This is a genomic window from Planococcus sp. APC 3900, from assembly GCF_030407735.1.
Classification (GTDB): Bacteria; Bacillota; Bacilli; order Bacillales_A; family Planococcaceae; genus Planococcus; species Planococcus notacanthi.
In genome coordinates this window covers 57,672-115,181 of sequence record NZ_JASDCT010000008.1, presented here as the reverse complement: position 1 = coordinate 115,181, position 57,510 = coordinate 57,672, and the positions used below count along the sequence as shown (strand labels likewise).

The following is a 57,510-nucleotide window of genomic DNA, read 5'->3' as shown; positions in this document are numbered from 1 at the left end:
GCGGCTATTTGCTGAAAGACAGCCCGAGCGAAGACCTTGCAACATCCATTCGGACAATTATGGATGGACGCCGTATTTATGCACCGGAATTGGTGGATTTGGCATACGGCGACGAAAATCCGTTAACCGAACGTGAGAGCCAGGTAATGGAGTTGATTGCCGAGGGGCGGAGTACGAAAGAAATTGCCAAAGAGTTGTTCATAACGACTGGAACAGTACGCAATTACATCTCGACGATTTTGGATAAGCTGGAAGTGGGGAACCGGATTGAAGCCATTTCCCGTTTTAAAGAAAAAGGATGGTTTAAATAAAATGCCGCTGTCAGCCGACAGCGGCATTTACTTTTCAATCATTCATAAAGTGTATCTGACAAGGAGCCGTCTTCCGTGTAGATATGGAGTTCTCCGTGATTTTTATTGACATAACGCTTGGCTTCTCCCATCAGGCTTTCTTTGGTTTCTTCAATCAAGATGGCTTTTTTGCTGTCTTTTTTCTTTAATTGCCAACCTTCGTCGTGCTTTCTGATTTCATAAATCGGCCGTTCTTCGTCGCCCTCTACGCTTTTTTTTGCCTGATCCAAAGCAATTGGAATGGCACGGCCTTCTTCGTAGCCATCACGAAGCAATGCGTTGGCAATTTCAATGGCTTTATTGCGGACGGCACTGTCTAGATTTTTGAACGAATCCGGATAATCATTTTTGCTCCACGGCATAATAATCTCCTCCTTGAGATTCTTTTCCCCGCTTGGATTGGCTATAAAACCGAAAAAGGGACTTTTAATAAAAGTTAAGGATGTTACACTGTAAAACAAGGAGGGGATAGAATGACAGATACTACTTATCAAATCATTGCACTATCTATTTATCTTGCAGCCATGTTGTTTATTGGTTGGTACGCTTATCGGAAAACAGCAGATTTATCCGACTACATGCTTGGTGGAAGGGGTCTTGGACCAGCAGTTGCTGCACTTAGTGCCGGTGCCTCGGATATGTCCGGTTGGCTCTTGCTTGGCTTGCCGGGGGCGATTTACCTTAATGGACTAGTTGAAGTGTGGATTGCGATCGGATTAACCGTCGGTGCCTTTTTAAATTGGTTCTTCGTTGCACCGAGATTGCGGATTTATTCGTTCGTAACCAGTGACTCGATCACGATTCCAAGTTTTCTGGAGAACCGCCTGAAAGACAAATCAAGGTTATTAAGAATTGTTTCAGGTATTATCATTTTAATCTTTTTTACATTCTACGTTTCATCCGGAATGGTCGCTTCTGGTTTGTTCTTCCAGAGTTCATTCGGTATGGACTATCATTTAGGGTTAGTCTTGGGCTCGATTGTTGTTGTAGCCTACACTTTATTCGGCGGATTCCTGGCCGTCAGCTATACGGATTTTGTTCAGGGCATCATGATGGTGCTGGCTTTGATCGCAGTACCGGCAGTAGGCATTTTTGCCACAGGCGGATTTGGCGAAACAGCTGCCAGCATCCGTGAAGTGGATCCGAACATGTTGAGCCTGATTTCAGGTGCCTCCACCATCGGTGTCATTTCAGCAGTAGCCTGGGGACTTGGTTATTTTGGCCAGCCGCATATCATCGTCCGTTTTATGGCGATTAAAACCTTGAAGGAAGTCCGTGTGGCCCGCCGTATTGGCATGGGCTGGATGATTTTCAGTCTCCTTGGAGCGGCAGCCACAGCACTTGTTGGGATTGCTTACTTCCAGCAGAACCCTTCAGCGACTTTAGTGGATCCTGAATCGGTCTTTCTGGACTTGAGCCAGATTCTGTTCCATCCACTGGTTGCTGGATTTGTACTGGCAGCTGTTTTGGCAGCTATTATGAGTACCATTTCTTCCCAGCTTTTGGTAAGTTCATCAGCGTTGATTGAAGATCTGTATAAGATTGCCTTCAAGAAAGAATCATCGCCAAAAGGATATGTGAACTTAGGGCGTATCGCTGTGGCGTTGATTGCTGTTATTGCCGCCTACCTGGCATGGGAACAGAACAATACGATTCTTGGCTTGGTTGCGTATGCGTGGGCCGGATTCGGTGCCGCTTTCGGACCGATTATCCTGTTGTCTTTATTCTGGCGTAAGCTAACATCAATGGGTGCTTTAGCCGGAATGATCGTCGGTGCTGTAACGGTCATCGTATGGGATTTGATCGGTACAATTCCCGAGGATCCTGGAGCTACTGAAACAACGAATTTCATCGGCAATGTCTATGAAATCATTCCTGGATTCTTCCTGTGTTTGCTTGTTACATGGCTTGTCAGCCTGGTCACATACAAACCAGATGCACAAATTGAGAAAGAATTCGATGAAACAGTTCGATTGATCAACGAAGACAAATAAGTTTACCAACAAAAAGGCGTACAGCTCCTTCCAAATGGAAGGGCTGTACGCCTTTTGCATGCTGAGTTATTAACTATTACGGTTGCGTTGTTTGCGGGATTCCTGTTCCATCCGCTTAAAGCGCTGCAATTCCGATTCCTTAATAGGTGGTGATTCTCTGCGGATGATTTTTGTGAAAGACCAAAGCATCAGTACCAGCAGCACCGTGAACGGCAGAGCTGAAATCAAAGATGCGGTTTGAAGAGCTTCCAATCCGCCCGCATACAGCAGGACTGCTGCAATTGCAGCCATCAGCACACCCCAGACAATCTTGAAGGCTGTTGGTGGATTCAGGCTTCCGTAACTGGTCATAGAAGCCAGAATATAGGTAGCAGAGTCAGCCGAAGTCACAAGGAAAGTGAAAATCAGCAGGATTGCGAGAATGGACATGATGGTTGTCAGCGGCAGAACGTCAAATGTCTGGAACAATGCCGAGGTCAGGTCATTATCGACCGCTTCTGCGATTCCTGTGCCCTGATTCAAGTCATACCAAAGGGCAGTGCCGCCAAAGACGGCAATCCACAGACAGGCGATGGCAGGCGGGATGACAAGCACACCCATAACGAATTCACGTATTGTGCGCCCTCTGGAGACGCGTGCAACAAAGGCACCGACGAATGGAGACCAGGCAATGGCCCAGGCCCAATAGAATATCGTCCAGCCTTCTACCCAGTCGCCGTTTGCATATGGCTGAAGGCGAAGACTGTAAGAAACGAAGTTGGTGATGTAATCGCCCAATGCCAAAGTGAAAGTTTCCATAATGAAAACGGTTGGGCCTGCAATAAAGACAAAGACCATCAGGACCAGCGCCAACCCAAGGTTCAGGTTGCTTAAGTACGCAATCCCTTTTTTCAGGCCGGTAGAAGAAGACAGGGTATAAGCGGCGAACATGACAACGATGATCCCTAACTGAATCGGAAAGGCATTGTCGATTCCAAATACCGCATTCAGCCCGCCATTCATTTGGAGCACGCCAAGCCCAAGAGATGTAGCGATTCCCATCACGGTAGCGATGACTGCCAGCGAATCGATGGAATGCTTGACTAAAGGTTTACCGCCGAGCACCGGCTCAAGTGCCGTGGAAACCAATCCGGGTTTCTTTTTGCGGAATTGCAGAAATCCGATGACAAGACCAACGAGTGCGAATACCGACCACTGGCTGACTCCCCAATGAAAGAATGAATAGCCCATGGCAATTCGAGCCGATTCCGGTGTCTGTGCTTCGTCGCCGAAAGGTGTGGTAAAAAAATGGCTCATTGGTTCGGCTACTCCCCAGAAAACAAGGCCTGCTCCAAACCCTGCAGAAAACAACATGCCAATCCAGGTGAAGAATGGGAACTCGGGGCGATCACTGTCAGCGCCAAGGCGGATGCCGCCGTATTTGGATAAAGCGATGATGATGAGGAAGAGGGTGATGATAAAGACGGCAAGGAGATAAAACCAGCCGAAATTCAAGGTCGTAAAGTTAAATAAAGTTCCTGCTACATCTCCAAAACGGACCGGCATAACCGCGCCTAAGATGACGAGGATAAGTATGACGGTAGCGGATACTAAAAATACGGGATTTCCAAGCGATTTTTTATTCATTGGTACCTCCTAAAAGTTTTTCTATAATTTAGACTACCGAACATAGGGAGTGAAAACCACCCATTCTGGCAAAAAAATCTAAATTGCCATTAAGTTATTGTATGTTTCTTTGGCATATTACTGTTCGCCATTTAAAGGAAACTTGAAGGAAATGGCGAACGGTATAGCGTGGATAAAAATAGGTAAGTGAGGTGCTTTATGAAACTGGATCACATTGTTCATTTTATTCAACAAAATCCTAAAGAAGTTGTGGAACAGTGGCGACAAAAAAACTTCCATGCTGCTGTTGGGGGGCAACACGTAAGCTGGGGGACGCATAACGCGTTGCTGTACTTGAAGGATTGCTATATTGAATGGCTGGCAGTAGAGAAAGAGGAAATTGCTTCCCGTGCAGATCACCCTCTGACAAGGCTGTTGTTGCACGACCAAGTAGGTTTTGGAACCATATGCCTTCGGACCAGCGAGATTCAGGCAGTTCACGAAGACTTAGAAGGCCGAGGGATTAAAACTTCCGGCATTTTGGATGCCGAGCGGCGGACTGAAGCGGGACAAGTGATCAAATGGAAGATGTTATTTATCGAAGAGCCCGTATCGACGAGCTTGCCTTCCCCATTTTTCATTGAATGGCAGGAATCGGACGAGCAACGCTACAGGAAGTTACGGGATAATGGAGCCGTGCAGGATATGAACGAGAAGCTTGCGATCGACCGCTGCGTGTTTGGGGTGTGGAATCCCGAGGAAACGGCAGATGCATGGCGGAAGATTCTCGGCGGCAGCCTGGAATTGCCGAACTGCCGAATTGAATTCAGAAAAACCGATCAGCCAAAGGAACGTCTGGAAGAAGTGCATTTTGTAGATTGTGAAAATAAGGTTGAATATGCACATGGCCGGTACTGGCTACCGCGTCTATAGTTTAGCTGCAGCTAATCTGTGGTAAAATGGATAGATTGAATAGGAAATTGCCTTTCCTGCAAAAGGAGGACATGATTAATGGATGAACTACAAGAAAGAGCGGTCATCGTCGGTGTCCAGCTTCAAAAGGATCTTCATTTCGCATATGGAATGGAAGAACTGCATAATTTAGCAGAAGCTTGTAATGTCGAAGTGGTCGGAGAAGTTACACAAAACCTGGATCGCATCAATCCTTCGCATTACGTCGGAAGCGGTAAAGTGGAAGAAATTAAAGCCTTCTATGAAGAAGCCGATGCTAATCTCGTGATTTTCAACGATGAGTTGTCGCCATCGCAGATTCGGAATTTAGAAGAAGACTTGGAATGCAAAGTCATTGACCGGACAATGTTGATTTTGGATATCTTCTCGCGGCGTGCAAAAACGCGTGAAGCGCAAGTGCAGGTGGAACTGGCGCAGCTTCAATACATGCTGCCGCGTTTGGTCGGCCTGCGTGCATCACTTGGCCGCCAAGGCGGGAGCAGCAGCGGTGGCGTAGCCAACCGTGGAGCTGGTGAAACAAAACTGGAACTGGATCGCCGGAAAATCGAAGACCAAATCTCGAAGCTGCACAAAGAGCTCGAGCATATTAAAGACCAGCGCGTCACGCAGCGCAAACAGCGCACCAAAAAAGGCATGCCCGTCGTGTCGTTGGTCGGTTATACGAATGCCGGAAAATCAACGGTGATGAATGGATTATTGACGAAAACAGGACAAAATGAGGAAAAGCAGGTATTTGAAAAAGACATGTTGTTTGCTACATTGGAAACGTCTGTCCGTCAGATTCGCCTGGAAGACAATAAAAGCTTCTTGCTTACAGACACAGTCGGTTTCGTCAGCAAACTTCCGCATCATTTGGTGAAAGCGTTCCGCTCGACATTGGAAGAAGCCCGCAATGCAGACCTTTTGCTGCATGTTGTCGACGTGTCTAATGAAGAGCACCGTTATATGATGGAAGTCACGAACCTAACCTTGCAGGCCGTTGGAGTTGAAAATGTGCCAACGCTGTATGTCTACAATAAATCCGATTTGGCGGGAATCCGGTACCCGGCCGTAAATGGCGACGGCTTGTGGATTGCTGCAAAAGAAGGAAAAGGTCTGGATGAATTGCTGGAAGTCATCAAAAAAAGGATTTTCGCCGATTATGTCACGTGCCGTATGGTCATTCCGTTCGATCGCGGCGACATTGTCGCTTACCTGAACGAACACGCCAGCATCTTGGAAACCGAATACGAAGAAGAAGGCACCTTGCTGAAAGTGGAACTAAGCCATGCGGATTACGACCGCTACCAGCAATTTGTCATCGGGAAATAGAACGTCAAAAAAGGGACTGTCCCATAAGTCCCTAAAATAAAACCGCTGGAGAAAAATCATTGATTTTTCTCCAGCGGTTTTTGCATTGTATGCGGTTTTTTTTGGATTTATTTTGAAAAGAAGATTAGTTTTATTCCATTAAAAGAGCTTACTATCCAAGTTGAGTGAAATACTTTCTGTTTGGATGTAAATACTTTCCGTAAACAGCTGAATACTTTCTAATAAGCTCTAAATACTTTCCATGCCTTCAAAAAGCTCAGGAATAGGATATATTCGATCTTTATAACTCCTGACGAATGGCATATTTGCCGATTTCAACATCTCGGAGGCGGTAGTAGTGAAATGAATCCCAGTGAATATCCCGCTTGCTGATCGTCATTTTGACCAATGCCTGGTATTGCAGCAATGCATCGAGATAAGCGACCGGATCACAATGGCCACAAATTCCGATGCGCCACATTTCCCGGCGGTAATTCCAGTCATTCAGGACACAATACACCTCTCAAAAATGAATCGCACAGCTTCTTTTTGACTTGTCGTGCAATTTTTTCAGAACTTATTGTTGGAATTGGAGGCGGTGAAGATTGGCGAAAATGCCGTCGGTTTCCAGCAACTCAGTGTATCCGCCTTGTTCGGCAATGCCATCTTCCGTCACCACGATTACGCGGTCAGCATCGCGGATGGTCGCGAGGCGGTGTGCAATAATCAACGTCGTCCGGTTTTCTGCAAGTTCAGCCAATGCCTCTTGGATAACCCGTTCTGTTTGGGTATCGAGTGCCGAAGTGGCTTCATCCAAAATCAAGATCGGTGGGTTTTTCAGGAACATACGTGCGATTGCCAGACGTTGCTTTTGTCCGCCAGACAACTTCAAGCCGCGTTCCCCGATTTGTGTATCATAACCTTGCGGCAGCTTTTGGACAAAATCTTCCAAATGAGCTTTTTTAGCAGCCGCTAAAATTTCTTCTTCGCTGGCATGGCGTTTGCCATAGGCGATGTTTTCGCGGATGGTTCCAGTAAACAGAAAAACGTCCTGTTGAACAATGCCAATTTGTGAACGCAAGGAATGCTTGGTCATGTCCCGGATATCCATGCCGTCAATGGTAATGTTTCCTTGTTGAATGTCGTAGAAGCGTGGTATCAAGGAACAGATGGTCGTTTTCCCGGCGCCTGAAGGTCCAACGAACGCAACGGTTTCACCGGCACGCAAATTCAAATCGATTCCCGATAAAACGGATTTGTTGTTGTCGTAGCCAAAATGGACGTTGTTGAATGAAATATCTCCATTCAGTTTCTCGACAGCTACAGCGTCTTTTCGGTCGTTGATGTCAGGTGCCTGATCAATCAAATCCCGGAATCGGCTGAAACCAGCCATTCCTTTCGGATAGAGCTCAAGCAATGCGCTGATCTTATCGATCGGCTTAATCAAGACATTCAGGAACAATACGAAACTGACAAGTTCCCCGTAAGACAATTCCCCTTGGAAATTGAGCCATGCTCCATAGACCAGCACGACTAAGGTCAAGAGGCGCGTCATCATATAGATGCTCGAATGAGTAGCTGCCATAACTTTGTATGCAATCAGTTTGGCAAGGCGGAAACGGTCGTTATCGGTTTTGAAGCGTTCGATTTCAAATTCTTCATTCGTAAATGACTGGACGACACGCGCTCCTGAAACGCTGTCTTCGACTCGGCCGTTGACGTCGGCGATTTTGCTGTACATATTGCCCCAGGTCTGATTCATCTTGATGTTGCAATACGTGATAAGCCAGATGAGGAACGGAATGACAATCAGAGTAACGAGCGCCAATTTCGGGTTGATCCAGAACATGATGCCGAATGCGCCGAAAAAGGTCATGATGGCGATGAAGAAATCTTCCGGCCCGTGGTGGGCGAGTTCGCCGATATCGAATAGATCGTTGGTGACACGGCTCATGATGTGTCCGGTTTTGGTATTGTCGAAGAAACGGAAGGACTGCCGCTGAACATGGGTGAACAGTTCTTCCCGCATGTCCGTTTCAATATTGATGCCCAGTTTATGCCCCAGGTAACTGACAATATACTGTAGAAATGTACTCAATAGGAAGACAATCAACAACAGGAAGCTGACGGTAGTGATCGTTCCCCAATTGCCGCTTGGCAACAGGTCGTCGATAAACCACTGGACTGCGACCGGAAAGGCAAGTTCCAGGATAGCGACAAAGACCGCGCTGGAAAAATCAATGACAAAAAGCCGTTTGTGCGGCTTATAATACTGGAAAAATTGTTTTAATCTCAATAAAATCCACCTCGTTTTTTTCTCACAATGAAAAGTATAATCGATGTAGGCGAAATAAACGAATGGAATTTGGGTAAATAAAGAATATGAAACTTTTTCCAAGATTTTTCGTAGAATAGCTAAGTCTAGCCAAAGAAGATTTTTTCTCGCTTGTTTGGTGGAGTCACACGGCACTAAAAAAACTTATAGGAGAGTGATTGTTTTGAAGAAATGGATCATGTTTATGAGTACAGCTACATTAGCGATAGGGCTTGCTGCTTGCGGAGAGACAGCAGAACCGGTATCTGGCGATGAGGCGGCGAAAGGCGAAAGCAGCGAGTTGACGGCAGAAGAGGTATATACGAAATCAATGGAGGCATCTGAAGAAATTACGAGCCTTCATGCCGATATTGTAACTGACCAAGTGATGGCTATGCAGCCGGATGGCATGGTGATCAACATGAAAATGGACTCTGCAATGGACATGACCACTGAACCGTTGGCATTCCATCAAACGGCAGAAACATCCATGGTGTCAGAAGACATCGAGAACACCAATCCGATGAGCATGGAAATGTATTTTACAGACCAAGGTTTATATATGTACGAAGAAACAATGGCGACTTGGCTGAAGATGCCGGATGACAGCATCGAGGACTTGAAGGGGCTTGCTGATCAGCAGACCGCTGATCCTTCTCAACAGCTCAAAGAACTCGCAGAATTCCAGGAAGATTTTACTTTTGAACAGTCAGCGGATGAATACATCTTGACGCTTGATGCCTCCGGTGAGGAATTCCAGGAATTGATGGCTCAGCAGCTTGAGAAAACATTGGGGCAAATGGAGCTTGAAGCCCAGACAGCACTTGAAGATATGACCATTCATTCAGTGAATTATGTGATCAATGTCGATAAAGAAACCTTCTTGACGAACAGCTTGGATGTGAAGATGGACATGGATATGAATATTGAAGGAGAATCGATGAACATCAAATCGGATATACAAGCCGATTACAGTAAATACAATGAAATCGAAGCGATTACCATCCCGGCCGAAGTGCTCGAGCAAGCGCAGGAAATTGCAGGTTGACCGACAAGCCCCGATAGGGATTAATGGCGGGCTTTATCTATATGGAAGAAAAGTCCGGCTATGCGCCGAGAATCGTCCTTTTTAAATGGTGGTGCCGTTGCACATCATTAAGAAAGGGCGATTTTTACATGTTAGCTAGTTGGCTTAGCTGTTTAGGAGGAGTTTGCATACATAAACCTTAGTCATGTTCTGAATGTTTGACGAACTTTTGACAAATTAGAATCATTCTCATCTAAATGAAAATAATTCTCAATTAATCATTGACTCTAATTCTCAACATGCTATACTGAAATCTGTACGGCAGTGATAATGATTATCACTATCGAATAATCAATAATGTTTTATTGAGGACAGATGAGGGACAGTAATGAAGAAACGTTATTTAATACCAACATTGATCATACTGTCGATTGTTTCCTTGTTTGTCGGAGTAAGCAGTATCAGTGTTAGTGATTTGCTTGACTTCCAATCGGAAGAGACAGAAATATTCTTGATTAGCCGTCTGCCAAGGCTAGTTGCGATTTTGCTGGCAGGTGCAGGAATGAGTATGGCAGGACTCATCATGCAGCAGTTAAGCCGCAATAAATTTGTGTCTCCGACGACGGCAGGTACATTGGATGCCACTCGGCTTGGGATTCTGGTTTCGATGCTCTTGTTCGCAAACGCATCGATGCTCGAAAAAATGACAGTGGCTTTCGCTTTTGCGCTTGCCGGTACATTCCTTTTCATGCAAATTCTAAACCGCATCAAGTTTAAAGATGCTATATTCATTCCGCTTGTCGGTTTGATGTTCGGGAACATCCTGTCTTCCATCACAACGTTTTTCGCTTATCGCGCGGACGTTATCCAAAACATGTCCGCTTGGCTGCAAGGTGATTTTTCGATGATTATGAAAGGGAGTTATGAACTTCTCTACATCAGTGTTCCGGTATTTATCATCGCCTATCTGTACGCAAACCGTTTTACGGTTGCTGGCATGGGTGAAGACTTCTCCAAAAACTTGGGGATGAAATACCGGAGCGTTGTCAACATCGGATTGGTGCTCGTGGCTTTGATTACAGCGACAGTTGTGTTGACGGTAGGAATTATCCCGTTCCTAGGGTTGATTATTCCGAACATCGTTTCGATCTTCAAAGGAGATCATCTACAAAAAACATTGCCGCATACTGCGATGCTTGGAGCTATTTTCTTGCTGGTGTGCGATATCTTGGGAAGAGTGCTGATTTACCCGTATGAGATTTCCATCAGCCTGATGGTCGGCGTTATCGGAAGCTTTATTTTCCTCTTCTTGTTGTTTAGGAGGAAAGCGTATGCGTGACCTACATAAGATGCTTATACTCGTCGGCTTGGCTTTAGCGGCTTGTGGAGTTTATCTGTTTCAGGATTTGAACGGAAGTTTCGATTATGCATTGCCGAGACGCGGTGTAAAAGTATTCGCTATGGTGTTGACGGGAGTTGCCATTGCCTATGCAACGGTGGTTTTCCAAACCATCACCCATAACCGGATACTGACGCCAAGCATTATGGGCTTGGATTCACTTTATATGCTGCTTCAGACTTTGCTGATCTTTTTCCTCGGTTCAGATCATATTACAATCGTCAATAAGCAAGTGAACTTCTTGCTGTCGATTGCCGTAATGGTAATCTTCGCCTTGTTGTTCTACCGCTTGCTCTTTAAAAAGAATGATCGACCGGTTTACTTTCTCTTGTTGGTCGGTATAATCTGCGGAACGTTTTTCGGCAGTATTACGACCTTCCTGCAGGTGCTGATCGATCCCAACGAATTCTCGATCATTCAGGACCGGATGTTTGCCAGCTTCAATAATGTCAATTCGGATTTGGTGTGGACCTCACTGGTCATCATCACTTTGCTCGTTGCCTTCGCTTGGAAACAAAATTCCTCTTTGGATGTTCTGACATTGGGACGCGATACAGCAATCAATCTCGGTGTAAATTACGACGCGCTGGTAAAACAAATGCTGGTGCTGTCGGCTGTCTTAATCGCAATTGCCACGGCGCTTGTCGGACCGATTACATTTTTCGGTTTGATTGTTGCAAACCTTTCCTACCAATTCTTTACTTCGTATAAGCATTCGGTTTTATTGACAGGGTCTATTGTCATCAGTGTAGTAGCCTTGGTCGGTGGCCAGTGGGTAGTGGAGCGGATCTTCACTTTCAATACGACATTGAGCGTCATCATCAATTTCATCGGTGGAATTTACTTCATCTACCTACTATTAAAGGAGAGTCGATCTAAATGATCCAAGTTCGTGAATTGACAAAGCTATACGGAAAAAAACAAGTTGTGGAAAATGTCTCTGTTGATATCCAGCGCGGTCAGATTACGTCCTTTATCGGACCCAATGGTGCTGGGAAATCCACGCTGCTTTCCATGGTCAGCCGTCTTTTGGATGCGGATACCGGGGAAGTACTCATTGATTCAACCAATACAAAAAAGTTGAAATCCAATGAGTTCTCCAAACGTGTATCGATCTTAAAGCAGTCTAACTACATGAATGTCCGTTTGACGATTCGCGAGCTTGTTTCTTTTGGGCGCTTTCCTTATTCAAAAGGCCGTCTGAATGATGAAGATGAAAAAATGGTGGACCAGTCAATCGACTATATGGATTTGAAGGAAATGGAGAATTCATACCTGGATGAACTTTCAGGCGGGCAACGCCAGCGTGCGTTTATCGCGATGGTCATTGCACAGGATACCGATTACATTCTATTGGATGAACCTTTGAATAATTTGGATATGAAACACTCTGTCCAAATCATGAAAATTTTGCGCCGTTTGGTTGATGAGCTCGGCAAAACTGTGGTCATCGTCCTTCACGACATCAACTTCGCTTCTGTCTATTCCGACCGCATCGTGGCATTGAAAAATGGTCGAGTGGTGAAAGATGGGACAACAGAAGAAATTATTCAAAGTGCGGCATTAAAAGAAATCTATGACATGGATATTCCGATTCAGCAGATGAACAATTGCCGGATTTGCGTATACTTCAATTCTTAAAAAAGAGGAGCTCGAAAAGATATGAAAAAATGGTTATTGGTCGCATTTACCCTTATGATGGTGGCTTTCCTTGCAGCTTGTGGATCCACTGAAGAGTCGACAGAATCTGATACAGCAACTGCTAAGGCAGAAGAAACAGAAGAGATGACAGTTAAGCATGAACTTGGGGAAACAACTTTTGACAAGAACCCAGAAAAAGTTGTCGTATTTGATTACGGTGTCCTTGATTCAATGGACAAATTAGGCATTGAAGCTGTTGCAGGAGTTCCTCAGGAATCTTTGCCGGCATACCTTGAAAAATTTGAAGACGTTGAGAAATATGAAAACGTCGGTACGTTAAAAGAGGCGGATTTTGAAGCGATTAATGCAATGGAACCGGACTTGATCATCATCTCTGGACGTCAGGCTGATATGTACAATGAGTTCGCTGACATTGCACCGACAATCCACATGGCTGTAGATACTACTAAATACATGGAGTCATTCAAATCAAACATGAACACACTTGGCGAAATCTTCGGTAAAGAAGATCAAGTAACAGAAGAGCTAGCAGCAATTGATGCACAGATCGAAGAAGTAAAAGCGACGGTAAGTGAGTCTGATGAAAAAGCGTTGATTACTCTTGCTAACGAAGGCAAAGTAAGTGCTTACGGCGCAGCTTCACGTTTCGGTATCATCCATGATGTATTCGGCGTAAAACAAGCGGATGAAGGCATCGAAGCTTCAACTCACGGCCAAAGTATTTCATTCGAATACATTCTGGAAACAAACCCAGACATGATGTTCGTAGTTGACCGCAACGCTGCTGTCGGAAACGAAGCAAGTGCTGCTGATTCTCTTGAAAATGAATTGGTACAAAAAACAAATGCTTACAAAAACGATAAAATCATCTACTTGGATCCGGATTTCTGGTACCTGTCAGGTGGCGGACTGCAATCTGTTTCTCAGATGGTGAAAGATATACAATCTGCATTTGAATAAGGAATAATTCTAGTCAGCGAGGGTGTTGTGCCCTCGCTGATTTTTTTATTTTATAAGCTTAATCGATTGAAAAAAATGAAATTGGGTATATAATATTTGTATAGGTTTTATATAAGTAACATAGTAATATAGACTGGTATTAAGGGCAAGATACATTATAGAGATGGAAGTGACGAAATGTTTTTAGCGTGGAACGAAATTATAAAGAACAAACTGCGGTTTACGTTGATTATTGGCGTATTGATGCTCGTTGCCTATCTGGTATTCTTTTTATCCGGATTGGCAAGTGGACTGGCTAGCTTGAATAGGGAGGCCGTGGATAAATGGGATGCTGATGCCATCGTCTTGACTGAAGAATCGGATCAGAGCCTGACTCAATCTTCTTTTGGCAGCGATGCAGTCGATATTATTGATGCGGATGAAACAGCTGTTCTGGGGCAATTGAATGCCATTGCACAGACTGGCGACGAAAAAGCCAATGTCTCTATTTTTGGCATCAACAGTGATGAATTCATTATGCCTGAAATAACTGAAGGGAAGGAATTCACTGGTGCCAATCAAGTGATAGCCGGCGATGCACTGAAAGATGACGGCTTTAAACTGGGAGATACCATCAGCTTGTCTTCAACTGAGGAAAAGTTGGAAATTGTCGGATTCACAGACGAAGCACGTTTCAATGCGGCTCCTGTTCTTTATACGGATTTGGATACGTTCGAACAAGTGAAGTTTGGTGAAGCGGCGGGAAGTGAAAGTCAAATCAGCGGAGTTGCTGTACGGACCGATGATATTTCAGGAGTTACAAATGAAGAGGACCTCGCGGTGATTGAGACAGAGACATTCATTGAAAGTCTCCCTGGATATACAGCGCAAAGCCTTACGCTGAACTTTATGATCTACTTCCTGTTTGCTATCTCCTCAGTAATTGTGGCGATTTTTCTTTACGTGTTGACGGTGCAAAAAATCAGTATGTTTGGGGTCATGAAAGCACAGGGAATTCCAAGCGGTTACTTGGCTCGTTCAGTTATTGCGCAGACAGCTATTCTCGCAGCGGTCGGTGTAGTGGTTGGCCTTGGATTGACGCTTTTGACAGGCGCCTTTCTTCCGAGTGCAGTTCCTGTAGCGTTTGATATTCCAACAATGCTGATATACGGATTGGTACTAATTGTGGTAGCCATTCTAGGTGCGGTGTTCTCGGTGTTAACCATTGTGAAAATTGATCCATTAAAAGCGATTGGAGGTTAAATCATGGCAGTATTAGAATTGAATCGAGTAAAAAAGTCATTTGGAACAGGGCATAAAAAAGTAGATGCATTAAAAGAAACGAACTTTCATGCAGAGCGGGGAGAATTGATTGCCGTTATTGGGCCTTCAGGTTCCGGAAAAAGTACATTTTTGACGATTGCAGGAGGGCTCTTATCTCCGACGGATGGGGATATACTGATCAACGATACAAACATCGCGACATTAAATGAAAAACAATTGTCGAAAATCCGGTTAAAGGAAATCGGCTTTATCCTTCAAGCCTCCAATTTGGTGCCTTTTCTGACAGTGGAAAAGCAATTGAAGCTTTTGGATAAAGTCAAAAAGGACAATCTGAACAAAGAACAGTTGGAACAGCTATACAAAGATCTGGGTATTGGGGACCTCCGTGCCAAATATCCATCAGACCTTTCCGGGGGAGAGCGCCAACGGGTGGCAATCGCCAAAGCGCTATATAGCAATCCCTCCATCATATTGGCGGATGAGCCGACAGCCTCTCTTGACTCTGACCGTGCTTATGAAGTAATGGAATTATTGAAAGAAGAAACGAAAAATAAAAAGACCACGACGATTGTAGTGACGCATGATATCCGTCTGATCGAGTATTGCGACAAGGTCTATAAAATGGTCGATGGCGTGCTGGAACTGCAGCAGCCGTGACAGTCGAGTTCGTTTGCCGATATGGCAGACGGGCTTTTCTTATGGCTTATGGTAAACTATGGGTAATGATGAAAGAGGTGAATGCGATGAAGCGTCTATTTTATCCGCTGGCAGTAACCGCCTTACTCGGTTTTTTTGCTATTCTTGTAAATTACTCGAATGAATCCGTAATTCGAATCGATCAATCAGCGGCGGAGCTGCTGGGCGGCAGAGTGTTGCTCGATGGCATGTCCTTTATCGGTGACCCATGGATGATCATTACTGTCAGCCTGTTGCTGCTTGTCTATCTTTGGGTATTCCGGAAAAATTACAGGGGAATGTTGTTTGTCTTTTTTTCTGTAGGTCTCGGAAACGTCTTGAATCAATTGATGAAAGAATGGTTTGAACGCCCGCGCCCGGAGTCGCCGCATGATCTGGAGTCTTTTAGTTTTCCATCTAATCATGCGATGGTTGGGCTGCTCTATCTTTTTACAGTAGCGTACTTTCTCTCGGAGGCAAGTGCTTCCAGAAAATCGAAGGTGATTATCTGGGCAGTGGCTGTTGCATTGGCTGTAACTGTTGCGTTGTCGCGTGTGGCGGGGGGAGAACATTATTTCTCTGATGTAGCTGCAGGTTCACTACTAGGTTACGCGTGGTTTGTTGGAGTTGCGGTCTGGTATGAAATACGAGAACGACAGTTTCGCAACAAGGCAAAGACGCAAAAAGAAGAGGAATTCCTGGATTGAGCAGGAATTCCTCTTCTTTTGTTTGGATCAAGAAATTGATTTGCGTGGAACCGGTGCATCTCCGAGTTGATTCAGACGATGAGCGAATGAATCATTGCTTGCTGTCGGTGAACCTTGCAGCACGTCCTGCATCGAATAAGCTTGTGAGCCGTGCTCTGAAAAATCGAGTCCAACTTCTTCTTCTTCGGCAGTGACTCTGAGCGGCACAATGGTGCCGATTGCAAACAGTACAAGAGTGGTTGAAATTGAAGCCCATACAATTACAGCAAGCACGCCGACTGCCTGGATGCCGAGAATTTCAGCTCCGCCTCCGTAAAGCAGACCGCCGGTAGTATCAAATAAGCCGATTGCAAGCGTCCCCCAGATACCTGCAATACCGTGAACGGAAATAGCTCCGACCGGATCATCGACACGAATTTTGGAATCAAGCAAGCGAATCGCTTCGGTCATGACGACCCCGGCTATCAACCCGATAGCAAGAGCGCCGACGAGAGAAACGTTTGCTGCGCCTGCGGTGATGCCGACAAGGCCGGCAAGTGCGCCGTTCATTGTCAAGGAAGCATCGATACGGCCATAACGCAATCGTGTATATCCAGCTGTAGCGATAACTCCGGCAGAAGCTGCCAATAAGGTATTGGCAATTACTGGAGGTACTAGAGCGGGGTCGGCTGCCAAGGTGCTGCCTCCGTTAAATCCGAACCAGCCAAGCCAAAGGATGAAAACTCCCAATGCGCCGAGCGGCAAACTGTGGCCAGGAATCGTATTGATAGCCTTGCCGCTGTATTTGCCGATGCGTGGACCGATTTTCCAAGCGGCGATAAATGCGGCTACGGCTCCTGTCAGGTGGACTACTGTGGATCCGGCGAAATCGATAAAGCCGATCTGTGACAGCCAGCCGCCTCCCCACACCCAATGGCCGACAATCGGGTAAATGACAGCGGTCATGGCGATGGTCAACAAGATGTATGCAGATAAATTCATTCGTTCTGCTACAGCTCCGGAAATGATTGTTGCACAAGTGGCGGCGAAAACAGCTTGGAAGACAAAGAATCCGATATCTTCAACGCCTGATAAGGCGAATCCTTGTGTGCCGATTAATCCTAAAGACGAGGGACCGAACATAAGAGCATATCCGACGATAAAATAAAGAATGGACCCAAGTGAGACAGTAATCATATTTTTCATAAGAATGTTCAATGTGTTTTTAGATCGTGTAAACCCTGATTCCACCATGGCAAATCCTGCATGCATGAAAAATACCAACATAGCCCCGAGCATCACCCATAACATATCTACTGAACTTTGAACTGCTTCCATCCAATCTCCTCCTTATCCAATTGCGACTATGCCGCGTTCTTTTGTTCGGATGCGTATGGCTTCTTCGACTGGGAGTATGAAAATCTTGCCATCCCCGACTTGGCCGGTTGAAGCATATTCCAACAGCGCCTGAATAATATCCTCGACTTTGTCATCGTCCACTACCATTTCCAATTTCAATTTCGGGGAAAATTCCATGGTGTAGGCGTTGCCTCGGAATAACCCGACACGGCCTTCTTGCTTTCCGATTCCGGCGATTTCCGTTACACTCAAACCGTCTATTCCTTCAAGTGCCAAAGCCTGGCGAACGTCTGCAAAAACGGATGGCCGAATGATTGTCTCGATTTTTTTCATGTCTTCTCCTCCTTGATGTTAGGTTTGTTAACATCATAATTTATATTTTCTGAAAACGCAAGATTTTTTTTATTTAAATGTTAGGTAACCTTACATTAAAAACAGAGGTGAAAAGGAATGTATAGAATATCTGAAGAAATAGCTGCTTTGGGGAAACGAAGAATTGAAGGATACCCGGTAGAAGGCTTCGTTTGGGGAAGCGGACCCACAAATCCTGCTCTTATGCTTGTAGGCGAGGCGCCAGGAGAAAATGAATTGGAAACAGGCATCCCGTTTACCGGCAGAGCGGGAAAAGAGTTGATGGCTTCCCTGCAAAGTGTTGGCTTGTCGAGGGAAGACGTCTACATAACAAGCGCGGTCCGCAGCCGGCCGTATAAATGGGGGGCAAAAAAGAAGCGAAATGGAGAAATAATCGAAAGAAAATACAACCGTGCTCCGACGAAAAAGGAAATTATCGCGCATGCGCCCATATTAGATGCGGAAATTCGGGATGTCGGCCCACCGCTGATCGTGACCCTGGGAAATATTGGGCTGCAGCGCCTGATCGGACCGCAAGCGAAAGTAACGGAACTGCACGGCGTCCTCATGGAAACGCCAATTTTGCGGTGGAATGAGGAAGAAGGCAGCTTTAAAGAAACTGCTGAAGTTTATCATATTTTCCCTACATTCCATCCTGCCAGTGTCTTTTATAATCCGTCTGTTAGAGCACTTAAAGATGATGATTGGCGGAGATTAAAGGATCTTCTTGGAGAGATAAGATAAATGAATAATGGGAAATCTTTCTTAGTTGAAAAATGTTGCGCAAAGGAAACTTTTGCCGTACAATAACGTTATTCACTTGAATTGGAAAGAAGGCATGTCTATGGATAGTGCAGTCTTATTTGCGTTAGGATTGACTCTTTTTGCTGGACTCGCCACAGGGATTGGCAGTTTAATCGCATTTTTTGCATCCCGTACAAATACGAAGTTTTTATCAATTTCTCTTGGTTTTTCAGCCGGAGTCATGATTTACGTTTCTATGATTGAAATTTTCTTCAAAGCAAAAGATTCTTTGACGGGTGCCCACGGTGAGACGATGGGTTATTGGTTGACGCTTGCAGGCTTTTTTGGCGGAATGATCTTTATGGCAGGGCTGGATCGCATCCTTCCTCAATTGGGGAATCCGCATGAAGTTAAAACCGTGGAGGATATGGATGACGGGCCGACCAATGACGAATACGCCAGATTGCGTAAAATGGGTATTTTTACAGCGTTGGCTATCGGAATCCACAACTTCCCTGAAGGAATCGCCACATTTATGTCAGCTATACAAGATCCGGCTCTTGGGGTGGCGATTGCCATTGCGGTAGCTATCCACAACATTCCAGAAGGAATTGCAGTTTCGGTGCCGATTTATTATGCGACTGGAAGCCGGAAAAAAGCATTTCAGTACAGTTTTCTTTCAGGCATTTCAGAGCCGGTAGGAGCGATTGCGGCCTGGTTGTTCTTGATGCCGTTTCTTAGTGACACGTTATTCGGGATAATATTTGCCGGTGTGGCGGGCATCATGGTCTTTATTTCGCTGGATGAATTATTGCCAGCCGCTAAACGATACGACGAAGCACACCTGTCCATTTATGGGTTGGTAGCGGGAATGGCAGTCATGGCTGTCAGCCTGGTACTCATCGTTTAAATGAAACTTTTTGCCTCCTGTTCTCGTAGTAAAGAGAAAAGGAGGCTTTTTCTATGGATATCAAACACATTGAAGAAACTTTTTCAGAGGTGTCGAAAACATTGGGTTGGGCAGTGGATAAACGGATTGCCTTAGCCGTAACGAATATATACTTATCACGTGGCAAAGCCTTCGATGCCGAAGTTCATGAAGCTATTGTTGGAGTGATCAAAAAGAATGAAGGGTGGACGTCGCCGTTGCGCTCTCATCTGCTCCATGTAGCCGCAGCTTTCATGGCGGCGAAAGAAGAGGACGTGGAAAGTTCGCTGAAGTTGATCAACCAAAATCAGGGAGAGTTGAATAACGCGGGCTTCTGGAAAACATCCTATACGTATTTGGCGGCCCTGCTGATGAAGAAACCGAAAGAAGCGGACCGGGCAAGAAAATTATACGAAGAAATGAAAAAACACCATAAATTCCTGACCTCCAATGAAGATATTCCTTATGCCGTTTTATTGGGGAGCAGGGAAGGGTCGCTTGAAGAGAGAGCTGAAACGATGAATATATACTACCGTGATTTGCGTGAGCAGGGCTTCAATATGGGGAATGACCTTCAGTGGCTATCCCAGATCATGACGTTCGATTCGCCTGTTTATGATCCGGAAATGGTCGGCAGGGTTTTGGCGATCCACCAATTTTTTAAAGAAGAGAAAATCAAAATTCGTGCGGCGCAGTATCCCGTTCTCGGTTTTTTGGCGGTCATGCGAGCAGATGGGAAAGCGCTCCGGGGGATTGTAGAAAATACTCGTGAATTAGAGGGAAATAAAATTTTCCGTTGGTATAAAGATGTGGCGTTTTCAACTGCTGTGCAGCAGGCGCTGAATGATACGATTGACGCGCAGGAAATTTCGGCAATGACCTTCTCTACGTCACTGGAAACCTTGATGCAGGCCCAACAGGCTGCCATGATGGTCAGCATCAATGCGGCAGTCATCTCTTCGACCAATAGTTCCTCAGGTTCGTGATCATAGGGCAATGTTCGAACCGCAGTGGCTTTGTGCAAAGGGCAGCTGACAGAGATGGTTCAGCAAGAAGCACTTGGAAGAATATTATTTTGCTTAAATGAATTTACTTTAAATTAATTGAAAAAACAGACTTTTCGGTAGAGGGTTGTCACTGATTCTCCTACGGCGTATAGTGGTGTAAAGACAGTAGTTTACACGTGTCATGACAAGGAGAATGAAGATGTCAGTTTTAGTTGGGCAAAAACCAAGTACAATTTCAAGAAACAAATTATTGTGGGTCGCAGGACTGGGTTGGCTTTTTGATGCCATGGATGTTGGAATCCTTTCCTTTGTTATTGCGGCGTTGCATGAAGACTGGGGTTTGACTTCGAGTCAGATGGGCTGGATCGGCAGCGTCAACTCCATCGGGATGGCAGTAGGTGCTTTTGTTTTCGGGATTTACGCAGACCGGGTGGGCAGGAAGAAGATATTCATCATCACCTTGCTGTTGTTTTCTATAGCTAGCGGACTTTCTGCCTTTACTACCACATTAGCGGCGTTTATGATTTTACGGTTTTTTGTCGGGATGGGATTGGGCGGAGAATTGCCGGTGGCCTCCACTCTGGTTTCCGAAAGTGTACCAGCGAGAGAGCGCGGACGCGTGGTGGTCTTGCTCGAGAGTTTTTGGGCAGCAGGCTGGCTGGTTGCAGCGATTATTTCGTACTTCATCATTCCGTCGTTCGGCTGGCGGATTGCGCTGTTGCTGACGGCATTGCCGGCGCTCTATGCGCTTTATTTGCGTATCAATTTGCCGGATTCACCGCAGTTTTCTGCTAAAAAGAACGTTTTGCGATCCGTCTCTACTAATATTAAAGATGTCTGGTCCAAAAAATACAGACGGCCTACTTTGATGTTGTGGATTGTCTGGTTCACAGTCGTCTTTTCGTATTATGGAATGTTCCTATGGCTTCCGAGTGTGATGGTGCTCAAAGGATTTACGCTGATCCAAAGCTTTCAGTATGTATTGATCATGACACTGGCGCAGTTGCCTGGCTATTTCTCAGCGGCCTGGCTGATCGAACGCATGGGCCGGAAGTTTGTGTTGGTCAGTTACCTGATCGGAACAGCTGCAAGCGCTCTGGCGTTCGGCAATGCGGATACAATTGCTTTATTGATTGTGGCTGGGGCATTTTTGTCTTTCTTCAACCTGGGTGCCTGGGGCGCGTTGTATGCCTATTCGCCGGAGCAATACCCGACGGTTATCCGCGGGACCGGAACGGGGATGGCAGCATCTTTCGGGCGTGTCGGGGGTGTTCTTGGACCACTTCTAGTAGGCTCGATGCTGACAGCCGGTATTGGTGTGAATGTGATTTTTGCGATTTTCTGTGTATCTATTTTGATTGGAGCACTGGCGGTTGCGTTTCTTGGAACCGAAACAAAGCAATTGGAGTTGGAATGAAAAAGTGACAGGCGGCGCTCTCGATTTAGTTTCGGGAGCACTGCTTTTTTTTTCGGCCAAAGGAACTACTACCTTAAGGGAAACGAAGACTTCTTTAGCAAAGAAAAAATGGATGTCAGCAGGAATTTACCAGAATATAGCTAATACCATTAAGAAGAGGAATTACGACAGAATGGACGTGGGAAAATGGAATTGATTATCTATTCGGATTCAGCTGCTTTTTCAGAAAGGGTTGCTCCCTTGCTATATCAGAACGAAGATATCTATAGTTTATTTTTAGGAATACTCGGGCAAATCGAAGCGGAGCGGTATGAAGAATATTTTTTAGCTATTGGAGAAGAACAGGGAGAGATTGTAGCTGCATGCCTGATGACCCCTCCGCATGCTTTGCAGTTGGTGATCTTTCAGCCGCTGCCTGACATTGAACGAGAAGTTGCCGATCACCTGCAGAATCTGGGCGTGGAAGTCAACGGGATTGTAGGTGAACAGGAAACGAGCCGTCTTTTTGCTGAAGCCTGGACCTCTAAGAGCGGTGAGCAAATAAAGGTGCTGATGAACCAGGGGTTGTATCGCATCGACGCGGTCAATAAAGGGTTGCGGAAAAGTGAAGGAACATGGAGGATAGCGAGTAAAGAGTATGCGGAACTTCTGGAGGGGTGGTACCGCTTATTTGAAGAGGAAACGGGGATCGGCATCTCCACTCAAGCTGAAGCTGCACATAAGATTGATGACTTTCTGGAAAGAAAGGAAGTTTATATATGGGAAGTGGATGGGGTGCCTGTTTCCTGTATGAAGAAATCGCGGCCTTCCAAAAATGGCATCACTGTCTCGTTTGTATTTACCCCAATGCAATATCGGGGCAAGGGCTATGCCCGGACGCTGGTAGCCGAAGTCACCGATGAATTGCTGATGGAATATGATTTTGTAATTCTGTACACCGACCTCACCAATACAACAGCCAATAAAATCTATAGGGAAATCGGCTACGAACAAATCGCCAATCCGGTCCATCTTGTTTTTGAAGAGCAATAAATTTATGCCGACTGCTAAAGGAATAAAATAAAGGTGAAGAGGGTATAAAAAACCTAGGCTGAAAGAAACAGAAGGGAGCGGAGGCTATGATACGATTTGAAAACGTCACTAAGCGTTTTCCGGATGGAACGGAAGCCTTGAAAGACATTTCACTCGTTCTTCCCACTCATGAGTTGACTGCCATCATCGGTCCCAGTGGATGCGGCAAAACTACGCTGATGAAAATGATCAATAAGCTGGAAAAACCGACTGGCGGCACTATTTATATTGATGAAAATCCAATTAACGGAATGGATGAAGTTCAGCTGCGGCGATCGATCGGCTATGTTATTCAACGAATCGGCTTGTTTCCCCATATGACGATTTCTGATAACGTATCTCTTGTGCCGAAATTGCTGGAATGGCCTAAAGACAAAAAAGAAGCGCGGGTTCGGGAATTGCTGCAATTGGTCGGTCTTGATCCGGAAACTTACATGGACCGCTTTCCGCTCGAATTGAGCGGTGGGCAGCAACAGCGTGTAGGTGTAATCCGTGCACTTGCGGGAGACCCCAATATTGTCCTGATGGATGAACCGTTTTCAGCGCTTGATCCCATCAGCCGGGAACAATTGCAGGACGAACTCAGAAATCTTCAACAGACCATCAATAAGACCATTGTGTTTGTTACCCATGATATGGATGAAGCGTTGAAAATTGCCGATTCCATCATCGTTATGCGTGATGGCCAAGTGGAGCAGGTAGGGACGCCTCAACAATTGGTGGACGATCCGGCCAACGAATTTGTCCGTAACTTTATTGGCGTAGAACGTATCAATCAAAAGCGGGCATTCGGTGAAAAACGACTTTTGGAGTTTTTGGACTTATTTACTGCAGAATGGAGTGGCGGTGCCGAGAAGATTTCTGCGGATGCCACCATTGAAAAAGCATTTCTTCAATTGGACGACAGCCGCCATAATTACCTGGCGATTGTTGAAGGCGAGCAAATTATTGCGTATGCCACCGATCGCGATCTGTTGAAAGCGGCTTTGTTTAAAGAACAGGGGGTATCGGTATGAAGAGTTTTTTGGATACTCTCGTCAGCCGCCAAGATATGATCATCAGCGCTTTTCTGGAACATATCTATCTTTCGTTTGTAGCGGTGGCAATAGGTATCGCAATTGCCCTGCCGCTTGGAATCATTATTACGCGCTACCGCCGCTATGCTGAACCGATCATTGGGGTAACTGCCGTTTTCCAGACTATTCCAAGCCTTGCTTTGTTCGGTTTTTTAGTGCCAATTTTAGGGATCGGCTCACCTACCGCTTTAATTGCGCTGATCATCTACGCTTTGCTGCCGATTCTGCGCAATACGTATGCGGGAATTGTGGGAGTGGACGGCTCTACTATTGAAGCGGGGCGGGGAATGGGCATGACGCGGACACAGATCTTGCGGCAGATTGAATTGCCTCTTGCTTTGCCGTTCATCATGGCTGGAATCCGGACTGCGACTGTACTCACTGTCGGAATAGCGACACTTGCTACTTTCGTTGGAGCGGGAGGTCTGGGAGATATCATCTACCGCGGCCTGCAATCGTATAATAATTCCCTGGTCTTGGCGGGTGCCCTGCCGGTTGCGTTGCTGGCCATTGGATTTGATCAGATTTTGAAATGGATTGAAAAAAGAGCAACACCAAAAGGCTTAAAGACATAGGAGGAAATTGAGGATGAAAAAAGCGGCATTAGGTATTTTAGTGGCTGGAACAACTGTCATCATTGCGGGTTGCGGTCCGGGTGGAGGGACATCGGATCCTCTAGTGATCGGCGGAAAGCCGTGGACAGAGCAATACATTTTGCCTCATATCCTTGGGCAGTACATTGAAGCGAATTCCGAGTACACGGTGGAATATGAAGACGGGCTTGGTGAAGTGGCGATTTTAACGCCTGCATTGGAGCAGGGAGACATCGACATGTACGTAGAGTATACAGGCACCGGCATGAAGGACGTCCTGAAGGAAGAATCGGTGCCTGGACAATCTTCGGAAGAAGTGTTGGAAATTGTCAGAAAAGGATATGAAGAAACGCTGGACGCGACTTGGCTGGAGCCACTTGGATTTGAAAATGGTTATACATTAGCATTCTCAAAAGACAAAGGCTACGATGCTGAAACTTACTCGGATCTGGCTGAGATTTCGAAATCGGAAAATATGCGTTTCGGAGCACCGCATCCTTTCTACGAACGCCAGGGAGACGGCTTTGATGACTTAGTGGCAACTTATCCTTTCGAATTTTCAGCAACGGAAAGCTTTGATCCCGCGATTATGTACGAGGCCGTCAATAGTGGGGAAGTAGACGTCATTCCTGCCTTTACGACAGATAGCCGCATCGGACTCTTCGATCTCGAAACGACCGAAGACGATCAGTCGTTTTTCCCGAAATACGATGCAGTTCCTGTTGTGAGAATGGAGACGCTTGAGGAATATCCTGAACTTGAAGAGGTCCTAAGCGGACTGGCTGGACAAATCAGTGAAGAAGAAATGCTGGCTATGAACGCGCGTGTGGATGTGGATCAAGACCAAGCCAGTGATGTAGCGCGTGAGTTTCTGATTGAAAAAGGATTAATAGAAGAATAAGGACCAACAGGCGCGTGTGAAAAGCGGAATCAATAGCTTATCACCTTCGCCTTTTTCTATTTTATGGGAGCAGGAGTCAGGATTTTATAGTATTTAATTCCGTTTTCTTGTACAATTATTTTAACTTAAAATAGAGTGTAAATTCTGAAAACTAAGGAGGGGGAAAATGAGAAGTGGTCTGATTATTTGTATAACAGCGATAAGTGCAGCTCTTCTTACAGCGTGTGGAGGGCAGGCGGAAAATTCGGATCCCATCGTCATTGGAGGCAAACCGTGGACTGAACAGTATATTCTGCCGCAGATTTTGGGCCAATACATTGAAGCCAACTCGGAGTATTCGGTAAGTTACGAAGAAGGGTTGGGGGAAGTGTCGATTTTGACGCCGGCGATTGAAGACGGAGATATTGACATGTACGTTGAGTATACGGGGACTGGACTAAAAGATGTTTTAAAAGAAGAGTCCGTGATTGGGGAATCTTCAGAAGAAGTGCTGGCGCGTGTGCGGTCTGGCTACGAGGAAACTTTAGGGGTGACTTGGCTGGAACCGTTGGGCTTTGAAAACAGTTATACAGTGGCTTTTTCTAAAGACAGCGGCTTTGCGGCACAGACACTTTCGGAGCTGGCGGAAATAACCCGATTGCAACCTGTAAGCTTTGGTGGGCCCCATTCCTTTTATGAGCGTGAAGGAGATGGCTATGAAGATTTAGTATCCACATACAAAATGGAGTTTTCTGGAACTGAAAGTTTTGATCCTTCTATTATGTACGAAGCGGTTGCCGAAGGGAGTGTGGACGTCATCCCTGCCTTCACGACAGACAGCCGAATCGAATTATTCGATTTGCAGACCACCGAAGATGATTTAGGATTTTTTCCAAAATACGATGCTGTACCGATTGTCCGGCAAGAAACCTTAGAAGAGTATCCTGAGCTTGAAGATTTGGTGAATGAACTTGCCGGTCAAATCAGTGAAGAAGATATGCTGCTCATGAATGCAAAGGTTGACCAAGACCAGGCAATCGCAAGCGATGTAGCGCGTGAATTTCTGATTGAAAAAGGATTGATTGAAGAATGAGAGAGATTCTGCAGCTTCGGCTGTAGAATCTTTTTATTTGAAATACGCATCTTTTTTATTTTAGTTCAGCCTCTGCCTGATAGTGATCGTCACGGGGATTACTTCTTTATTTCTTCTAGCATTTGGGAATAGGTTCTTGTACAATGAATTTAATGAGTGAATAGTCATTCAATTCAGCTAAATGAAAGCGATTCCAATAATATGGTGGGGTGAGACATGTGAGAGAAGTTGTGATTATAGAAGGGGTACGTTCTCCGGTGGGAAGAAGAAAAGGTGCATTTGCCAATACACGTCCGGATGAACTGGCAGCGATCGTCCTAGATGAACTGGTAAAGCGTGCAGATGTAGATAAAAAAGAGATAGAAGATGTTATTTTGGGCTGTGTATCGCAGGCCGGTGAACAGGGCGGGAATATTGCCCGTACGGCCGCATTGATCGCTGGGTTTCCGGATTACGTGCCAGGTGTCACCATTGACCGCCAATGCGGATCGAGCCAGCAGGCTGTCCATTTCGGCGCACAGGCGATTTTAGCAGGAGATATGGACGTTGTTATCGCAGGCGGTGTAGAGAGCATGACGCGCGTGCCGATGTTCTCCAATATGCAAGGAGCTAAGCTGAGCGAAAAACTGACCAATCAATACGAAATCATTAATCAGGGGTTGTCAGCTGAACGGATTGCTGAAAAATGGGGATTCACACGCGAACAGTTGGATGCCTTCGCGGTACAGAGCCATGAACGTGCGCAACAAGCCATTCAGGCCGGACATTACGAACGTGAAATTGTGCCGATTGAAACGCAAGGGCCGGAAGGTGAAAGCCGGACAGTGGCGGTGGATGAAGGGCCGCGTCCAGGCACAACGCAGGAAGTATTGGCCGGATTAAAAACGGCCTTTGATGAAAATGGAGTAATTACAGCAGGCAATGCCAGCCAAATGAGTGACGGCGCTTCAGCCGTTTTATTGATGTCAGCTGAGAAAGCAAAAGAATTGGGCTTGAAGCCGAAAGCGCGGATTCTCGCGCGTGTAGTGGTGGGTTCTGACCCGACATTAATGCTGACAGGGCCGATAGCTGCGACAAAGAAAGTCCTTGAAAAAGCAGGGTTGGAAATCGGCGATATGGACCGCTATGAAGTCAATGAAGCATTTGCGCCGGTGCCGCTTGCTTGGCTGCACGATATCGGAGGAGATCCTGAAAAGTTGAATGTCAACGGCGGAGCAATTGCGCTTGGCCATCCACTAGGCGCGACAGGCACCAAACTATTGGTATCGCTGCTGCATGAGTTGGAACGGGCAGAAGGGCGCTACGGCTTGCTGGCTATTTGTGAAGGAATGGGCATGGCCAATGCGACGATTATTGAAAAACTATAAATCAATTGAATGTTGAGGGGGAAGACAATGGAATTTTCACAGGTGAAGGCAGTGGTGACAGGCGGAGCTTCCGGGCTTGGAGAAGCGACGGTGCGCCGCATTGCAGAAAGTGGCGGCAAAGCAGCTATATTTGATTTGAACGCAGAACGTGCACATAAGTTGATTGAAGAATTGGGCGAAGAATCGGTTGTTTACATGGAGACGGATGTGACAGATGGCGGACAGGTTGAAAGCAACATCAATGCAGCGGTTGAGCAATTCGGGGCGATCAATTTGATTGTCAACTGTGCAGGGATAGGAACTCCTGGAAAAGTGTTATCCAAAGGAACGCCGATCGCGCTGGATCAATTTGAAAAAGTCATCAAAGTGAATTTGATCGGCAGTTTTAATGTAATCCGAGTGGCTGCGGCAGCCATGCAGAAGAACGAACCGAACGAGGAAGGCGAGCGCGGAGTCATCATTTCAACCGCCTCCGTTGCAGCCTATGAAGGGCAGATTGGCCAAGCGGCCTATAGCGCTTCAAAGGGTGGGGTCGTATCGATGACGTTGCCGATAGCGAGAGAACTGGCGAGAGACGGCATCCGTGTCATGGCGATTGCGCCTGGGCTGATGGAGACGCCGATGGTGGAAGGGCTGCCGGATGCAGCCATTGCTTCCTTGTCTGCAGCAGTGCCATTTCCGGCACGCCTCGGAAAACCTGCTGAATATGCACAATTGGTCGAAAGCATTACAGAAAATCCGATGCTGAATGGCGAAACGATCCGGCTTGACGGAGCAATCCGCATGCAACCGAAATAAGGGGGACGAAAAAATGGGGAAATACCGTTTTGAAGAAGAAGAGCACGTCATGTTCCGCAAGTCGTTGCGGAAGTTTTTGGAGAAAGAAGCAATCCCAAAGTATGAACAGTGGGAAAAAGATCGCCTCATTCCAAAGTCATTTTGGAAAAAGCTTGGAGAAATGGGCTTTTTAAGTCCTCAAGTAGAAGAGCAATACGGCGGGCTTGGCCTGGATTTTCGTTATGCGGTCGTAATTGGAGAAGAAATGGAGCGGGTGGGCGCCAGTTTGACAGGTGTTGGGCTCCATAATGACATTACGGTTCCTTACATTGAAGCCTATGGAAACGAAGAACAGAAACAGCGCTGGCTGCCAGGCTGTGTTTCTGGCGATCACATTACAGCGATTGCCATGACAGAGCCGGGAGCTGGATCTGACCTGGCTAATATATCAACCACTGCCGTTCGGGATGGCGACAATTACATAGTCAATGGCCAGAAGACCTTCATCACCAACGGCATCAATTCGACGTTGGTTTTAGTGGTGGTGAAAACCGATCCAAAAGCAGAACCGAAGCATCGCGGAATTTCGTTGCTGATGGTGGAAGAAGGAACGCCAGGCTTTACAAAAGGGCGCAAGCTCGACAAGGTCGGCCTCCATGCACAGGATACATCCGAGCTGTACTTTGAAGACTGCATAGTTCCTGCAGCAAATTTGATCGGCGAAGAAAACAAAGGCTTTACTTACCTGATGGAAAAACTGCAGCAAGAACGCCTGGTGGTTGCCATGGCAGCTCAAGTGGCTTCAGAAGATATGCTGGAAATGACCTTGGATTACGTGAAATCAAGAAAAGCCTTTGGCAAACCGATCGGCTCGTTCCAGAATTCCCAATTCAAGTTGGTGGAAATGGCGACGGAAATCGAATTGGGCCATTCGTTTTTGGAGTCGCTCATTGAAGACCATATGGCTGGCAAAGACATCGTCTCCAAAGTATCGATGGCGAAATTTTGGCTGACCGATACGGCGAAAAGGATTTCCGGAGAATGCATGCAATTGCATGGGGGATATGGATATATGGAAGAATACAAAATTGCCCGGCGCTACCGTGACATTCCGGTAGCCGCGATTTATGCGGGTTCCAATGAAATCATGAAAACCATCATCGCCAAACGGATGGGGCTCTAAATGAAGGATGCGTTGAAAGGCGTTCGCGTACTGGATGTCACTTATTATGTTCCGGGACCGTATGCCGGCATGCGGCTCGCTGAATTGGGAGCGGAAGTCATCAAAGTGGAGCCGCCTGCCGGTGACCCTGCTCGCTATATGAGCGGCGGCCATGTCCATCGGGCCAATAACCGGGGGAAGAAAATTGTCCATATCGACTTGAAATCACCTGAAGGGCGTTTAGAGATGTTGGATTTGGTGAAAAGTGCGGACGCGCTCATTGAAACATTCCGGCCGGGCGTCATGAAAAAATTAGGCTTGGATTATGACAGTTTGAAAGCGGTTAAACCGGATTTGGTTTATTGCTCTTTATCGGGGTACGGGCAAACCGGTGAAATGGCAAGCCTTGGCAGCCATGATCTGAACTATATGGCTTTATCCGGTGCCTTGGATCAATTGGCGGATGCTTCCGGAAAACCGGTCCATCCGACCAATACTTTTGCTGATTTTACTGGAGGCCTATTGGCGTCTGAACAGCTGATTGCGGCATTGTTGAAGAAATTCAGGACCGGCGAGGGACAGTATTTGGATATCGCCCTTGTGGAAGTAATGGCGGAATTTCTTGGCAACCATGATGTCTACCATGAAGCGGGCATTTCAGAAAAAGGAGTACCTGAAATCGGCGGCGCACGTGTCAGCTATGCTATTTATGAAACAAAGGATAGCCGTTATATGACGTTAGGCGCGCTGGAAGACAAATTCTGGCGGGCGTTCTGTGAGTTTGCCCAACGGCCAGAATGGCTTGAGTGGGCAGAGAAACCACTGGATAGCCCCGAACACCGAGAAATAACGGAGTTTTTCAAATCGAAAGACTGGCTGGAATGGTACCAAATATCCTTGCAGGTGGATGCCTGCCTGGCGCCTGTATTAAAAGCGCATGAACGGCATGAGCACCCGTTTTTCATCGAAAAAAATAGAGCGAAAAAGGAGTCGGATGTGACATGATGGATTCGCCATTATTATTATCAGCTTTCGTAAAAAGAGCAGAGCGTTACTTTCCGGAAAAACTGATCATTTCACGGACTGGAGAAAACAAGGTCCATCGCATTCCTTATAAGGAGTTTGCTGTGCGGACTCGAAAATTGGCTGCTGCTCTAACGAAAATGGGGATGGAGCGGGGCACGAAAGTTGGAAGTTTTGCCTGGAACCATCATCGTCACTTGGAATTGTATTTTGGCGTGCCGGGTGCCGGCGCGATTCTGCACATGATCAATATTCGCTTGTCTCCGGAACACATCGCCTATGTCATCAACCATGCGGAAGATGAAATTCTGCTGGTTGACCATGATTTATTCCCATTGATTGAAAAATTGGCGCCGATGTTGAAAACAGTTAAACATTTTGTCGTCATGAAAGATGGCAACGATTTGCCGGAAACGGCACTTGAAAACGTCTATTCCTATGAAGAGTTGTTGGCTGCTGAAGACGGCAGCTTTGAATTCCCGGAAGATCTGGATGAAAATACACCCGCTGGCATGTGCTACACGTCGGCAACGACCGGCAATCCAAAAGGCGTGGTCTATACGCATAGAGGATTGGTGCTCCACAGCTATGCGTTGGGTATGAATGATGCTATGGGCTTGTCAGAACGTGACATTGCCTTATCGATTGTGCCGATGTTCCATGCCAATGCATGGGGCTTGCCGTTTGCTTGTGTTTTGTTCGGGACGACGCAAGTATTGCCGGGGCCTGGATTTGCTCCAGGGATGCTGCTGGATTTGATTGAATCGGAGAAAGTGACGTTGACTGCCGGCGTTCCGACGATCTGGATGGGTGTTTTGAAGGAATTGGAAGCCAATCCGCGAAATATTGATACGCTGCGGATGATCATCTGTGGGGGATCCGCTTCACCAAAAGGGTTGATCCGGGCGTTTGAAGAGAAATACCATGTGCCTTTCGTAACAGGATACGGCATGACGGAAACATCGCCGCTTGTCAGTCTGGCCGTCACAACTTCAGCTATGGCTGATCTGACGATGGACGAGCGCATCGAGCGCCGCTCCATGGCCGGCTTGCCGATGCCGGGACTGGAAGTGCGGATCGTCAACGAAAACGGCGAGGCTCCATGGGATGGTGAAACGATGGGTGAGCTGAATGTCAAAGGCGCATGGATCGCTGATGAATACTATAAAGACGAACGGACCACAGATGCGTTCAAGGATGGTTGGCTTTATACGGGTGACATTGCTGTGATCGAGCCGGATGGCTACATCAAGCTGACAGACCGCACGAAAGACCTGATTAAGAGTGGCGGAGAATGGATCTCCTCTGTCGATTTGGAAAATTCCTTGATGACCCATGATGCAGTCTTTGAAGCAGCTGTGGTCGCCGTTCCTCATGAGAAATGGATGGAACGACCGCTTGCTTGTGTGGTGCTGAAAGAAGGCTACGCGGAAGACGAGGCGACGAAATCGGAATTGCTGGCCTATCTGGAGAGCCAATTCGCCAAATGGTGGGTACCGGACGATGTGGTCTTCTTGAAGGAAGTGCCGAAAACATCAGTCGGAAAATTCCTCAAAGCGGCTTTAAGAAAAGAATTGAACGGCTATTACCAGTAATTTTTATTGATTTGAGCGCAAGTGCCCAGAAAACTTTGGGCACCTGCGCTTTTTTTATCCGTTTTGATGGAAAATAGAACTACTTTGCTGGTCTTTCTTGTATCGGTTAAAGTGGTATGGCTGCCTACGCATTTCTTTTACTTGACAGAATATACAAAACCTTTTAACATAAGGGTCAACTTGTTGTACGAGAAGCAAGTCCTTTTGAGAGAAGAGCCCAGAGAAGACGAGAATAGAAGAGTGTATAAATCGAGGATTGAGACGAGTAGGCAGGGAAATCCATTTAGAGAGTCAGCGGCTGGTGGGAGCTGATTGGGTGATCTGCGCGAATGGACTTAGGAGAGCTGGCCTGAAAGCGGAAGCGAGTAAGGGAGACGTAAGCCCTGCGTTAAAGGGAAAGGCGAAGAGCCTGTTTAAGTGAGTGCAGAAATTTATTGCATTAATGCGTGGTGGTACCGCGGTTTCAACCCGTCCCCGCAATCAGATAGCTATCTGATTGCGGGGATTTTTGTATTTAAAAACGAGACGAGGAGAGATTAGCATGAGCAGAGTAGAGAATATGAGCGAGCAAACAATGTACGAAAAATCATTGGAAATTTTGAACGGCACTATAGATGAGCAGCGGGTAAAAGCATTTTTAACAGGTTTGCATGAAAAAGGTGAAACAGCAGATGAATTGGTGGGCTTAGTCAAAGCGATGCGCGAAAAAGCGGTAGAGCTGCCAATGGTAGAAGGGGAACTGGTTGATGTTTGTGGTACAGGTGGTGACCGCTCATACAGTTTCAATATCAGTACGTTGACCGCTTTTGTGCTGGCAGGTTGTGGGTTGACAGTAGCGAAGCATGGAAATCGCAGTGTTTCGAGCAAAACCGGCAGTTCGGATGTATTGGAGGCGCTTGGCATTTCCACCGAATCGGACATCGAGTCAATTCCGATGATGCTTGATCAGACGGGGATTGCGCTTTTATTCGCCCCGGCCATCCATCCGGCACTTGGGGGAATGCGCCAGATTCGTAAAGAGATCGGGACTCCGACTATTTTCAACTTGGTGGGCCCATTGGCGAATCCGCTGCCGATTACAATTCAAATGACCGGCGTCTACCGCCGCGATATGCTGGAACCGATGGCTGATGCCTTAATCCGGTTAGGGCGAAAGAAAGGTGCACTGGTTCATGGGGCTGGCGGATTGGACGAATTGTCACTTGCAGGAACCAATGAACTGATCATCTTCGACGAGAACGGCAAGCGGAAAATGACCATCCATCCAAATGAAGTCGGTTTGGAAGTTGCTTCAATTGAAGCGATTCGTGGAGGCGATCCGGAGCGCAATGCAGAAATCTTTATGGATGTACTGTCTGGAAATGACAGCCCTTATCTGGATACAGTGGCATTGAATGCAGGTACGGTTCTGTATGTCAGCGGCAAGGCTGAAACGGTGAAAGAAGGCGTTCAGCAAGCGAAGGCTTCGCTGCAAGCAGGCGAAACTGCACGGGTCTTTGACTTGCATCGCTTAGCGGCGGGGGTGTTGGTATGACGACGATACTGGATAAAATCATTGCAACCAAATATGAAGAAATAAAAACATATCAACCAATCGAACAAAGTGCGGCCGTCTTTCCTGAAAAAACGAAGCTGCTGCAGCATTTGCAAGAAAAGAATGGCGTCATTTCGGAAATCAAACGTGCTTCTCCTTCGAAAGGGGATATCCAGACAGAAGTGGATATCGTGGCACAAGCGAAAAAATACGAAAAAGCAGGGGCGGCTGCAATTTCAGTGCTGACCGATGAAACTTATTTTAAAGGATCGATCAATGATTTGCGTGAAGTGGCGCAAGCGGTGTCCATTCCTGTCTTGTGCAAAGATTTTATGGTCAGTGAAATTCAGATTGACCGGGCTCAACAAGCAGGAGGCACCATCATTCTGTTGATTGTCGCAGCATTGGAAAAGCAGCAGCTGCAACACTTGTATCAGTACGCTCTTTCTAAAGGACTCGAGGTGTTAGTGGAAGTCCACGATGAAGAGGAACTGAAGGAAGCATTGGAGCTGGATGCCAAATTAATTGGCGTCAATAACCGTAATTTGAAGACTTTCGAAGTGTCAATTGAACGGACTGCGCAATTGGCGGAGAAGTTTCCGTTTGACGGTGAGCGCGTACTCATCAGTGAAAGTGGGATGCACACAAGAGAGGATGCGAAATTTGCCTATGCGAACGGAGCTTCCGGAATTTTAGTGGGCGAAGCGTTGATGCGGTCTGAAGATCCCGGCAACTGGATCCGTCAAGCAACCAGTGAGGAGGCAGTCAAGTGACCAAAGTGAAAATCTGTGGTTTGAAAGAAGAACAGCATGTCCAAGCAGCGAAGCGGGCTGATGCAATCGGATTCGTCTTTGCCCCAAGCAAACGGCAGGTGACAATTGAGCAAGCCGCGCAATTGGCTAAGCACATTCCAGCAGATACAGATAAAATCGGTGTCTTCGTCAACGCTTCTTTAGAAGAAATTGAAGATACAATAGCTGGCGTTCCGTTGACGATGGTTCAGCTGCACGGGGATGAGCCGGACGAATTGGTCGAGGCGATTCGCGTACCCGTCATACAAGCTTTCTCGATCCGCACAAAAGAAGACGTCGACCAATTGAAAAAATCACGGGCTGATTATGTGCTGGTGGATGCACCGGGTACCGATTACCGTGGAGGCAGCGGCAATGTCTTTGATTGGACTTTATTGGACGGAGCCGATATCGACTCATCCCGCCTGATTGTGGCGGGAGGCTTGAATCCCGAAAACGTCCATGCGGCAATCGGCCAAACGGCTCCTTATATGGTGGACGTTTCTAGTGGAGTTGAAACCGAGGGACGCAAAGACTCTTCGAAAATACAGGAATTCATTAAACAAGTAAAGGATGATTCGATGGAACAGACAATAGAAAAAACAGGATTTTTCGGTAAATATGGTGGGCAATTTGTGCCGGAAACCTTGATGAAAGCAGTTAAGGAATTGGAGGATGCTTACAACGAAGTAAAAGAAGATCCTGAATTCCAAAAAGAATACCATCACTATTTGTCTGAATATGTGGGACGTGAACAGCCGTTGACATTCGCGAAACGGATGACTGAAGCATTAGGCGGTCCTAAAATCTATTTGAAGCGCGAAGACTTGAATCATACCGGTGCCCACAAAGTGAATAACGCGATTGGCCAGGCGCTGCTTGCAATGCGTATGGGCAAACGCAAAATTGTAGCGGAAACCGGAGCAGGGCAGCACGGTGTGGCGACTGCAACCATTTGTGCGCTTTTTGATCTGGAATGCGTTATTTTCATGGGTGAAGAAGATATTAAACGCCAGCAATTGAACGTCTTCCGCATGAAATTATTGGGTGCCCGTGTTGAAAGTGTCACGAAAGGCAGTGCGACCTTAAAAGATGCCGTCAATGAAGCCTTGCGCTACTGGGTTGCCAATGTAGAAGATACTCATTATTTGATCGGTTCGGCTCTTGGGCCACACCCATTTCCGACGATGGTTCGCGATTTCCAAAGTGTCATCGGCGAAGAAACCAAACGGCAGATTCTTGATAAAGAGGGCCGACTGCCTGATGCCATCCTGGCATGTGTCGGCGGGGGCAGCAACGCCATCGGCATGTTTTATCCGTTCATTCAAGACAAAGATGTCCAGTTGATCGGTGTTGAGGCTGCAGGTGAAGGTGTGGATACAGAAAAGCATGCTGCAACGTTGACCAAAGGAACCGAAGGCGTGCTTCATGGCGCATTGATGAAATTATTGCAGGACGATGCCGGCCAGGTGCAGGAAGCGCATTCGATTTCTGCTGGGCTTGATTATCCGGGAATTGGTCCAGAACATGCGCATTTGGCAGACATAGGCCGTGTTGAATACCGCGCGATTACCGATGAAGAAGCGTTGGCTGCGGTCATCAGCATGTCCCGCCTTGAAGGGATCATTCCTGCACTTGAATCGGCTCATGCGATTGCGGAGGCCGAAAAGCAGGCGAAGGCGATGACTGCCGATCAGATTATGGTCATTTGCGTATCAGGGCGCGGCGATAAAGATATGGCTACGTACGCTGAAAAATTGGAGGGACTGTCATGAATAGACTGGAACAGCTGAAAAGTTCAGGGAATAAAGCATTTGTCGCTTATATCATGGCGGGAGATGGCGGTCTCGGCCGTTTGAAGGAACAAGTGCAGTATTTGCAGAAAGCAGGCGTGACGGCCATTGAAATCGGTATCCCTTTTTCGGATCCGGTAGCGGACGGCCCGACGATAGAAGCGGCGGGAAACCGTGCCTTGAAACAAGGGGTCACCCTTCAGAAAGTATTGGAAGAACTGCAAAGCTGGACTTTTCAGGTTGAAATCCCGTTATTGGTCATGACCTATTTGAACCCGGTGCTGAGATTCGGTGTGGAACGTTTCGCTACTGAATGCGGCAAGGCTGGAGTCTCAGGCGTGATTATTCCGGATCTTCCTTTCGAACATAAACAGCTGGTACAGCCTTACGTGGATAAAGAGGGCATCAAGCTGATTCAGTTGGTGACTTTGACGACGACCGATGTTCGTTTGAACGATATTCTCAGCGAAGCGGAAGGTTTTGTTTATGCAGTGACGGTTAAAGGCATTACAGGGTCGCGTGATGAAATGTCCGAAGAAGTCAAAGCGTTCATGCGGAAAGTCCGGGAGAAAAGCCCGGTTCCGGTCTATGCCGGTTTCGGTATTTCGAAAAGCAGCCATGTCGACTTGCTGCGTGATGACGTGGATGGCTTTATTGTGGGAAGTGCCATTGTCGAAGCTTTCAATGACAATAGAATTGAAGAAATCGAACCGCTTATCCATGCAGTGACTGCCGCCCATTCGGTATAATACCGATAGGAGGGGATTTTATGTTTACACCACTTGCTGCTGATTTCTTTCATGCTCCCACTTTGGAACTGTCCCGTAATTTGCTTGGCCAGATTTTGGTCCATGAATTGCCGGAAGGCCTCGTGGCGGGACGCATCGTCGAAACGGAAGCCTATATGGGAGCGGAAGATCGCGCTGCCCATAGCTTCGGCAATCGGCGCACGAAACGAACAGAAATCATGTTCGGAAAACCTGGCCTTGTTTATACCTATCAAATGCATACCCATACATTGATCAATGTCGTCAGCGGGCCGGAAGATACCCCGCGGGCAATTTTGATTCGTGCAGTCGAACCGGTCGAGGGCATTGACTTGATGGCAGAACTGCGCGGAAAACATATGCCGATCAAGCAATGGACCAGCGGACCCGGAAAGCTGACCAAAGCGCTGGGCATTACAATGGATTATTACGGCCATCACTTTACAGAAAAGCCGCTTTACATTGCACAAGGAAATCCGGTCCATGCAGTCGCAGTCGGGCCGCGTGTCGGCATCGGAAATTCACTGGAAGCTGTCCATTACCCTTATCGTTTCTGGGAACAAGACAATCCGTTTGTCTCGAAATTTCGTTAGTTCTGTGTTTAATTTCCTTCTTTCGTGGAATACTGAGAAAGAATGATTAAAACAGAAGGAGTGGAAGATAGTGGCTAAAATTGCAACGTTAATTACAGATATGTTCGAAGATGTAGAATATACAGATCCGTCGAAAGCATTCAATGACGCAGGTCACGAAGTTTTCACCATTGAAAAAGAAGCGGGCAAAGAAGTGACAGGCAAACAGGGTGAGGCGGTTGTTGCAATCGACAAGGGAATTGACGATGTCAGCCCGGACGATTACGATGCACTGTTCCTGCCGGGCGGATTTTCACCGGATCAGCTGCGTGCAGATGACCGTTTTGTTAAATTTACAAAAGCATTCATGGATGCGAAAAAACCGGTCTTTGCGATTTGTCATGGCCCGCAATTATTGATTACGGCCAAAGCATTAGAAGGCCGCAAAGCAACAGGGTATAAATCGATTCAAGTTGATATGGAATATGCAGGAGCTACAGTAGTCGATGAAGAAGTGGCAGTATGCCAGGACCAATTGGTGACGAGCCGCCAACCGGATGACTTGCCGGCATTCAATCGCGAATCACTTCGTCTGCTGGAACAATTGGCTTAATAAGAAAATGGAAACCGGATCAGCGTTGCTGGTCCGGTTTTTTATGGATAAAAGTAAAATGAAATGGAAGAGAGCGAACACGTTATACCGGTAGTTACAATTTCCCTCTTGAATACATAAGCGTTTACTTATATAATGAAATGATTGCAGAAGGAATAAAAGAGAATGATAAGCAGGGAGTTGTATAGCACGTGGATGTTTGGTTAGCGAGTTTTATATTTATTGTGACATTGATATTTGTTATTTGGCAGCCTAGAGGCTTGTCAATCGGCTGGTCGGCAATTGCGGGGGCTGTTGTGGCGCTGTTATTTGGCGTGGTAGATTTCGGTGATGTTTGGGATGTGACCGGCATTGTCTGGAACGCGACGTTGACGTTTGTCGCCTTGATCATCATTTCATTGATTCTTGATGAAATTGGATTTTTTGAATGGGCAGCTTTACACATGGCGCGTTTTGCCAAAGGCAGCGGCTTGCGGATGTTCTTCCTCGTCATCATGTTAGGGGCGGTCGTTGCCGCTTTGTTTGCAAATGACGGTGCCGCATTGATTTTAACGCCAATTGTGCTGGCGATGGTTCGGGCTTTGAAATTCAAAGATGCCATGATTTTACCGTTTATCATGGCTTGTGGATTTATCGCCGATACGGCGTCTCTGCCTTTTGTCGTAAGCAACTTGGTCAATATCGTCTCTGCAGACTTCTTTGGCATCGGATTTACTGAATACGCCATCCGGATGGCTGTGCCGAACTTGTTCAGCATCGCTGCAAGTATGCTTGTGCTGTATCTGTATTTCCGAAAAGACATTCCAAAGCATTTTGATGATAGTGTTTTGAAAACCCCGGCTTCAGCAATAAAGGATATCAAGATTTTCCGTTTGTCATGGGTGGTGCTGGTGATTTTGCTGATCGGCTATTTCAGCAGTGAAGCTTTGAATATCCCGGTTTCCTTGATTGCCGGAGCGGTAGCCATCATTTTCCTGGCGATTGCACGGAGAAGCAAATCGGTTGAAACGATGACCGTTTTAAAAGGAGCGCCTTGGGCCATCGTCTTTTTCTCGATCGGTATGTATGTTGTCGTTTATGGCCTGAGAAATGTTGGGCTGACATCGGTGCTCGCGACGGCCATCGAATGGACAGCGAGCCATGGGTTGTATGCAGCCACCATTGGTATGGGCTTTATCGCAGCTATTCTTTCGTCGGTCATGAACAATATGCCGACAGTCATGATCGATGCACTTGCCATAGCTGAAACCGATACGACGGGAGTCGTGAGGGAAGCGTTGATTTATGCCAACGTCATCGGGTCGGACCTAGGCCCGAAAATTACGCCAATCGGTTCATTGGCAACTCTATTATGGCTGCATGTGCTGAAAACAAAAGGTGTGAAAATCACATGGGGCTATTACTTCAAAATTGGAATTATCCTGACGATACCAACTTTGTTCATCACATTGACGGGCTTGTATTTGTGGCTCAACATTTTAAATTAAAACAACGAAAAAAGGAGCTTGCCGCAGGCGAGCTCCTTTTTGCTAGTCTAGAAATTTTGCTAAATAGATTTCGTTATGTGGTTTTCCGTCGATCATCATGGATTTTTGGCGGATGCCTTCAGATTCAAAACCGGCATTTTCATACAATTTGCGTGCAGGTTCATTTTCTTCGACAACGGTCACTTCCAGTCGGGTGATGCCTTTTTCCTTGGACCATTCTTCTGCTTTTTCAAGAAGCGATTTTGCGATGCCTTTGCCTTGCGCATCTTTTTGCAGGCCGAGGTCGATAAAAGCACGATGCGCAGCACGTTTTGCATCATTCCCCATCACCATTAAAAAGCCGACATGCTGGCCATTTAAAATAGCGATGATGATGGTGGAGTGTCCGCTTTGTTTCCACTCGATGATTTGCTTACGGACTTTTTGTGTGGATTGCGTCCGCTCATCTTTTGCGTACAGCATATAATCAGACTCGGATTCCACTGTCTTTTGCAAAGCGGCCAGAGAACGTGCATCTCCATGCTCTGCTGTGCGGATAAGAAGAATGTCCTGGTCCTCATCGTCTTTATTGGAACCTTTTCCATTTGAAAGATCGGCTCTTTCGAATACAACGAAACGGTCAGGTTCCACATCGCTGACAAAATAGCCGGCATCTACCCAGGCGTGAAAATGCTTGGCGGGTGGTTTTGTTTTTTTCCACCAGCTTTTATTCAGGTAGGCAGCATTGGGCAAATTCTGCCCCATAATCTGTTCAATCTCAGAAAAGGTTAATCTTATTGAGGCATTCGTCGCTCCGGAGAAATAATCGGCCAGAGGAATGTATTTCTTTTCCAGTAAAATGGTCACAGGCATCTCTTCCTTCCACCTAACTTTGAATTAGTTAGTCATATTATACCATTCGCATATGCTAAAGTACATAATGAATTTTTAAAATACAGATAATTCTATAAACTCATACTCTTTTAGGTCTATTTTTCTTTCTTTACCAGTTGGATTTATTTGAATAGCGGTCTTATGGTAGAATAAATACAGAAACTAAGAATTCCAGGAGGCTATTATTCATGTCAAATGTTTTAGTATTGGGCCACAAAAATCCGGACACTGATTCGATTTGTTCGGCCATTTCATATGCTTATTTAAAAAATGAAATGGGCATGGTTGCTGAACCGATCCGTTTAGGGGAAGTGAACAACGAAACCATTTTCGCACTGGAAACATTTAAGTTCGACCAGCCACGATTGGTGACGCAAGTTTCCAAAGAAGCATCACAAGTGATTCTGGTGGACCACAACGAACGCCAGCAAAGTGCTGAAGACATCAATGAAGTACAAGTGATCGAAGTGGTCGACCATCACCGCATCGCCAACTTCGAAACCACTGACCCGCTTTACTTCCGCGCGGAACCTGTTGGCTGCACGACGACCATCATCTTGAAGTTATTTAAAGAAAACGGTATTGAAGTGCCGCCGAATATTGCAGGCTTAATGCTGTCAGCCATTATTTCGGATTCACTGCTTTTCAAATCACCGACTTGTACTAAACAAGATGTTGATGCTGCTGCCGAATTGGCAGAAATTGCGGGCGTTGATGCACAAAGCTACGGCCTTGATCTGTTGAAAGCAGGAGCTGATCTAAGCAATAAAACATTGGAAGACTTGATTTCATTGGATTCAAAAGAATTTGAAGCAGGCGACCGCCGTTTTGAAGTCGCTCAAGTCAATGCAATTGATGTAGAAGAAGTCATGATTCGCCAAAAAGAGCTTGAAGTGCTGATGGCAAATACCATCGCTGCTAAAGATCTTGATCTTTTTGTCTTTGCTGTTACCGATATCCTTAACAACAATTCGGTTGCCATCGTCCTTGGCGAAAGATCCGGCATCATCGAAAGCGCCTTTAAATCGAGCGTTGTTGATAACCGTGTATTGTTGCCAGGCGTAGTTTCACGTAAAAAGCAAATCGTTCCAGTCATTACAGAAGCATTAAGCTGATTCCCAATGGGAGTCAGTTTTTTTCTTGGGGTGGTATTTCCGTTTGGGTTAAGATGAGTGCTTGTGCATTTCTTATTGTCTAGCTTCGGCGCCTTGAATCTCGGGGTCTTAAGTCATCCCGTCTGTGCGGCAAAAAGCGCCGCTTCGACGATCTGCCTTAAGCCCGTCGATTCAGGACGGGCACCTCAGCTTTTCCTTCTTGTCCAGACTCCAGCAGCCAGCTCCTCGAGTCGCTTCACCCTTGCCAGCAATGGCTGAAGAACGACATTACCGGCAAGGCTTCCAGCGCTTGTCAGAGCTTAACGGCTGCTTCCGCTTTTCTTTCCACAGGCAAAAAAATTGAGCGCTTTTGTTTTCGTTGCTATAGTTAATGGCGAGGTGGATAATATGAAAATTGAAGTTTGGTCAGATTATGTGTGCCCATTCTGCTATATAGGCAAGCGAAATTTGGAGAAGGCATTGGTTCAATCAGGTTTTGAAAGCCAAGCGGAGATTTCGTTTAAGGCCTACCAATTAGACCCGAGTACACCCATCGATTCGACTGTTTCAACTTATGACAGTTTAGCGAAAAAATTGGGGCAGACGGTGGAACAGGCAAAAGAAATGACTAAGGGAGTGGCACAACATGCCCGCTCAGTTGGTTTGGAATATGATTTCGATAACATGATGGAAGCCAATACACTGGCTGCACATCGTTTGGTGAAGTGGGCTGAAACCAAAAATAAGGATGCAGAACTGACTGAACAGCTTATGCACCAGTATTTTGTGGAAGCGAAAAATGTTGGCAATCATGATATTTTATTGAGCATTACAGAATCGATTGGATTGCCGCGAGACGAAGCAAAGCAAGTGCTGGAGTCAGATCAATTCATGGCTCAAGTTCAGTTTGATATCGCGGAAGCTGGCCAAATCGGCGTACAAGGCGTACCGTTTTTTGTAGTCAACCGCAAATATGCGCTTTCCGGTGCACAGCCGTTAGATGCCTTTGTAGAAGCCTTGGAGCAGATTGCTGAAGAAGAAGGCATTCGCCCAAAACTTAAGCCGATGGGTAAAGCGAAAACCACTTATTGTACGGGAGATTCCTGCGAAGGGGTTTAAGTTTGAGGCAGAGTAATTGACTTTTACTCTGCTCTTTCTTATGATAAGAAAGTGCTTTTAATTTGAGATAAATAATTTTAATATAATTACAAAAGGAGTTTTACATTAGATGACTAACGTTTTAGTAGTAAAAGCAAATAACCGCCCTGCATCTGAAGGAGTTTCAAGCAAAATGTATGAAGTATTCATGGATTCGATCGGAACAGGTTCTGATCTTGACATCAATACGTTCGACGTATTTAAAGAAGATATGCCTTATTTCGGTCAGGACTTCTTTGACGCAATGCAAAAATCAGCTCAAGCTGAAGAAATGACTGAATTGGAGCAACGTATTCTGACTGCTGCCAACAAAGCAATGGACGCATTCATGGATGCTGATGTGGTTGTTTTCGCATTCCCATTATGGAATAAAACAATTCCTGCGCCTTTGCAAACGTTCATCGACTATGTTTACCGTGCAGGCGTTACGTTCAAATATACAGCTGAAGGCCCGGTTGGCCTAGTTCCTGAGAAAAAAGTCATCATCTTGAATGCGCGCGGCGGAGTTTATTCAACACCAGAAATGGCTCCTGCTGAAATGAGCGTTAACTATATCCGTTTGATCATGGACTTCTTCGGCATCACTGACATTGAAGAAGTGATCATTGAAGGACACAACATGTACCCAGACCGCGCTGAAGAAATCATTGCGGACGGCATGAAACGCGTAGAGCAAGCTGCAAATTCATTAGTAAAAGTAAACGCATAATTTTAAAATGAAGGACTGCCCTTAAGGGGTGGTCCTTTTTTTGCTTTAAAAGGCGGTTGGACAGTAAATGTGTCAAATCGGACAGTATTTCCGAAATCTGGACAGTATTTTGTCTTAATCGGACAGTATGTCCAAATAACTGGGGATTTCCACTGCTCTCCCATTATATTGATTAGGATTTTTCAATGGGGGTAGACATTTACTAAAAGCTTTCTTGAGGAGGAACGGCATGGTACAAGGTGATAACGTGAGTCGGGTTCCAGAAGAGCAGAAGTCTTATTGGAGAGAATACAAGGATATACCGAGCTATCCCGCTTTACAGGAAAATCAATCGACAGATATTGCGGTTGTAGGCGGAGGCATGGTTGGGATCATCAGCGCTTACCTATTGGCGAAAGCCGGCAAAAAAGTGACGTTGATTGATGCTGGGAAATTAGTGGACGGGGTTACAGGTTATACGACGGCAAAAATTACGGCGCAGCATGGCCTGTTTTATTACCCGCTGGTCAAGCTGGTGGGAGAAGAACAGGCGAAGCTCTATTACGAGGCAAATATGGACGGGTTGAAATTCATTGAAGAAACAGCGAAAGAGCTCAATATCGACTGCGATTTTTCCTATCACAATGCATTTGTTTATGCCAATACGGCAGTAGGAGCGAAATTGGTAGAGAAAGAAGCCGAAACTTATCGGCAGCTGGGCATCGAGGGAGAATTAGCGAAAGATGAAGTTGAGTTGCCATTCCAAGTAAAAGAAGCAGTGGTCATGCGCGGACAAGCGCAATTCCATCCGGTGAAATTCCTTGCTGGGCTGGTAAAGGAAATTGAGCGGCTGGGCGGCAAGATTTATGAACAGACCCGTGCTGTGAAAATTTTAAGCAAAAACGATCCCGTGATCCAAACCGAAAATCTATCGCATTTATCGTGCAATAAAGTCATTGTGGCTACCCATTACCCATTCAATGATTTTGATGGGATGTATTTCTCCCGCTTATCGATCAATCGATCATATATCATCGCAGCCAAAGTGAATGGAGATGTACCGAACGATATGTACATCAGCGGCGATATGCCCTCCCGTTCGTTGCGCTATGCACCGGGTGAAAACGGAGAGAAGCTGTTGTTGATCGGCGGCGACGGCCATGCGACTGGAAAAAGCTCCAGCGAAACGATGGAACATTACCGCAATCTCGAGAAATTCGGAGAAGAGCATTTCGGCATCCAGGAGATTCCGTACCGCTGGTCTGCACAGGACATGACAACACTGGACCAAATTCCATATATCGGAACCATCACTGCAGGCTATGACAACATCTTGGTAGCTACAGGTTTCCATAAATGGGGGATGTCGAACGGCGCACTGGCGGGTATCCTGCTGACTGATCAAATTTTAGGCAAAGAAAATCGCTACGCACCGGTATTCAGTCCGACCCGCCCGAAAATGAAAGCGGTGGATGTTGCAAGCTTTGCGAAAGACAACGCCTCAGTTGCGAAGGAATTGGTGAAAGGCAAGCTGAAAAGAGCTTCCAAAACAGTGGATGATTTGGGCAAAGATGAAGGTTCACTTGTTAAAGTCGGCAAGAAGAAAGCAGGCGGCTACCGTGATGAATATGGCCAGGTCCATCTTGTTGATACCACTTGCACCCATATGGGCTGTGAAGTAAATTGGAATGATGCAGAACGGTCCTGGGATTGCCCATGCCACGGTTCCCGCTTCTCTTACACGGGGGATGTGCTGAACGGACCGGCCGTAAAACCGTTGAAGAAAATTGAACAGGAATACTGAAAAGCGTAAGCGCCCGTTTAGCTCTGCCGGGCATAAGACGATCTGGCGAAGCGGCGTGTTTTCAGCCGCATAGGCAGAGTGGCTTATGACCCAAAGAGCTGGGCGCTGGAGTCTAGACACTGAAAAGCGTAAGCGCTTGTACAGAGGAACGTAAGCTAAAGGCGCGACTTCCTGTCGCACCGCTTACGTGATCCGCGTCCTGCGGACCTCTGCCGGGCATAAAATAATAAAATAAAAAGCAGTGCGAGAAAATTTTCTCGCACTGCTTTTGCTTTATTCCTTAAGCTGGGTTGCCTTCTAATTCCAATGTAATTTTGATATCTTCGCCGACAAGTACCCCGCCAGTTTCAAGGGCCTGGTTCCATGTAAGGCCAAAATCTCTGCGGTTTACTTTGCCTTCTACGTTAAATGCCACAACTTCAACGCCCCATGGGTTTGTTGCTTTGCCGCCGTATTCCACTTCAAATGTAACAGGGCGAGTAACGTCTTTCATTGTAAGATCGCCAGTCAATTCGTATTCATCACCTTTTTTGATGATGTCATTCGCTTTGAATGTAATATATGGGAATTGTTCAACATCAAAGAAATCAGCAGAGCGCAAGTGGTTATCGCGATCTGTGTTGCTTGTATCGATGCTTGCTACGTCAATTTTAAAGTCGATCAATGCGCCTTGCAAATCTTCTTCATTTGCTTCAACGGTTGCTTCGTAAGATGTGAAAGCGCCTTTTACTTTTGAAATCATCATGTGTTTTACTGAGAATCCGACTTCCGAGTGTGCTGTGTCTACTGTCCATTTTTTCATGTTAAATTCCTCCTAGATATAATGTTCTGAAATCAATATACCAAGTATAAATCTCGATGTCAATAGTTATTAATTAATAATTCTCGAATTCAAGATATTATTTTATTGGACTTTCGTACCTAAGAACGTTATATCGCTTGTCAAATCGGGCTGAAAATTGGATACTAGTAGAAGCTATAAGTTTAGAAGGGATTTGCTTTGAATGACGAAAGAACAATGGTTGACGGATTTACGCGAGTTTTTGGCGGATGATCACGTCAAGATGGATGAGCCGCTACACCTCCATACATTAACTAAAATGGGTGGGCCAGCTGATATTTTTGTGACACCGACTACTGAAGACGAAACTGCATTTGCAGTTAAATACGCATATAAAAACAATATACCTTTATTGCTTCTAGGAAACGGATCCAATATGGTTGTCCGGGACGGAGGGTTCCGTGGAATCGTTCTGACGCTGAAAAGCCTAGAGGCGATTCGTATAGATGGAACTCATGTTTACGCGCAAGGTGGAGCGAACATCAAGAAAGTCTCGAAAATCGCGGCAGCGAAACAACTGACTGGATTTGAATTTGCTTGTGGGATTCCTGGGTCCATCGGTGGCGCCATGGCGATGAATGCCGGCGCATACGGCGGGGAAATCAAGGACATCATTAAACAGGCGACAGTTCTTTCGAAAGAAGGAGAAAAATTGGTTTTGTCCAAGGAAGATTTGGCTCTTGGCTACCGGAAGAGCATCATCACTAAAAAAGGCTTTTACGTCTTGTCGGCCGAATTTGAACTCGAAGTCGGTAAACAAACGGTCATTGATGCCAAAATGAGTGAATTGACTTATCAGAGAGAAAGCAAGCAACCGCTGGAATTTCCTTCTGCAGGCAGTGTCTTTAAACGGCCGCCTGGTAATTTTGCGGGGAAATTGATTCAAGAAAGCGGTCTGCAGGGACGAGGATTCGGCGGAGCGGAAGTATCCACTAAACACGCTGGCTTTATTGTCAATAAAAACAATGCTTCCGCCAACGATTATATTCAGACGATTGAAATGGTCAAAGCGGCTGTTCAGGAAAAGTTTGGCATTGATTTGGAGCTTGAGGTGAAGATTGTAGGAGAAGATTTAACTTAATTAGACGGAAGATGCCCTTTTGCCGGGCATCTTTTTTTTATGGAAAAAGGAATTGATCCTTCGACAGTCGAATAAAACATAATACGAAAAAAGGAGGCACGACAATGGGTGGGAAAGTTAAGAATAAGAGATGGCTGAAATGGCTTTTAGGGATTTTGGGTGTACTCGTCGCAATTGCAGTAGCAGCGCTTATTTTTGTAAACGTTTACATAGGGAAATCCAAGCCGCTTATTGAAGGGGAAGCGGCAGTAGCAATATTGGACAGTAATGTGACAGTTGTGCGTGACGATATCGGCGTTCCGCATATTCGAGCTGAAACCGACGCAGACCTTTACCGTGCGCAGGGCTATGTGCAGGCACAGGATCGCATGTTCCAGATGGATTTATCCCGCAGGCAAGCAAGCGGCCGTTTGGCGGAAGTGATTGGAGCGGATGCAGTCGATACCGACAAGTTTTTCCGGACATTCAGTTTACGGGATGCTGCCGAGAAATCCTGGGACGGCTATGACGCAGAAGCGAAACAGGTGCTTGAGTGGTATGCAGAAGGCGTTAACGCTTATATGGAAGAAGCCAAAGAAAGTGGAGATTTGAGTTTTGAATTTGCGCTGCTCGGTTTTGAACCGGAGGAATGGACACCTGTCGATTCCTTGACGATCGGTAAGTTCATGGCTTATGACCTTGGGGGACATTGGAACACGCTGGCCGTCCGCCACTGGGCAATAAATGAATTCCCGGAAGACAAAGCACGGGAATTGTTTATAGAATACCCTGAAGATGCACCGGCTATCTTGGCGGCCAACAAACAATCGCAAGTTAAAGTGGCAGGTGAATTCGATGCTTCTGTCATTCCGCCCGAATTCAACGGCAGCAACAACTGGGTGGTATCCGGAGATAAAACAGCAAGCGGCAAACCGTTGCTTGCGGACGATCCGCATCTGGGGCTCAGCACCCCATCCATTTGGTACCAAATGCATTTGGAATCGCCCGAACAAAACGTCAGTGGCGTCATTTTTGCCGGCATTCCTGGGATTATTCTGGGGCATAACGAAGAAATTGCATGGGGTGTGACCAATGTGGGGCCGGATGTTCAGGATCTTTACATTGAAACACCGAACCCCGATGACCCGACACAATTTCAGTATGAAGGCAAATGGGAACAGGCGGAAGTAAGAGACGAACCGATTAAAGTGAAAGATGGAAAAACAGAGGCATTTGAAGTGTTGGTGACGAGACATGGGCCAGTTGTATCGAATGTCCTGTATGAAGACGAAGATCCGGGCGCAGTCTTTTCGATGCAGTGGACTGCCCTTGAACCGACGCTTGAACTGCAGGCGGTCCTTAATTTCAATAAAGCATCCAATTGGGAAGAGTTCGAATTGGCATTAGAGGACTTTCAGGCACCTGCACAGAACTTCGTTTTCGCATCCACGGATGGAACCATCGCCTATAAAGCGAATGGCCGTATTCCAATCCGCAAATCCGGGGACGGCCAGTTGCCGGTTCCAGGAGACTCAGCGGAATATGGATGGGAAGGATATGTGCCATTTGATGAATTGCCGCAGTCGGTCAATCCGGAAAATGGATTTATCGCTACAGCGAACAACGAAGTGGTTGACGATTCCTATCCTTATCACATCACCGATTTCTGGGCACAGCCCTATCGCTATGAGCGAATTGCGGAAGTGCTGGAAGCATCAGATGAGTTGACTGCGCAGGATATGATGGACCTGCAGATGGACCAAAAGAATTTATATGCCGCAGAGTTTTTGGCAGACATGATTGCTACAGTGCGCAACAGCACCGATGAATACAATGAAGTGCTGGCTTTGCTTGAAGAATGGGATCAGGTGGACAGCAAAGATCAGGCGGCGCCATTGGTTTTCCATAAATGGATGAAGCAATTGCCTGAGACGTTATTGAGCGAACAATTCCCTGATGACGTATTTGAAATGTTGGCAGGCAAAAACCACATCACCGATGAAATGATGCGGAATGCATTTGCAGGAGATGAAGGTGCCTGGATGACCGAATACGGCGGATTGGAAAAATGGCTGGTGGATTCGCTGGAGACGGCAGTGAGTGACATTGAAGAAGAGCAGGGAAGTGATTTGGCTGACTGGACGTGGGGTGAGCATCACCAATTGACTTTCCCGCATCCGATTGCGGGCGCTTCGTCCATTTTCGCCGCATTCCTGAACCCGGATCCAGTACCGATCGGCGGTTCCAATATCACGGTTCAGGCAGCTGCGTCCACACCGGAAGGCAATGTCAATCACGGAGCGTCTTGGCGATTTGTAGCGGATCTTGCTGATTTATCGAGTGCCTACCATATTGTTGGACCAGGATTGAGCGGACATTTGAAATCGGATTACTTCCATAACCAAGTGGACGATTGGGCTGAAGGCGATTTTCATGAGACGGAAATTACCGAAGACGTAAAAGGGTCGACATTAATTTTAAAGGCTGAATAAGTTCTAGCCGAAAATCGTTCGAAAAGGTCTGTAGATAGTCGCGAACGTTCGTAAAGTGTTTTGACACCTTTACGAACGTTCTTTTTGTTCATTTCCGGCTGTTTTTGAAGCGTTCGTAAAGGTGTATTTTTAGGAACGGTTATTTTCTAATAAATTTTCTTTGAGTATAATTTTAATATGTTATTATTGGTAAAAAATGAAAATCATAAAGTTGAATTGCTTATGAACTGTACTGAAAGAGGAGGATTACCTTGTGGAGGGGAATTGGAATAAAACTAGCATCAATCTTCCGTATTCATATGAAAGTCTTAAGACTCTTTTAGACACCGTCTGCAAGAAAGAAAACCAATTTTCTCAAGTTGATTTTGCATGTGGTGCGATAATTTAACAATGGCTTGGGAAGAAGAAGATTTAGATGACCAGAATGAATTAGCTTTTTCTATTGCCCGGGATATTGAGTGTCAGTGGGATTTGTATGACCACGGGTTTCCTTCTTATGAAAAACTGATGAGGGCAGACCTGTCTATATTGGAATTGCCACCTGAATGGTTTAAAGAATGGGCAGCCAAATTAGACAAAAAATAATCATGGAATTACTGGATTTGAATGTAACTTAAGTGCAGTTAAGTTACATTCAAACTTAGTTAAAGTATTAAAAAATATTGTTTAGACAAGAATGAAATATAAGGAGTTTAGGATGAAAAAAAATATAAGTACTATAATCGTGATTTTGGCATTGATCGGCTTTTTAGTTGCAACGTTTTTTCTTCAGTATGAAGTTTTATTTCTAACTCGTATTGCTTCACTTATCTTCACAATTGTTTATTTAATAATTGAAGTAAAGCAAGAGTATTTCTCAACACGCAAGCCATTATTTATTCTCTTTGGTGTCATTAGCATATTAGCTATAGCAGTATGCATTATACTTGATGAAACTTCAGCGACTGATGGATTCAATGCTAGAAGTTTTATGCTCCTAGTATTTGTTTTCATTCTTCTGGTCATTAGCTATAAAGATTTATACAACAAAAACGATATTGCAAAGTAATTTCAGTTCAACTTTAGTTTTATAAATTCTTTGATTTGAATGTAACTTATTGTGAATTAAGTTACATTCAAAATCATAGATAACATTCAAGAACGTAGGGAGGCTTCTCGCAACATGAAGTATGTTTGTCCAGTATGTGGTCATAAAGGGTTAGACGAACCTGCATATACTGATTTGAAAAACTTAAAAGACGCCTCATTCGATATATGTAGTTGTTGTCGATTTCAGTTTGGAGTAGACGACGATATTGAACTACAAAACGGAGATTTTTTAACGGTTAAGGATACACACACTATTTATCGCGATATTTGGCTAAATTTTGATGCACCTGTTTTTTTAACTAAAGAATATCCAGCTGAAAATCAAGAAAACGGAAAAGTAAAACGGAAGTACTTAGAAGATCAATTAAAATACATTGGTATCGCTATTAATGAATCAGCTGACCTTTAGGGAACAGGTAGAAAATACTGAAATGAATGTAACTTAATCCTAATTAAGTTACATTCAGTTTATTGATTACAGAGGCTTTTATTCTTCTTTTTGTCTATCACTCTATTCACTTGCCGGCTCAATTACCTTTCCGTTTTCATCGTAAAGCGTAAAGGTAAGAAAAGTCTCTTTTAAATCTTCAGGGAGTTTTTTGTATACCAAAAACGTTGCATCTTCAGGAATAGGTGAAGTGAAACTGAAGTCCTCATCGGTAAATTCAGATTTCGCCGTAATGTGATCGATTTGTAAATCCGGGTTTTTTCCGGCCAGAATACCATACACACCTTGATTCGTTTTAAGGTCACGGTATTTGACAATATTCGTTCCTGCACCTGATTCTACAATTTTGAATTGTCCATTCCACCCTTTAAGCAAATGTGCATACCCCACATATTTATCTGCTGTTTCAAAAAGCACAACGTACGATGTAGTATGGTTGATCTGTGTCATTTTCAGGATTTTAATTTCAATTTCCTCTTCGCTTCCTCTACTTTCCCATGTCGTCAAATCAGCAAGGATAGACGCTCGATTGTCTTTAACAGAATACTGATTAACATAAAATACTGTATAACCAACACCAATTACTAGAATACATAAAAGAGCAAACAACAACTTCTTCTTCATTTTTTACCTCCATCGGATTTTGTAGGATACCCGTCCATTCTTGCACTTTTTTCGTTTGTCCTGGTCATATTAGAAATCACCTTTGTCAGCACTCATTATACCAATCATTTCCAATGAAAAAGTTATTTTAAATTAGCTATTCATAATTTTTTCTTGTTTTTGAATGTAACTTAATAGCAATTAAGTTACATTCGGAACCTGTAAAACAAAAGAGTTGCTGATCTTAAAAAGATTCAGCAACTCTTTTGTATGTAAGTTCATTTTATAACTGAAAAAGGTAAAACGAAAAGAAAATTAGAAATATAGCCAGGACTGTAAGAACTCTATTCGTTCTTTTACTGATCTCTTTATCTAGAAAAGAAAGTTTCCCAAAAAGAGCACTTAAAATATAAGCTAAAACCCCTGCTAAAATAGCCCCTATTAACGTGCGGAAGTCGTAAATATAATCATCAATATAACTGACAAGAATAATGGAGAAAGCAACAGAAAACCCATTCATATGGTACTTTAAGTTATATTTTTTTTCGCTGTTCAAATTCATTTCGCCCCTTAGTTCAGCAAGTTTATAATTACTATACCAACTAGCTTCCAATAAAGTTTCAATTTTTCAAAAAAGAGGAATTTACTAGATATTTTTTGATGCTTTTGAATGTAACATAATGGTAAGTAAGTTACTTTCAAACTCCTGTCTTATAAGGGCTTACGAAAAATAAAATAACCTCATTCTCTTTTTCAGTTATACTAATATTTAGAAATAGAGGGGGTTATTGGGGTGGAGAAAACGTTAGCTATTTACATCGCTTTTGGTGCAGCCATCGTATTCTTTTTCGGGGGGATTTGGGAGGCTATTGCGGCAATGGTGCTCATTTACATTGCGCTCAGAATCGATCATCTTATAAAAAAATTCGAATACAGAAGATAATTTATCTAAATTCACTAAATTCAAAGTCGCATTCGAAAAAGAGTACGGCTTTTTATTGAATCTGCAGGCAATATGCGGACAGTTGAGTGACATTCGGAAAGTTATTGAGGACAAGTAAGAAGGAGGATTTACGTGAAAAATAGCTTTTTGAACTCATTTAAGTTGGTTGTAGTTTTCTTTTGTTTAGGTGTCTTAGCTTTAATACTAGGTGTAAACGGGGAAGCAGTGGCCATATTTATTTCGAGACCTTCGGGTGCCGGGTCATGGACAACATCTGAAAGCATGATGAATGGATTTATATATATACCTTCAGCTATTGGCGTTTTTTTCTTTGCACTAGCTACCATTGTTTTCACAATTTCTTATAAAAAAGTGCAAGAAAAATGAATATATAATTCTTTCTAAGAACTCATTCTTATTTATTTTTAAGAAGCTGCAGGGGAAAGTCCTTGTTTCGATAACTTTTTTATTTGAAGTAAAGAGCATGAATCTGAATGTAACATAAGTGTAAGTAAGTTACATTCATACCCCTTATTCTAGTGAAGTTGTAAACATAAGAAGAAAAAGTAAATTTGCTAGAAAAAATGATACATTGAAAAGGCCATTCAGTACGGTTTTATAATTATAAATTAACGAACTAACGAAGTGGTTTAGTTGAAGGAAGCATATGGTTCCAAATAGAAGTGTACATCAAATAAGAAAAATTTAAATGCATGATCAGTTTGAATGAGATAAGATGCAAAACAATCTCCCTGTTTCATTTCAAAAGAAAGGAAATGTGAAAATGAAATATAAATTACATTTTACTATCCCTACATTTACTGAGGACTTGGATACTTTTCCGATCCCTGAAAATAAAAATTATGATTACTGGGTTCCTTTAATAAGCTATTTTATTAGGCAATCAAATATCATCGAAATCCATTGCTGGAATGACGAAAAAGATGTTATTAAGGAAACGACCTTGTTGTTCAAAGACTCTTTTAAAATAGTAAATGGAAGAGATGTTACTGTTATTAAAGGAAGCAAAATGGATAATATATCAAACCACTTGTTGTACAAGAATCTAAAAACAAACGGCAAATTAAAATGGTTTTCGATTTTTTTTATTAAAAAAAAAACACTCCCTTTTTTCACTCTGAGCATTGGGGAACCGAGTTTTTTGCTCCGAATCTCAGTGAGGAAGACATAGCATACATCAAATCAATCACGCCCACACGTACAGATTTTCATCAATACAACTAAAATAATTCTACTAAGCTGTTTCGTTTAATGAGATGCATAACAGTTGCCTGCGAAAAGATTAAATTTCTTAAGGGGTTTCAATGCAATAGGATTTAAAGAAAGTTAAACCCGGTTCATTAATTTCGTTACATTTAAAAATACTATTCATGTATTCACTGCCTAGTTTACATATCATGAGGTTATCGATAGTTAGCAAATACTAGTATATAAATCAAGAATCCCTGGAAGCTTTTAACGCCAAAACTACAGGGAGTTCTTAAGATTTAAAGCAAAGTGAAGCGTAACACCGATACCCCCAATTAAAGCAGCCAATAAACATGATATTTTTCAATAAGTTATACTGAAGAAAAACAGATGTGAGGCGTATGAGATGAAACGGATACTGGCAGTAGGATTTGGCGGAATGGCGGGTTCGCTTTTGCGGGCGAGTGTTTATATGGCAGTCACGGGTGGGCTCGGGCTATGGATTGTCAATCTAGTTGGCAGTTTTCTGATCGGTGTGGCAGCAGTCCGTTTGAGTCGCCAGTCCGCGGAACTGCGCTTATTGGTATCGACAGGACTGCTGGGTTCATTTACGACGTTTTCTGCTTTCTCCGCTGATTGGTTCCATTACCTGGAGTCGTCCATCTGGTGGGGCGTAGCGTTTGCCGGGAGCATGACGGCGGCTTGCGTAGCGTCGGCAGCTGCAGGGCTGTGGGTCGGCAGGAAAGGAGTGGCGTCATGATCGGCATCGCAATAGGCGGATTTTCAGGGGCGATTACACGTTACTTTTTTTACTTGCTGATCGAGAGTAAAATGTGGCAGCCAAAAGCTGCAACTTGGCTGGTCAACAGCATCGGCTCATTTACGCTTGGCCTGTTTATCGGCAGCGGCAATTTATCGTCTTTCTGGATTACTGGTTTTCTCGGGGCCTTCACGACCTTTTCGACCATGGCTTTGGACATTGTCAAAGATCTGGAAGACGGCAAATGGCTGCACGCTGTCGGTTATGTTGGCGCAACTTTAGCCGGCGGCATTGGGCTGTTCAGCCTCGGCTATGTTTTAATTTGATAAATCTCTGAAACTCCTGCGGCGATTGCAGGAGTTTTTTTATGAACGCCTACAAATTCTATCGAACGCTCATAAATCAGCAATAAAATAAAAATCCAGCCGCTTTTCAGAAATCCCGAAAAGCGGCTGGATTTATTTGACGATGATGACAGGGGACTGGACGCGTTTGGCCACTTTATGGCTGACGCTGCCCAGAACCATTTCCTGCAGCGCATTCAATCCGCGGCTGCCGATTAATACGACATCATAGCCGGTTTCATTGGCATGCTTGACGATGGTCGGTCCCGGAGCACCATGAAGTGTTTTGGTTTCAAACTCAACACCGGCTGAACGAAAGATTTCTTCAAGCGGTGCCAAGTGCTTGCGGCGTTCGAAGTGGACTTCGTCGCTGCTTTGGCCATGCAGGATTTCAGTTCGTGCTTTTTCATAATCAATAACGTACAGCAAGGTGACAAAAGCTTGTGGATTGGCTTTTGCCATCTTGACCGCTTCATGAGCGGCCCGTTTCGAATGGTCCGAACCGTCAGCTGCAACTAAAATTTTCTCGTACATGAAGCATCCCCCTTAGTGTGTACTCTTGCCTGCGTTACCGTATGTCGCCAATTTATCTACAAGTTTTTGGCTGGAAGCATTCAAACCGGTGATTTCAACGGTTTGCCCTTGGGCTTGAAGTTTATTCATCACCCGGTCGATGGCTCCTACGCCTGAATCGTCCCAGACGGTTGCATCGGAAAAGTCCAAAATGACTCCTTGGGACGGCTCCACCTGATCAAATGCAGAAACAAAGTCCTGGGAAGACGCAAAAAACAATTGTCCGTGTATGGTATATCTATTCGACGCATCGGACTCCAATCCTTCTTTGCGGACTTCCACTTTGGAAATCTTGGCAGCAAACAGGACTGCGCTTAAAATGACGCCGGCGAATACGCCTTTAGATAAATCATGTGTGTAAACGACAACAACGACAGTCAATAACATCACGATGGCATCTGATTTCGGAGCTGTCACCAAGTATTTGAAGGATCCCCAATCAAAGGTTCCGATGCATACCATCACCATGATTCCTGCCAAGACCGGCATCGGGATTTGAACAACCCAATTGCCAAGGACGATAATCAGGAACATCAGGAAAACCCCAGCGACAAACGTGGACAAACGACCACGGCCACCCGATTGGACGTTGATGCCGGACTGGCCAATCATTGCGCAGCCAGCCATGCCGCCGAAAAATCCAGTGATGATGTTGGCGATCCCTTGTCCGCGGGCTTCTTGGTTTTTATCCGATCCGGTTTCTGTAGCATCATCGAGGATCGATGCCGTCAGTAAAGACTCAAGCAAACCGATGATGGACAAAGCCAGTGCTGTCGGGAAAATAATTTGCAGCGTTTCGAAGTTGAACGGAACATTCGGGATGAAGAAACTTGGCAGGGTTTGGGAAATGGTGCCCAAACTGCCGACATTTTGCATGTCGATGCCGCTGTACATGACGACACCTGTCAACGCCAAAATGGCAATCAAAGGAGCCGGGATGGCTGTGAAGAACCGCGGCAGGATATAGACAATCGCTAACGTGATTCCCACAAACGCGTAAGTGATGGCATTGATGCCGAAAATGAACGGCACTTGTGCCATGAAAATCAGGATGGCCAGTGAATTGACAAAGCCGATCATGACAGCACGGGGGATGAATTTCATAAAGCGTGCGATTTTCAAAAAGCCGAAAATCAACTGCAGCACACCCGTCAGGATAGTGGCAGCCAACAGGTAATCCAGCCCGTGGTCACGGACCAGCAACACCATGGCCAATGCCATTGCACCGGTGGCGGCGGAGATCATAGCGGGCCGGCCGCCGACAAAGGAAATGATGACAGCGATGGAAAACGAAGCATACAAGCCAACCATTGGGTCGACTCCGGCAATGATGG

The 57,510-nt window shown here is 45.4% G+C and carries 59 protein-coding genes and 1 other annotated feature (2 of these 60 running past the window's edge); of the genes, 48 read left to right on the top strand and 11 right to left on the bottom strand.

The genetic code is table 11. The annotated features are described in order from the left end of the window. Positions 1–311, top strand: the 3' portion of a protein-coding gene (locus QMA04_RS15525) for a response regulator transcription factor (RefSeq protein WP_191715480.1). Its footprint begins 289 nt before the window's first position; only the last 311 of its 600 coding nucleotides appear in the window; the start codon falls outside the window, past its left edge; the stop codon is at positions 309–311. Positions 312–349: 38 nt separating this feature from the next. Here QMA04_RS15525 and QMA04_RS15520 read toward each other — a convergent pair whose 3' ends face one another. After that, positions 350–712, bottom strand: a complete 363-nt coding sequence (locus QMA04_RS15520; RefSeq protein WP_191715481.1) for a DUF2188 domain-containing protein — start codon at positions 710–712, stop codon at positions 350–352. 111 nt (positions 713–823) lie between these two features. Between QMA04_RS15520 and putP the strand changes: the two genes are divergently transcribed. Next, entirely contained in the window at positions 824–2,344 is a 1,521-nt protein-coding gene (gene putP / locus QMA04_RS15515; protein ID WP_290186842.1) for a sodium/proline symporter PutP, read from the top strand. A gap of 69 nt (positions 2,345–2,413) precedes the next feature. On the opposite strand, the gene QMA04_RS15510 is transcribed toward putP, so the two are convergent. Next, a complete protein-coding gene (locus tag QMA04_RS15510; protein WP_290186840.1) occupies positions 2,414–3,970 on the bottom strand; it encodes a BCCT family transporter in 1,557 nt (518 codons plus the stop codon). A 198-nt stretch (positions 3,971–4,168) separates the two neighbouring features. On the opposite strand from QMA04_RS15510, the gene QMA04_RS15505 reads away from it, so the two are divergent. Both QMA04_RS15505 and hflX read left to right on the top strand, forming a co-directional pair. After that, a complete protein-coding gene (locus QMA04_RS15505; RefSeq protein WP_290186838.1) occupies positions 4,169–4,882 on the top strand; it encodes a VOC family protein in 714 nt (237 codons plus the stop codon). Between the two features lie 78 nt (positions 4,883–4,960). Further along, positions 4,961–6,232 (top strand): GTPase HflX, encoded by a 1,272-nt coding sequence (gene hflX / locus QMA04_RS15500; RefSeq protein ID WP_191715485.1) that lies wholly within the window; start codon positions 4,961–4,963, stop codon positions 6,230–6,232. Positions 6,233–6,512: 280 nt separating this feature from the next. Here hflX and QMA04_RS15495 read toward each other — a convergent pair whose 3' ends face one another. Next, a complete protein-coding gene (locus tag QMA04_RS15495) occupies positions 6,513–6,731 on the bottom strand; it encodes a hypothetical protein (protein ID WP_290186835.1) in 219 nt (72 codons plus the stop codon). A 57-nt stretch (positions 6,732–6,788) separates the two neighbouring features. After that, positions 6,789–8,507 (bottom strand): ABC transporter ATP-binding protein, encoded by a 1,719-nt coding sequence (locus QMA04_RS15490; RefSeq protein WP_290186833.1) that lies wholly within the window; start codon positions 8,505–8,507, stop codon positions 6,789–6,791. 202 nt (positions 8,508–8,709) lie between these two features. On the opposite strand from QMA04_RS15490, the gene QMA04_RS15485 reads away from it, so the two are divergent. The 8 genes from QMA04_RS15485 to QMA04_RS15450 all read left to right on the top strand — a co-directional run bounded on the left by QMA04_RS15485 (position 8,710) and on the right by QMA04_RS15450 (position 16,218). Beyond that, complete coding sequence (locus QMA04_RS15485) at positions 8,710–9,573, top strand: DUF6612 family protein (RefSeq protein ID WP_290186831.1); 864 nt, start codon at positions 8,710–8,712, stop codon at positions 9,571–9,573. Between the two features lie 367 nt (positions 9,574–9,940). Next, positions 9,941–10,891, top strand: coding sequence for an ABC transporter permease (locus tag QMA04_RS15480; RefSeq protein WP_191715489.1), 951 nt, complete (start codon positions 9,941–9,943; stop codon positions 10,889–10,891). Beyond that, positions 10,884–11,834, top strand: a complete 951-nt coding sequence (locus QMA04_RS15475; RefSeq protein WP_290186829.1) for an iron chelate uptake ABC transporter family permease subunit — start codon at positions 10,884–10,886, stop codon at positions 11,832–11,834. The genes QMA04_RS15480 and QMA04_RS15475 overlap by 8 nt, the downstream gene beginning before the upstream one ends. Next, entirely contained in the window at positions 11,831–12,592 is a 762-nt protein-coding gene (locus QMA04_RS15470) for an iron ABC transporter ATP-binding protein (RefSeq protein ID WP_191715491.1), read from the top strand. Before QMA04_RS15475 ends, QMA04_RS15470 begins: the two co-directional genes overlap by 4 nt. Before the next feature lie 21 nt (positions 12,593–12,613). Then, on the top strand, positions 12,614–13,573 hold the full coding sequence (locus QMA04_RS15465) for a siderophore ABC transporter substrate-binding protein (protein WP_290186826.1): 960 nt from the start codon (positions 12,614–12,616) through the stop codon (positions 13,571–13,573). A gap of 177 nt (positions 13,574–13,750) precedes the next feature. After that, positions 13,751–14,815 (top strand): ABC transporter permease, encoded by a 1,065-nt coding sequence (locus tag QMA04_RS15460; RefSeq protein ID WP_290186824.1) that lies wholly within the window; start codon positions 13,751–13,753, stop codon positions 14,813–14,815. Between the two features lie 3 nt (positions 14,816–14,818). Then, positions 14,819–15,493: an ABC transporter ATP-binding protein gene (locus tag QMA04_RS15455; protein WP_290186822.1), complete on the top strand. Its 675-nt coding sequence runs from the start codon at positions 14,819–14,821 to the stop codon at positions 15,491–15,493. Between the two features lie 86 nt (positions 15,494–15,579). Then, positions 15,580–16,218 carry a phosphatase PAP2 family protein gene (locus QMA04_RS15450; RefSeq protein WP_290186820.1) on the top strand — a complete coding sequence of 213 codons (639 nt, stop codon included), beginning with the start codon at positions 15,580–15,582 and terminating at the stop codon, positions 16,216–16,218. Positions 16,219–16,245: 27 nt separating this feature from the next. Here the strand turns inward: QMA04_RS15450 and QMA04_RS15445 are convergent, their stop codons facing one another. Both QMA04_RS15445 and QMA04_RS15440 read right to left on the bottom strand, forming a co-directional pair. Next, complete coding sequence (locus QMA04_RS15445; RefSeq protein WP_191715496.1) at positions 16,246–17,535, bottom strand: ammonium transporter; 1,290 nt, start codon at positions 17,533–17,535, stop codon at positions 16,246–16,248. A 12-nt stretch (positions 17,536–17,547) separates the two neighbouring features. Next, positions 17,548–17,889, bottom strand: a complete 342-nt coding sequence (locus QMA04_RS15440; RefSeq protein WP_142827327.1) for a P-II family nitrogen regulator — start codon at positions 17,887–17,889, stop codon at positions 17,548–17,550. 117 nt (positions 17,890–18,006) lie between these two features. Between QMA04_RS15440 and QMA04_RS15435 the strand changes: the two genes are divergently transcribed. The 22 genes from QMA04_RS15435 to QMA04_RS15325 all read left to right on the top strand — a co-directional run bounded on the left by QMA04_RS15435 (position 18,007) and on the right by QMA04_RS15325 (position 40,197). Continuing rightward, positions 18,007–18,651 carry a uracil-DNA glycosylase gene (locus tag QMA04_RS15435; protein ID WP_191715497.1) on the top strand — a complete coding sequence of 215 codons (645 nt, stop codon included), beginning with the start codon at positions 18,007–18,009 and terminating at the stop codon, positions 18,649–18,651. Between the two features lie 100 nt (positions 18,652–18,751). Next, complete coding sequence (zupT, locus tag QMA04_RS15430) at positions 18,752–19,561, top strand: zinc transporter ZupT (protein WP_191715498.1); 810 nt, start codon at positions 18,752–18,754, stop codon at positions 19,559–19,561. Positions 19,562–19,614: 53 nt separating this feature from the next. Beyond that, positions 19,615–20,565 carry a DUF4003 family protein gene (locus QMA04_RS15425; RefSeq protein ID WP_290186816.1) on the top strand — a complete coding sequence of 317 codons (951 nt, stop codon included), beginning with the start codon at positions 19,615–19,617 and terminating at the stop codon, positions 20,563–20,565. A 220-nt stretch (positions 20,566–20,785) separates the two neighbouring features. Next, positions 20,786–22,003, top strand: a complete 1,218-nt coding sequence (locus QMA04_RS15420; protein ID WP_203340471.1) for an MFS transporter — start codon at positions 20,786–20,788, stop codon at positions 22,001–22,003. Continuing rightward, on the top strand, positions 21,969–22,199 hold the full coding sequence (locus QMA04_RS15415; protein ID WP_290186814.1) for a hypothetical protein: 231 nt from the start codon (positions 21,969–21,971) through the stop codon (positions 22,197–22,199). Before QMA04_RS15420 ends, QMA04_RS15415 begins: the two co-directional genes overlap by 35 nt. Then, positions 22,190–23,035 (top strand): GNAT family N-acetyltransferase, encoded by an 846-nt coding sequence (locus QMA04_RS15410; RefSeq protein ID WP_290186812.1) that lies wholly within the window; start codon positions 22,190–22,192, stop codon positions 23,033–23,035. The genes QMA04_RS15415 and QMA04_RS15410 overlap by 10 nt, the downstream gene beginning before the upstream one ends. 86 nt (positions 23,036–23,121) lie before the next feature. Continuing rightward, complete coding sequence (locus tag QMA04_RS15405) at positions 23,122–24,090, top strand: ABC transporter ATP-binding protein (RefSeq protein WP_290186810.1); 969 nt, start codon at positions 23,122–23,124, stop codon at positions 24,088–24,090. Further along, positions 24,087–24,725 carry an ABC transporter permease gene (locus tag QMA04_RS15400; protein WP_191715503.1) on the top strand — a complete coding sequence of 213 codons (639 nt, stop codon included), beginning with the start codon at positions 24,087–24,089 and terminating at the stop codon, positions 24,723–24,725. Before QMA04_RS15405 ends, QMA04_RS15400 begins: the two co-directional genes overlap by 4 nt. Before the next feature lie 13 nt (positions 24,726–24,738). Next, entirely contained in the window at positions 24,739–25,644 is a 906-nt protein-coding gene (locus QMA04_RS15395) for a glycine betaine ABC transporter substrate-binding protein (RefSeq protein WP_191715504.1), read from the top strand. A 166-nt stretch (positions 25,645–25,810) separates the two neighbouring features. Next, positions 25,811–26,716 (top strand): ABC transporter substrate-binding protein, encoded by a 906-nt coding sequence (locus tag QMA04_RS15390; protein WP_290186807.1) that lies wholly within the window; start codon positions 25,811–25,813, stop codon positions 26,714–26,716. Between the two features lie 218 nt (positions 26,717–26,934). Next, entirely contained in the window at positions 26,935–28,083 is a 1,149-nt protein-coding gene (locus tag QMA04_RS15385) for a thiolase family protein (protein WP_290186805.1), read from the top strand. 27 nt (positions 28,084–28,110) lie between these two features. Beyond that, positions 28,111–28,881 (top strand): 3-hydroxyacyl-CoA dehydrogenase, encoded by a 771-nt coding sequence (locus tag QMA04_RS15380; protein WP_290186803.1) that lies wholly within the window; start codon positions 28,111–28,113, stop codon positions 28,879–28,881. A 13-nt stretch (positions 28,882–28,894) separates the two neighbouring features. Further along, the gene (locus tag QMA04_RS15375) at positions 28,895–30,043 is read left to right on the top strand and encodes an acyl-CoA dehydrogenase family protein (RefSeq protein WP_290186801.1); all 1,149 of its coding nucleotides are present in this window, start codon (positions 28,895–28,897) and stop codon (positions 30,041–30,043) included. Then, positions 30,044–31,027 (top strand): CaiB/BaiF CoA transferase family protein, encoded by a 984-nt coding sequence (locus QMA04_RS15370; RefSeq protein WP_191715509.1) that lies wholly within the window; start codon positions 30,044–30,046, stop codon positions 31,025–31,027. Next, positions 31,024–32,640: a long-chain fatty acid--CoA ligase gene (locus tag QMA04_RS15365; RefSeq protein WP_290186798.1), complete on the top strand. Its 1,617-nt coding sequence runs from the start codon at positions 31,024–31,026 to the stop codon at positions 32,638–32,640. The genes QMA04_RS15370 and QMA04_RS15365 overlap by 4 nt, the downstream gene beginning before the upstream one ends. Before the next feature lie 243 nt (positions 32,641–32,883). Beyond that, positions 32,884–33,119: a binding site (T-box leader), on the top strand. 62 nt (positions 33,120–33,181) lie between these two features. Further along, complete coding sequence (gene trpD / locus QMA04_RS15360; protein ID WP_290186796.1) at positions 33,182–34,174, top strand: anthranilate phosphoribosyltransferase; 993 nt, start codon at positions 33,182–33,184, stop codon at positions 34,172–34,174. Continuing rightward, positions 34,171–34,947 carry an indole-3-glycerol phosphate synthase TrpC gene (trpC, locus tag QMA04_RS15355; RefSeq protein ID WP_191715512.1) on the top strand — a complete coding sequence of 259 codons (777 nt, stop codon included), beginning with the start codon at positions 34,171–34,173 and terminating at the stop codon, positions 34,945–34,947. The genes trpD and trpC overlap by 4 nt, the downstream gene beginning before the upstream one ends. After that, complete coding sequence (trpB, locus tag QMA04_RS15345; protein WP_191715513.1) at positions 34,944–36,740, top strand: tryptophan synthase subunit beta; 1,797 nt, start codon at positions 34,944–34,946, stop codon at positions 36,738–36,740. The genes trpC and trpB overlap by 4 nt, the downstream gene beginning before the upstream one ends. Then, positions 36,737–37,507: a tryptophan synthase subunit alpha gene (gene trpA, locus QMA04_RS15340; protein ID WP_290186794.1), complete on the top strand. Its 771-nt coding sequence runs from the start codon at positions 36,737–36,739 to the stop codon at positions 37,505–37,507. Before trpB ends, trpA begins: the two co-directional genes overlap by 4 nt. A gap of 20 nt (positions 37,508–37,527) precedes the next feature. After that, positions 37,528–38,118: a DNA-3-methyladenine glycosylase gene (locus QMA04_RS15335; RefSeq protein ID WP_290186793.1), complete on the top strand. Its 591-nt coding sequence runs from the start codon at positions 37,528–37,530 to the stop codon at positions 38,116–38,118. A gap of 70 nt (positions 38,119–38,188) precedes the next feature. Further along, a complete protein-coding gene (locus QMA04_RS15330; RefSeq protein ID WP_290186792.1) occupies positions 38,189–38,710 on the top strand; it encodes a type 1 glutamine amidotransferase domain-containing protein in 522 nt (173 codons plus the stop codon). Between the two features lie 191 nt (positions 38,711–38,901). After that, positions 38,902–40,197 (top strand): arsenic transporter, encoded by a 1,296-nt coding sequence (locus QMA04_RS15325; protein WP_290186790.1) that lies wholly within the window; start codon positions 38,902–38,904, stop codon positions 40,195–40,197. Between the two features lie 42 nt (positions 40,198–40,239). Here QMA04_RS15325 and QMA04_RS15320 read toward each other — a convergent pair whose 3' ends face one another. Next, positions 40,240–41,049, bottom strand: coding sequence for a GNAT family N-acetyltransferase (locus QMA04_RS15320; RefSeq protein WP_225218492.1), 810 nt, complete (start codon positions 41,047–41,049; stop codon positions 40,240–40,242). A gap of 209 nt (positions 41,050–41,258) precedes the next feature. Between QMA04_RS15320 and QMA04_RS15315 the strand changes: the two genes are divergently transcribed. The 4 genes from QMA04_RS15315 to QMA04_RS15300 all read left to right on the top strand — a co-directional run bounded on the left by QMA04_RS15315 (position 41,259) and on the right by QMA04_RS15300 (position 45,814). Next, positions 41,259–42,185, top strand: a complete 927-nt coding sequence (locus QMA04_RS15315; protein ID WP_191715517.1) for a manganese-dependent inorganic pyrophosphatase — start codon at positions 41,259–41,261, stop codon at positions 42,183–42,185. A gap of 387 nt (positions 42,186–42,572) precedes the next feature. Further along, entirely contained in the window at positions 42,573–43,283 is a 711-nt protein-coding gene (locus QMA04_RS15310; RefSeq protein ID WP_290186788.1) for a DsbA family oxidoreductase, read from the top strand. Between the two features lie 109 nt (positions 43,284–43,392). Further along, complete coding sequence (locus QMA04_RS15305) at positions 43,393–44,031, top strand: FMN-dependent NADH-azoreductase (RefSeq protein WP_191715519.1); 639 nt, start codon at positions 43,393–43,395, stop codon at positions 44,029–44,031. 229 nt (positions 44,032–44,260) lie between these two features. Continuing rightward, positions 44,261–45,814 (top strand): FAD-dependent oxidoreductase, encoded by a 1,554-nt coding sequence (locus QMA04_RS15300; protein WP_290186787.1) that lies wholly within the window; start codon positions 44,261–44,263, stop codon positions 45,812–45,814. Positions 45,815–46,094: 280 nt separating this feature from the next. On the opposite strand, the gene QMA04_RS15295 is transcribed toward QMA04_RS15300, so the two are convergent. Beyond that, entirely contained in the window at positions 46,095–46,616 is a 522-nt protein-coding gene (locus QMA04_RS15295) for a YceI family protein (protein ID WP_191715521.1), read from the bottom strand. Between the two features lie 202 nt (positions 46,617–46,818). On the opposite strand from QMA04_RS15295, the gene murB reads away from it, so the two are divergent. The 5 genes from murB (at position 46,819) to QMA04_RS15270 (ending at position 51,705) form a co-directional block, all read left to right on the top strand. Next, a complete protein-coding gene (gene murB / locus QMA04_RS15290; RefSeq protein WP_290186785.1) occupies positions 46,819–47,736 on the top strand; it encodes a UDP-N-acetylmuramate dehydrogenase in 918 nt (305 codons plus the stop codon). Positions 47,737–47,840: 104 nt separating this feature from the next. Then, positions 47,841–50,207 carry a penicillin acylase family protein gene (locus QMA04_RS15285; protein WP_290186784.1) on the top strand — a complete coding sequence of 789 codons (2,367 nt, stop codon included), beginning with the start codon at positions 47,841–47,843 and terminating at the stop codon, positions 50,205–50,207. 390 nt (positions 50,208–50,597) lie between these two features. Further along, a complete protein-coding gene (locus tag QMA04_RS15280) occupies positions 50,598–50,792 on the top strand; it encodes a hypothetical protein (RefSeq protein ID WP_290186783.1) in 195 nt (64 codons plus the stop codon). Positions 50,793–50,904: 112 nt separating this feature from the next. Next, complete coding sequence (locus QMA04_RS15275) at positions 50,905–51,255, top strand: hypothetical protein (RefSeq protein ID WP_290186781.1); 351 nt, start codon at positions 50,905–50,907, stop codon at positions 51,253–51,255. A gap of 114 nt (positions 51,256–51,369) precedes the next feature. Next, the gene (locus QMA04_RS15270) at positions 51,370–51,705 is read left to right on the top strand and encodes a hypothetical protein (RefSeq protein ID WP_290186779.1); all 336 of its coding nucleotides are present in this window, start codon (positions 51,370–51,372) and stop codon (positions 51,703–51,705) included. Between the two features lie 102 nt (positions 51,706–51,807). Here QMA04_RS15270 and QMA04_RS15265 read toward each other — a convergent pair whose 3' ends face one another. Next, a complete protein-coding gene (locus tag QMA04_RS15265; RefSeq protein ID WP_191715327.1) occupies positions 51,808–52,368 on the bottom strand; it encodes a hypothetical protein in 561 nt (186 codons plus the stop codon). Between the two features lie 772 nt (positions 52,369–53,140). Here QMA04_RS15265 and QMA04_RS15260 point away from each other — a divergent pair. The 5 genes from QMA04_RS15260 (at position 53,141) to QMA04_RS15240 (ending at position 55,585) form a co-directional block, all read left to right on the top strand. Further along, the gene (locus QMA04_RS15260) at positions 53,141–53,290 is read left to right on the top strand and encodes a hypothetical protein (protein WP_290186777.1); all 150 of its coding nucleotides are present in this window, start codon (positions 53,141–53,143) and stop codon (positions 53,288–53,290) included. 132 nt (positions 53,291–53,422) lie between these two features. Then, entirely contained in the window at positions 53,423–53,677 is a 255-nt protein-coding gene (locus QMA04_RS15255) for a hypothetical protein (RefSeq protein ID WP_290186775.1), read from the top strand. A 397-nt stretch (positions 53,678–54,074) separates the two neighbouring features. Continuing rightward, on the top strand, positions 54,075–54,482 hold the full coding sequence (locus tag QMA04_RS15250; protein WP_290186773.1) for a hypothetical protein: 408 nt from the start codon (positions 54,075–54,077) through the stop codon (positions 54,480–54,482). Between the two features lie 423 nt (positions 54,483–54,905). Beyond that, complete coding sequence (locus QMA04_RS15245) at positions 54,906–55,259, top strand: fluoride efflux transporter FluC (RefSeq protein WP_290186771.1); 354 nt, start codon at positions 54,906–54,908, stop codon at positions 55,257–55,259. Then, a complete protein-coding gene (locus QMA04_RS15240) occupies positions 55,256–55,585 on the top strand; it encodes a fluoride efflux transporter FluC (RefSeq protein WP_290186769.1) in 330 nt (109 codons plus the stop codon). Before QMA04_RS15245 ends, QMA04_RS15240 begins: the two co-directional genes overlap by 4 nt. 132 nt (positions 55,586–55,717) lie before the next feature. Here the strand turns inward: QMA04_RS15240 and QMA04_RS15235 are convergent, their stop codons facing one another. Together QMA04_RS15235 and QMA04_RS15230 are read right to left on the bottom strand one after the other, a co-directional pair. Continuing rightward, on the bottom strand, positions 55,718–56,137 hold the full coding sequence (locus QMA04_RS15235; protein WP_191715531.1) for a universal stress protein: 420 nt from the start codon (positions 56,135–56,137) through the stop codon (positions 55,718–55,720). Between the two features lie 12 nt (positions 56,138–56,149). Beyond that, on the bottom strand, positions 56,150–57,510 hold the 3' portion of the coding sequence (locus QMA04_RS15230) for a SulP family inorganic anion transporter (RefSeq protein WP_290186766.1). It continues 106 nt past the right edge of the window; only the last 1,361 of its 1,467 coding nucleotides appear in the window; its start codon lies off the right edge, out of view — the gene reads right to left on this strand; its stop codon occupies positions 56,150–56,152.

What these genes read in the sequence shown, in the direction of transcription:
- QMA04_RS15520 (WP_191715481.1), bottom strand. Translation starts at nt 712, where the DNA reads ATGCCGTGGAGCAAAAATGATTATCCGGATTCGTTCAAAAATCTAGAC.
- putP (WP_290186842.1), top strand. Translation starts at nt 824, where the DNA reads ATGACAGATACTACTTATCAAATCATTGCACTATCTATTTATCTTGCA.
- QMA04_RS15510 (WP_290186840.1), bottom strand. Translation starts at nt 3,970, where the DNA reads ATGAATAAAAAATCGCTTGGAAATCCCGTATTTTTAGTATCCGCTACC.
- QMA04_RS15505 (WP_290186838.1), top strand. Translation starts at nt 4,169, where the DNA reads ATGAAACTGGATCACATTGTTCATTTTATTCAACAAAATCCTAAAGAA.
- hflX (WP_191715485.1), top strand. Translation starts at nt 4,961, where the DNA reads ATGGATGAACTACAAGAAAGAGCGGTCATCGTCGGTGTCCAGCTTCAA.
- QMA04_RS15480 (WP_191715489.1), top strand. Translation starts at nt 9,941, where the DNA reads ATGAAGAAACGTTATTTAATACCAACATTGATCATACTGTCGATTGTT.
- QMA04_RS15475 (WP_290186829.1), top strand. Translation starts at nt 10,884, where the DNA reads ATGCGTGACCTACATAAGATGCTTATACTCGTCGGCTTGGCTTTAGCG.
- QMA04_RS15470 (WP_191715491.1), top strand. Translation starts at nt 11,831, where the DNA reads ATGATCCAAGTTCGTGAATTGACAAAGCTATACGGAAAAAAACAAGTT.
- QMA04_RS15465 (WP_290186826.1), top strand. Translation starts at nt 12,614, where the DNA reads ATGAAAAAATGGTTATTGGTCGCATTTACCCTTATGATGGTGGCTTTC.
- QMA04_RS15460 (WP_290186824.1), top strand. Translation starts at nt 13,751, where the DNA reads ATGTTTTTAGCGTGGAACGAAATTATAAAGAACAAACTGCGGTTTACG.
- QMA04_RS15455 (WP_290186822.1), top strand. Translation starts at nt 14,819, where the DNA reads ATGGCAGTATTAGAATTGAATCGAGTAAAAAAGTCATTTGGAACAGGG.
- QMA04_RS15450 (WP_290186820.1), top strand. Translation starts at nt 15,580, where the DNA reads ATGAAGCGTCTATTTTATCCGCTGGCAGTAACCGCCTTACTCGGTTTT.
- QMA04_RS15445 (WP_191715496.1), bottom strand. Translation starts at nt 17,535, where the DNA reads ATGGAAGCAGTTCAAAGTTCAGTAGATATGTTATGGGTGATGCTCGGG.
- QMA04_RS15440 (WP_142827327.1), bottom strand. Translation starts at nt 17,889, where the DNA reads ATGAAAAAAATCGAGACAATCATTCGGCCATCCGTTTTTGCAGACGTT.
- QMA04_RS15435 (WP_191715497.1), top strand. Translation starts at nt 18,007, where the DNA reads ATGTATAGAATATCTGAAGAAATAGCTGCTTTGGGGAAACGAAGAATT.
- zupT (WP_191715498.1), top strand. Translation starts at nt 18,752, where the DNA reads ATGGATAGTGCAGTCTTATTTGCGTTAGGATTGACTCTTTTTGCTGGA.
- QMA04_RS15425 (WP_290186816.1), top strand. Translation starts at nt 19,615, where the DNA reads ATGGATATCAAACACATTGAAGAAACTTTTTCAGAGGTGTCGAAAACA.
- QMA04_RS15420 (WP_203340471.1), top strand. Translation starts at nt 20,786, where the DNA reads ATGTCAGTTTTAGTTGGGCAAAAACCAAGTACAATTTCAAGAAACAAA.
- QMA04_RS15410 (WP_290186812.1), top strand. Translation starts at nt 22,190, where the DNA reads ATGGAATTGATTATCTATTCGGATTCAGCTGCTTTTTCAGAAAGGGTT.
- QMA04_RS15405 (WP_290186810.1), top strand. Translation starts at nt 23,122, where the DNA reads ATGATACGATTTGAAAACGTCACTAAGCGTTTTCCGGATGGAACGGAA.
- QMA04_RS15400 (WP_191715503.1), top strand. Translation starts at nt 24,087, where the DNA reads ATGAAGAGTTTTTTGGATACTCTCGTCAGCCGCCAAGATATGATCATC.
- QMA04_RS15395 (WP_191715504.1), top strand. Translation starts at nt 24,739, where the DNA reads ATGAAAAAAGCGGCATTAGGTATTTTAGTGGCTGGAACAACTGTCATC.
- QMA04_RS15390 (WP_290186807.1), top strand. Translation starts at nt 25,811, where the DNA reads ATGAGAAGTGGTCTGATTATTTGTATAACAGCGATAAGTGCAGCTCTT.
- QMA04_RS15380 (WP_290186803.1), top strand. Translation starts at nt 28,111, where the DNA reads ATGGAATTTTCACAGGTGAAGGCAGTGGTGACAGGCGGAGCTTCCGGG.
- QMA04_RS15375 (WP_290186801.1), top strand. Translation starts at nt 28,895, where the DNA reads ATGGGGAAATACCGTTTTGAAGAAGAAGAGCACGTCATGTTCCGCAAG.
- QMA04_RS15370 (WP_191715509.1), top strand. Translation starts at nt 30,044, where the DNA reads ATGAAGGATGCGTTGAAAGGCGTTCGCGTACTGGATGTCACTTATTAT.
- QMA04_RS15365 (WP_290186798.1), top strand. Translation starts at nt 31,024, where the DNA reads ATGATGGATTCGCCATTATTATTATCAGCTTTCGTAAAAAGAGCAGAG.
- trpD (WP_290186796.1), top strand. Translation starts at nt 33,182, where the DNA reads ATGAGCAGAGTAGAGAATATGAGCGAGCAAACAATGTACGAAAAATCA.
- trpC (WP_191715512.1), top strand. Translation starts at nt 34,171, where the DNA reads ATGACGACGATACTGGATAAAATCATTGCAACCAAATATGAAGAAATA.
- trpA (WP_290186794.1), top strand. Translation starts at nt 36,737, where the DNA reads ATGAATAGACTGGAACAGCTGAAAAGTTCAGGGAATAAAGCATTTGTC.
- QMA04_RS15335 (WP_290186793.1), top strand. Translation starts at nt 37,528, where the DNA reads ATGTTTACACCACTTGCTGCTGATTTCTTTCATGCTCCCACTTTGGAA.
- QMA04_RS15320 (WP_225218492.1), bottom strand. Translation starts at nt 41,049, where the DNA reads ATGCCTGTGACCATTTTACTGGAAAAGAAATACATTCCTCTGGCCGAT.
- QMA04_RS15315 (WP_191715517.1), top strand. Translation starts at nt 41,259, where the DNA reads ATGTCAAATGTTTTAGTATTGGGCCACAAAAATCCGGACACTGATTCG.
- QMA04_RS15310 (WP_290186788.1), top strand. Translation starts at nt 42,573, where the DNA reads ATGAAAATTGAAGTTTGGTCAGATTATGTGTGCCCATTCTGCTATATA.
- QMA04_RS15305 (WP_191715519.1), top strand. Translation starts at nt 43,393, where the DNA reads ATGACTAACGTTTTAGTAGTAAAAGCAAATAACCGCCCTGCATCTGAA.
- QMA04_RS15300 (WP_290186787.1), top strand. Translation starts at nt 44,261, where the DNA reads ATGGTACAAGGTGATAACGTGAGTCGGGTTCCAGAAGAGCAGAAGTCT.
- QMA04_RS15295 (WP_191715521.1), bottom strand. Translation starts at nt 46,616, where the DNA reads ATGAAAAAATGGACAGTAGACACAGCACACTCGGAAGTCGGATTCTCA.
- murB (WP_290186785.1), top strand. Translation starts at nt 46,819, where the DNA reads ATGACGAAAGAACAATGGTTGACGGATTTACGCGAGTTTTTGGCGGAT.
- QMA04_RS15285 (WP_290186784.1), top strand. Translation starts at nt 47,841, where the DNA reads ATGGGTGGGAAAGTTAAGAATAAGAGATGGCTGAAATGGCTTTTAGGG.
- QMA04_RS15280 (WP_290186783.1), top strand. Translation starts at nt 50,598, where the DNA reads ATGGCTTGGGAAGAAGAAGATTTAGATGACCAGAATGAATTAGCTTTT.
- QMA04_RS15275 (WP_290186781.1), top strand. Translation starts at nt 50,905, where the DNA reads ATGAAAAAAAATATAAGTACTATAATCGTGATTTTGGCATTGATCGGC.
- QMA04_RS15270 (WP_290186779.1), top strand. Translation starts at nt 51,370, where the DNA reads ATGAAGTATGTTTGTCCAGTATGTGGTCATAAAGGGTTAGACGAACCT.
- QMA04_RS15265 (WP_191715327.1), bottom strand. Translation starts at nt 52,368, where the DNA reads ATGAAGAAGAAGTTGTTGTTTGCTCTTTTATGTATTCTAGTAATTGGT.
- QMA04_RS15250 (WP_290186773.1), top strand. Translation starts at nt 54,075, where the DNA reads ATGAAATATAAATTACATTTTACTATCCCTACATTTACTGAGGACTTG.
- QMA04_RS15245 (WP_290186771.1), top strand. Translation starts at nt 54,906, where the DNA reads ATGAAACGGATACTGGCAGTAGGATTTGGCGGAATGGCGGGTTCGCTT.
- QMA04_RS15240 (WP_290186769.1), top strand. Translation starts at nt 55,256, where the DNA reads ATGATCGGCATCGCAATAGGCGGATTTTCAGGGGCGATTACACGTTAC.
- QMA04_RS15235 (WP_191715531.1), bottom strand. Translation starts at nt 56,137, where the DNA reads ATGTACGAGAAAATTTTAGTTGCAGCTGACGGTTCGGACCATTCGAAA.